The organism is Cytobacillus gottheilii (genome assembly GCF_001636345.1).
Classification (GTDB): Bacteria; Bacillota; Bacilli; order Bacillales; family Cytobacillaceae; genus Cytobacillus; species Cytobacillus gottheilii.
In genome coordinates this window covers 3,813,525-3,871,195 of sequence record NZ_KV440945.1, presented here as the reverse complement: position 1 = coordinate 3,871,195, position 57,671 = coordinate 3,813,525, and the positions used below count along the sequence as shown (strand labels likewise).

At 38.9% G+C, this 57,671-nt stretch carries 62 protein-coding genes (2 of these 62 cut by a window edge); 52 read left to right on the top strand and 10 right to left on the bottom strand.

The window, feature by feature from the left end:
- The 4 genes from A6754_RS18865 to A6754_RS18845 form a co-directional block, all read left to right on the top strand.
- On the top strand, positions 1–1,555 hold the 3' portion of the coding sequence (locus tag A6754_RS18865; RefSeq protein ID WP_066449490.1) for a catalase. It extends 503 nt beyond the left edge of the window; only the last 1,555 of its 2,058 coding nucleotides appear in the window; its start codon lies beyond the left edge, outside the window; its stop codon occupies positions 1,553–1,555.
- A gap of 429 nt (positions 1,556–1,984) precedes the next feature.
- Entirely contained in the window at positions 1,985–2,236 is a 252-nt protein-coding gene (locus A6754_RS18855; RefSeq protein ID WP_066449481.1) for a hypothetical protein, read from the top strand.
- Positions 2,237–2,291: 55 nt separating this feature from the next.
- A complete protein-coding gene (locus A6754_RS18850) occupies positions 2,292–2,687 on the top strand; it encodes an immunity 22 family protein (protein ID WP_066449478.1) in 396 nt (131 codons plus the stop codon).
- A gap of 381 nt (positions 2,688–3,068) precedes the next feature.
- Complete coding sequence (locus tag A6754_RS18845; protein ID WP_066449475.1) at positions 3,069–3,266, top strand: hypothetical protein; 198 nt, start codon at positions 3,069–3,071, stop codon at positions 3,264–3,266.
- Positions 3,267–3,319: 53 nt separating this feature from the next.
- On the opposite strand, the gene A6754_RS18840 is transcribed toward A6754_RS18845, so the two are convergent.
- Entirely contained in the window at positions 3,320–4,303 is a 984-nt protein-coding gene (locus A6754_RS18840; protein WP_066449471.1) for an exonuclease domain-containing protein, read from the bottom strand.
- A gap of 279 nt (positions 4,304–4,582) precedes the next feature.
- Between A6754_RS18840 and nirB the strand changes: the two genes are divergently transcribed.
- The 9 genes from nirB to A6754_RS18795 all read left to right on the top strand — a co-directional run bounded on the left by nirB (position 4,583) and on the right by A6754_RS18795 (position 13,584).
- Positions 4,583–6,997 carry a nitrite reductase large subunit NirB gene (nirB, locus tag A6754_RS18835; protein WP_066449468.1) on the top strand — a complete coding sequence of 805 codons (2,415 nt, stop codon included), beginning with the start codon at positions 4,583–4,585 and terminating at the stop codon, positions 6,995–6,997.
- 13 nt (positions 6,998–7,010) lie between these two features.
- On the top strand, positions 7,011–7,322 hold the full coding sequence (gene nirD, locus A6754_RS18830; protein WP_066449462.1) for a nitrite reductase small subunit NirD: 312 nt from the start codon (positions 7,011–7,013) through the stop codon (positions 7,320–7,322).
- An 18-nt stretch (positions 7,323–7,340) separates the two neighbouring features.
- Positions 7,341–8,789 carry a uroporphyrinogen-III C-methyltransferase gene (gene cobA, locus A6754_RS18825; RefSeq protein ID WP_066449459.1) on the top strand — a complete coding sequence of 483 codons (1,449 nt, stop codon included), beginning with the start codon at positions 7,341–7,343 and terminating at the stop codon, positions 8,787–8,789.
- Positions 8,786–9,514, top strand: a complete 729-nt coding sequence (locus tag A6754_RS18820; protein WP_066449455.1) for a sirohydrochlorin chelatase — start codon at positions 8,786–8,788, stop codon at positions 9,512–9,514. Before cobA ends, A6754_RS18820 begins: the two co-directional genes overlap by 4 nt.
- The gene (locus A6754_RS18815) at positions 9,514–10,152 is read left to right on the top strand and encodes an NAD(P)-binding protein (protein WP_066449452.1); all 639 of its coding nucleotides are present in this window, start codon (positions 9,514–9,516) and stop codon (positions 10,150–10,152) included. Before A6754_RS18820 ends, A6754_RS18815 begins: the two co-directional genes overlap by 1 nt.
- Positions 10,153–10,284: 132 nt before the next feature.
- Complete coding sequence (locus A6754_RS18810; RefSeq protein WP_066449450.1) at positions 10,285–11,157, top strand: AraC family transcriptional regulator; 873 nt, start codon at positions 10,285–10,287, stop codon at positions 11,155–11,157.
- A gap of 301 nt (positions 11,158–11,458) precedes the next feature.
- Positions 11,459–11,764 (top strand): DUF2975 domain-containing protein, encoded by a 306-nt coding sequence (locus tag A6754_RS23410; protein WP_082851746.1) that lies wholly within the window; start codon positions 11,459–11,461, stop codon positions 11,762–11,764.
- A gap of 194 nt (positions 11,765–11,958) precedes the next feature.
- On the top strand, positions 11,959–12,855 hold the full coding sequence (locus tag A6754_RS18800; protein WP_066449446.1) for a YitT family protein: 897 nt from the start codon (positions 11,959–11,961) through the stop codon (positions 12,853–12,855).
- Positions 12,856–12,984: 129 nt separating this feature from the next.
- Entirely contained in the window at positions 12,985–13,584 is a 600-nt protein-coding gene (locus A6754_RS18795) for a histidine phosphatase family protein (RefSeq protein WP_066449444.1), read from the top strand.
- Positions 13,585–13,754: 170 nt separating this feature from the next.
- Here A6754_RS18795 and A6754_RS18790 read toward each other — a convergent pair whose 3' ends face one another.
- Entirely contained in the window at positions 13,755–14,837 is a 1,083-nt protein-coding gene (locus A6754_RS18790) for a GIY-YIG nuclease family protein (protein ID WP_066449441.1), read from the bottom strand.
- A 154-nt stretch (positions 14,838–14,991) separates the two neighbouring features.
- Here A6754_RS18790 and A6754_RS18785 point away from each other — a divergent pair, with 154 nt between their 5' ends.
- Positions 14,992–15,369 carry a hypothetical protein gene (locus tag A6754_RS18785; protein WP_066449438.1) on the top strand — a complete coding sequence of 126 codons (378 nt, stop codon included), beginning with the start codon at positions 14,992–14,994 and terminating at the stop codon, positions 15,367–15,369.
- A 24-nt stretch (positions 15,370–15,393) separates the two neighbouring features.
- On the top strand, positions 15,394–16,359 hold the full coding sequence (locus A6754_RS18780; protein ID WP_066449436.1) for an alpha/beta fold hydrolase: 966 nt from the start codon (positions 15,394–15,396) through the stop codon (positions 16,357–16,359).
- A 58-nt stretch (positions 16,360–16,417) separates the two neighbouring features.
- Here the strand turns inward: A6754_RS18780 and A6754_RS18775 are convergent, their stop codons facing one another.
- The gene (locus A6754_RS18775) at positions 16,418–17,275 is read right to left on the bottom strand and encodes a manganese catalase family protein (protein ID WP_066449433.1); all 858 of its coding nucleotides are present in this window, start codon (positions 17,273–17,275) and stop codon (positions 16,418–16,420) included.
- A gap of 759 nt (positions 17,276–18,034) precedes the next feature.
- Here A6754_RS18775 and A6754_RS18770 point away from each other — a divergent pair.
- The 6 genes from A6754_RS18770 (at position 18,035) to A6754_RS18745 (ending at position 22,872) form a co-directional block, all read left to right on the top strand.
- Entirely contained in the window at positions 18,035–18,355 is a 321-nt protein-coding gene (locus tag A6754_RS18770) for a metal-sensitive transcriptional regulator (RefSeq protein ID WP_066449430.1), read from the top strand.
- A gap of 79 nt (positions 18,356–18,434) precedes the next feature.
- Positions 18,435–18,641, top strand: a complete 207-nt coding sequence (gene copZ, locus A6754_RS18765; RefSeq protein ID WP_066449423.1) for a copper chaperone CopZ — start codon at positions 18,435–18,437, stop codon at positions 18,639–18,641.
- Between the two features lie 68 nt (positions 18,642–18,709).
- A complete protein-coding gene (locus tag A6754_RS18760; RefSeq protein ID WP_066449420.1) occupies positions 18,710–21,133 on the top strand; it encodes a heavy metal translocating P-type ATPase in 2,424 nt (807 codons plus the stop codon).
- Between the two features lie 66 nt (positions 21,134–21,199).
- The gene (locus tag A6754_RS18755) at positions 21,200–21,829 is read left to right on the top strand and encodes an NAD(P)/FAD-dependent oxidoreductase (protein WP_066449417.1); all 630 of its coding nucleotides are present in this window, start codon (positions 21,200–21,202) and stop codon (positions 21,827–21,829) included.
- Positions 21,830–21,915: 86 nt separating this feature from the next.
- Positions 21,916–22,359, top strand: coding sequence for a hypothetical protein (locus A6754_RS18750; protein WP_066449415.1), 444 nt, complete (start codon positions 21,916–21,918; stop codon positions 22,357–22,359).
- Between the two features lie 42 nt (positions 22,360–22,401).
- The gene (locus tag A6754_RS18745) at positions 22,402–22,872 is read left to right on the top strand and encodes a DMP19 family protein (RefSeq protein WP_066449412.1); all 471 of its coding nucleotides are present in this window, start codon (positions 22,402–22,404) and stop codon (positions 22,870–22,872) included.
- A 308-nt stretch (positions 22,873–23,180) separates the two neighbouring features.
- Here the strand turns inward: A6754_RS18745 and A6754_RS18740 are convergent, their stop codons facing one another.
- Entirely contained in the window at positions 23,181–24,377 is a 1,197-nt protein-coding gene (locus A6754_RS18740; protein WP_066449410.1) for a DUF4085 family protein, read from the bottom strand.
- A 455-nt stretch (positions 24,378–24,832) separates the two neighbouring features.
- Here A6754_RS18740 and A6754_RS18730 point away from each other — a divergent pair, with 455 nt between their 5' ends.
- The 16 genes from A6754_RS18730 to A6754_RS18655 all read left to right on the top strand — a co-directional run bounded on the left by A6754_RS18730 (position 24,833) and on the right by A6754_RS18655 (position 38,757).
- A complete protein-coding gene (locus A6754_RS18730) occupies positions 24,833–25,126 on the top strand; it encodes a nucleotide pyrophosphohydrolase (RefSeq protein WP_066449402.1) in 294 nt (97 codons plus the stop codon).
- A 32-nt stretch (positions 25,127–25,158) separates the two neighbouring features.
- Positions 25,159–27,195, top strand: a complete 2,037-nt coding sequence (locus tag A6754_RS18725) for a DUF4179 domain-containing protein (RefSeq protein WP_066449399.1) — start codon at positions 25,159–25,161, stop codon at positions 27,193–27,195.
- A gap of 186 nt (positions 27,196–27,381) precedes the next feature.
- Complete coding sequence (locus A6754_RS18720; protein ID WP_066449397.1) at positions 27,382–27,822, top strand: LytTR family DNA-binding domain-containing protein; 441 nt, start codon at positions 27,382–27,384, stop codon at positions 27,820–27,822.
- Between the two features lie 18 nt (positions 27,823–27,840).
- Positions 27,841–28,287: a hypothetical protein gene (locus tag A6754_RS18715; RefSeq protein ID WP_066449396.1), complete on the top strand. Its 447-nt coding sequence runs from the start codon at positions 27,841–27,843 to the stop codon at positions 28,285–28,287.
- Between the two features lie 46 nt (positions 28,288–28,333).
- Entirely contained in the window at positions 28,334–29,194 is an 861-nt protein-coding gene (locus tag A6754_RS18710) for an alpha/beta fold hydrolase (protein WP_066449394.1), read from the top strand.
- Positions 29,195–29,284: 90 nt separating this feature from the next.
- A complete protein-coding gene (locus A6754_RS18705) occupies positions 29,285–29,854 on the top strand; it encodes a hypothetical protein (protein WP_066449390.1) in 570 nt (189 codons plus the stop codon).
- Between the two features lie 27 nt (positions 29,855–29,881).
- Positions 29,882–30,469, top strand: coding sequence for a hypothetical protein (locus A6754_RS18700; RefSeq protein WP_066449388.1), 588 nt, complete (start codon positions 29,882–29,884; stop codon positions 30,467–30,469).
- Positions 30,470–30,640: 171 nt separating this feature from the next.
- On the top strand, positions 30,641–31,036 hold the full coding sequence (spxA, locus tag A6754_RS18695; protein WP_066449385.1) for a transcriptional regulator SpxA: 396 nt from the start codon (positions 30,641–30,643) through the stop codon (positions 31,034–31,036).
- Positions 31,037–31,125: 89 nt separating this feature from the next.
- Positions 31,126–31,548, top strand: coding sequence for an RrF2 family transcriptional regulator (locus A6754_RS18690; RefSeq protein WP_066449384.1), 423 nt, complete (start codon positions 31,126–31,128; stop codon positions 31,546–31,548).
- 82 nt (positions 31,549–31,630) lie between these two features.
- Positions 31,631–31,951, top strand: coding sequence for an IDEAL domain-containing protein (locus A6754_RS18685; protein ID WP_066449383.1), 321 nt, complete (start codon positions 31,631–31,633; stop codon positions 31,949–31,951).
- A gap of 326 nt (positions 31,952–32,277) precedes the next feature.
- Entirely contained in the window at positions 32,278–33,000 is a 723-nt protein-coding gene (locus A6754_RS18680) for a GntR family transcriptional regulator (RefSeq protein ID WP_180320247.1), read from the top strand.
- Positions 33,001–33,403: 403 nt separating this feature from the next.
- Positions 33,404–34,987 carry a PTS transporter subunit EIIC gene (locus A6754_RS18675; RefSeq protein ID WP_066449381.1) on the top strand — a complete coding sequence of 528 codons (1,584 nt, stop codon included), beginning with the start codon at positions 33,404–33,406 and terminating at the stop codon, positions 34,985–34,987.
- Between the two features lie 64 nt (positions 34,988–35,051).
- Positions 35,052–36,431 (top strand): sulfatase family protein, encoded by a 1,380-nt coding sequence (locus A6754_RS18670; RefSeq protein WP_066449378.1) that lies wholly within the window; start codon positions 35,052–35,054, stop codon positions 36,429–36,431.
- Between the two features lies 1 nt (position 36,432).
- The gene (locus A6754_RS18665; protein ID WP_066449376.1) at positions 36,433–36,909 is read left to right on the top strand and encodes a PTS sugar transporter subunit IIA; all 477 of its coding nucleotides are present in this window, start codon (positions 36,433–36,435) and stop codon (positions 36,907–36,909) included.
- A gap of 82 nt (positions 36,910–36,991) precedes the next feature.
- Entirely contained in the window at positions 36,992–37,729 is a 738-nt protein-coding gene (locus A6754_RS18660; protein WP_066449366.1) for an N-acetylmannosamine-6-phosphate 2-epimerase, read from the top strand.
- 74 nt (positions 37,730–37,803) lie between these two features.
- The gene (locus A6754_RS18655; protein ID WP_066449364.1) at positions 37,804–38,757 is read left to right on the top strand and encodes a formylglycine-generating enzyme family protein; all 954 of its coding nucleotides are present in this window, start codon (positions 37,804–37,806) and stop codon (positions 38,755–38,757) included.
- Between the two features lie 68 nt (positions 38,758–38,825).
- Here A6754_RS18655 and A6754_RS18650 read toward each other — a convergent pair whose 3' ends face one another.
- The 3 genes from A6754_RS18650 to A6754_RS18640 all read right to left on the bottom strand — a co-directional run bounded on the left by A6754_RS18650 (position 38,826) and on the right by A6754_RS18640 (position 41,541).
- On the bottom strand, positions 38,826–39,827 hold the full coding sequence (locus A6754_RS18650; protein ID WP_066449362.1) for an LLM class flavin-dependent oxidoreductase: 1,002 nt from the start codon (positions 39,825–39,827) through the stop codon (positions 38,826–38,828).
- Complete coding sequence (locus A6754_RS18645; RefSeq protein ID WP_066449361.1) at positions 39,824–40,117, bottom strand: DUF3219 family protein; 294 nt, start codon at positions 40,115–40,117, stop codon at positions 39,824–39,826. The genes A6754_RS18650 and A6754_RS18645 overlap by 4 nt, the downstream gene beginning before the upstream one ends.
- A gap of 662 nt (positions 40,118–40,779) precedes the next feature.
- Positions 40,780–41,541 carry an IclR family transcriptional regulator gene (locus A6754_RS18640; protein ID WP_066449359.1) on the bottom strand — a complete coding sequence of 254 codons (762 nt, stop codon included), beginning with the start codon at positions 41,539–41,541 and terminating at the stop codon, positions 40,780–40,782.
- 335 nt (positions 41,542–41,876) lie between these two features.
- On the opposite strand from A6754_RS18640, the gene kduI reads away from it, so the two are divergent.
- The 12 genes from kduI to A6754_RS18575 all read left to right on the top strand — a co-directional run bounded on the left by kduI (position 41,877) and on the right by A6754_RS18575 (position 52,825).
- Complete coding sequence (gene kduI, locus A6754_RS18635) at positions 41,877–42,707, top strand: 5-dehydro-4-deoxy-D-glucuronate isomerase (protein WP_066449357.1); 831 nt, start codon at positions 41,877–41,879, stop codon at positions 42,705–42,707.
- A gap of 47 nt (positions 42,708–42,754) precedes the next feature.
- Complete coding sequence (locus A6754_RS18630) at positions 42,755–43,738, top strand: C-terminal binding protein (RefSeq protein WP_066449354.1); 984 nt, start codon at positions 42,755–42,757, stop codon at positions 43,736–43,738.
- Positions 43,739–43,749: 11 nt separating this feature from the next.
- Entirely contained in the window at positions 43,750–44,787 is a 1,038-nt protein-coding gene (locus tag A6754_RS18625; protein WP_066449340.1) for a TRAP transporter substrate-binding protein, read from the top strand.
- A 16-nt stretch (positions 44,788–44,803) separates the two neighbouring features.
- Positions 44,804–45,286, top strand: coding sequence for a TRAP transporter small permease (locus tag A6754_RS18620; RefSeq protein ID WP_066449336.1), 483 nt, complete (start codon positions 44,804–44,806; stop codon positions 45,284–45,286).
- Positions 45,287–45,316: 30 nt separating this feature from the next.
- A complete protein-coding gene (locus A6754_RS18615; RefSeq protein ID WP_371806981.1) occupies positions 45,317–46,621 on the top strand; it encodes a TRAP transporter large permease in 1,305 nt (434 codons plus the stop codon).
- 120 nt (positions 46,622–46,741) lie between these two features.
- The gene (locus A6754_RS18610) at positions 46,742–47,743 is read left to right on the top strand and encodes a zinc-dependent alcohol dehydrogenase (protein ID WP_066449330.1); all 1,002 of its coding nucleotides are present in this window, start codon (positions 46,742–46,744) and stop codon (positions 47,741–47,743) included.
- 34 nt (positions 47,744–47,777) lie between these two features.
- Entirely contained in the window at positions 47,778–48,533 is a 756-nt protein-coding gene (kduD, locus tag A6754_RS18605; protein ID WP_066449327.1) for a 2-dehydro-3-deoxy-D-gluconate 5-dehydrogenase KduD, read from the top strand.
- Between the two features lie 123 nt (positions 48,534–48,656).
- On the top strand, positions 48,657–49,421 hold the full coding sequence (gene kduD, locus A6754_RS18600; RefSeq protein ID WP_066449304.1) for a 2-dehydro-3-deoxy-D-gluconate 5-dehydrogenase KduD: 765 nt from the start codon (positions 48,657–48,659) through the stop codon (positions 49,419–49,421).
- Between the two features lie 142 nt (positions 49,422–49,563).
- Positions 49,564–49,773 (top strand): helix-turn-helix transcriptional regulator, encoded by a 210-nt coding sequence (locus A6754_RS18595; RefSeq protein WP_066449297.1) that lies wholly within the window; start codon positions 49,564–49,566, stop codon positions 49,771–49,773.
- The gene (locus A6754_RS18590) at positions 49,770–50,147 is read left to right on the top strand and encodes a permease (RefSeq protein ID WP_066449294.1); all 378 of its coding nucleotides are present in this window, start codon (positions 49,770–49,772) and stop codon (positions 50,145–50,147) included. The genes A6754_RS18595 and A6754_RS18590 overlap by 4 nt, the downstream gene beginning before the upstream one ends.
- Before the next feature lie 395 nt (positions 50,148–50,542).
- Positions 50,543–50,734 carry an inner spore coat protein YmaG gene (gene ymaG, locus A6754_RS18585; protein ID WP_156495821.1) on the top strand — a complete coding sequence of 64 codons (192 nt, stop codon included), beginning with the start codon at positions 50,543–50,545 and terminating at the stop codon, positions 50,732–50,734.
- 495 nt (positions 50,735–51,229) lie between these two features.
- Complete coding sequence (locus A6754_RS18575) at positions 51,230–52,825, top strand: BCCT family transporter (RefSeq protein WP_066449285.1); 1,596 nt, start codon at positions 51,230–51,232, stop codon at positions 52,823–52,825.
- A gap of 58 nt (positions 52,826–52,883) precedes the next feature.
- Here A6754_RS18575 and A6754_RS18570 read toward each other — a convergent pair whose 3' ends face one another.
- Positions 52,884–53,648, bottom strand: a complete 765-nt coding sequence (locus tag A6754_RS18570) for an HAAS domain-containing protein (protein ID WP_066451742.1) — start codon at positions 53,646–53,648, stop codon at positions 52,884–52,886.
- Between the two features lie 20 nt (positions 53,649–53,668).
- Entirely contained in the window at positions 53,669–53,989 is a 321-nt protein-coding gene (locus tag A6754_RS18565) for a PadR family transcriptional regulator (protein ID WP_066451740.1), read from the bottom strand.
- Positions 53,990–54,327: 338 nt separating this feature from the next.
- Between A6754_RS18565 and A6754_RS18560 the strand changes: the two genes are divergently transcribed.
- Together A6754_RS18560 and A6754_RS18555 are read left to right on the top strand one after the other, a co-directional pair.
- The gene (locus A6754_RS18560; protein WP_066449279.1) at positions 54,328–55,305 is read left to right on the top strand and encodes a proline dehydrogenase family protein; all 978 of its coding nucleotides are present in this window, start codon (positions 54,328–54,330) and stop codon (positions 55,303–55,305) included.
- A 304-nt stretch (positions 55,306–55,609) separates the two neighbouring features.
- Positions 55,610–56,602, top strand: a complete 993-nt coding sequence (locus A6754_RS18555; RefSeq protein ID WP_066449277.1) for a bile acid:sodium symporter family protein — start codon at positions 55,610–55,612, stop codon at positions 56,600–56,602.
- Positions 56,603–56,717: 115 nt separating this feature from the next.
- On the opposite strand, the gene A6754_RS18550 is transcribed toward A6754_RS18555, so the two are convergent.
- On the bottom strand, positions 56,718–57,194 hold the full coding sequence (locus tag A6754_RS18550) for a glutathione peroxidase (protein ID WP_066449275.1): 477 nt from the start codon (positions 57,192–57,194) through the stop codon (positions 56,718–56,720).
- A gap of 232 nt (positions 57,195–57,426) precedes the next feature.
- Here A6754_RS18550 and hemG point away from each other — a divergent pair, with 232 nt between their 5' ends.
- Positions 57,427–57,671, top strand: partial view of a protoporphyrinogen oxidase gene (gene hemG, locus A6754_RS18545; RefSeq protein ID WP_066449270.1) — the 5' end (the start) only. Its footprint extends 1,144 nt past the window's final position; the window shows 245 of its 1,389 coding nt (coding positions 1–245); it begins with the start codon at positions 57,427–57,429; its stop codon lies off the right edge, out of view.

Here is a 57,671-nt window from a genome sequence, read left to right as displayed (position 1 = left end):
TTCACAGCATGCTCTGAAACCAGAACCGCATAATGATATGCCGACCGCTTCTGCGGCACATGATAACTTCTGGGATTTTGTCGCCAATAATCAGGAATCGGCCCATTTTGTGATGTGGGCGATGTCTGATCGGGCAGTCCCTAGAAGCTATCGGATGATGGAAGGGTTTGGGATTAATATTTTCCGTTTTGTGAATGAAGAGGGGAAGTCGCACTTTGTCCGCTTTCATTGGAAGCCTATGCTTGGTGTGCACTCGCTCCTTAATGAAGAGTCCCTGATTATTGGCGGAGTAGATCCAGATTATCATAGACGCGATCTAAGTGAAGCGATTGAGCGTGGTGCTTATCCTGTCTATGAACTCGGTGTGCAGATGATTGCTGAGGAAGATGAGTTTAAGTTTGATTTCGATGTCATTGATCCTACCAAGGTTTGGCCAGAGGAGATCATTCCTGTTGAAAAAATCGGGAAGATGACCTTGAATCGAAATGTTGATAACTTTTTCGCCGAAACAGAACAGGTTGCTTTTGATGTGACGAATCTAGTTCCTGGCATCAATTTTAGCAATGATCCTATTTTGCAGGGAAGAACCTTTACTTATAAAATAACCCAGCAGCACAGACTTGGCGGATCGAATTATCCTGATCTGCCAATCAATAAATCGATCTGTCCGTTTCATAACAATCAGCGAGACAGTTTCAACAGATATCGTATTGATGTCGATCAAGTAAACTATTTTAGAAACTCTATCGCCAATAACACGCCTGGGCCAACTCCGCCAGAGGAAGGCGGGTTTGTTCATTACCCGGAACAGGTTGAAGGGAAAAAGGTCAAAGCGAGCAGTGAGTCTTTCAAGGACTTCTTCTCTCATGCACGACTATTCTGGAATAGCATGTCAAGCGTTGAAAAGCAGCATATGATAGAGGCATTCAGTTTTGAGCTTGCGAAAGTGAAGGATGAGTCTGTTCGCCAGCAGGTTGTTGATATGTATGTGAACGTCGATAAGGAAATGGCGACAAAGATTGCCGAAAATATTGGCGCAAATCCTCCAGAGGGAGAGAATGTTCCGGTTACCTTGGCTTCGCCTGCACTTAGCCAGGAGAATACACCGCATTATCCTTATACATTAAAAGTGGGTGTCATCATTGCCAATGGCTTTGACGGGGAAGAAGTAAAAAATACGCTTGAAACACTTAATCAAAATGGAGTTTTCGTTGTTTTGATTAGTGAAAAGCTTGGCACAGTTACAGGAGCCGATGGTACAGTCCTGAAAGTGGATCAAATCTTTGTTTCTACTCATCATACGCTATATGACGCTCTGTATATAGTTGGCGGGGAAAGTTCTAATCAAACATCCTTTGATATTAATACTTTAGATTTTATAAACGGAATATACAAATATTATAAGCCGATTGGTGTGGCGACAACGGGCCAGTCCTATATTCAGCCTACTGATTACAATAATTTAGATGGTGTCGTGTTTGCTGCAGAAAATCAAGATTTTGATGAGGAGTTTGTTTCTGCAATTACGGTTCGGCGTTTTTGGGATCGAAGGTAGAGATCTATTATTAAAGCATACGAAATTGTTTGGGAAATATCATACTGTTATACTGTACTTACAAATACATTAGACTAGAAGATCACCTAATGGTGATCTTTTTACTGCTTACAATTAAGATGAGGTGATTAAAATGAAAAAAGTAATAACGTTATTCTTTTTCTTTAGTCTTTTAGTCATTAACTCTTTTCCTTCATTCGTAAGTGCTTGTTCATGCGCGGAATTACCAAGTGTTAAGGAAGAAATAGAACGTTCAGACGCAGTATTCAGTGGAACGGTTTTGGATATAAGAGAAAAGCGAAATTCATCAAAGTCCGTTCTATTTGAAGTAAGGAACATTTGGAAGGGTGCAGATGAATCGCAGATTATTATTACTACAGGGCAAGGTGGGGGCGATTGCGGATTTAATTTTTTGAGGGAACAGAATACTTGGTATATGCTAGTGAATCCACTACATTCGGTGAAAAAAATCTAGCAAGTAGCATTTGTGATCGCACCAATGAAGTGACTTCTCTGCAAGAGGATATAGCCATACTGGGTGATGGGCAGCCTCCGACGAAAGAAGTCGATTTAACAAGAGAACATGAAGGAAGTAATCTCTATATATGGGTTACAGTAGCTGCAGTAATGGGAATCATGGCAATTGTGATCTTAGTTATAAAAAAACAAAGGAAAAGATAGATAACTGATCAGCTAAAATGGAGAATAATTTGACTAAATTCAGGAGGTGTAATTTATGCAATCTAACAGTGCGGTATCGATTTGGTTCGGTGTCTCTAATTCCCTCCATGACCTTGAAGAATATGTTGAAGTGACATATACGGAAGATGGAGATTCAATTGATTCCAGCTTTGGCACAAGTTTTGGATTTGGTTACTTTGATGAAGATAAAATTGAAATTCATTTCTTTGAGGAACCGTTAAGTGATCTGGACGAAATACTAAAAGACTTTTCGTATAGTGAAAGCTTTATTCCAAGCTTAAAATCAGTAATACAGAGTGATCATTTAGCTCATAAAATTAACTCTGTAATATTATTATATGATCTTGAGGATGATATTTTGAGCAGTGAAGATACAACAGGAAATATAGAGATGAAATACATTGCTACAGTGCCGTACATAGAAGATTAGTTTTCTAAATTTTGATGTGGTGTAATCTTAAGAGGCTGTATTTTAAGATTGCTCCACGTTTTCTATTTGAATAATCTGTACTAGTTTAGTTTTGTGATTTTATATAACAGTTTTTTCTTCAATTGTTAAATAACCTCACAACTTAAAAAAAGTGTTGAAAAGAAAACGTTTCAACAGATAAATTAAACTTTTATTGTGAATAACTGAACATAATACAGTTGTATAAAATTTATGAAACAGAGTAATTTTGAGGAAATAAAAGAATTTGGAATAAAAAGAGTTATTATAAAGGATGATTAACGCTTACATGAGTGAAAATCGACTTTGAGGATTTCAGTTTTCTCCTTTAGAATAGGGTTACGAACAAAAGGAGGCTATAAAATGAAAACATTATTTAAAATGTTATCAGATTATGGGAAGTTTAACTATGAGCAAATCAAGGAAAGCATTCCAGAGCCAAACGAAGAATCCCGTTATGTTGTTTATTACGGATCACTAATGGAACCATCCACAACTACTAAGACAAAGACAAATAAAATAAAGCAGTATCCTAAATTTGAAAAGCCGATTACGCTGTAATCGGCTTTTTTTTGCAGTTTCGGTACGCTTGTGAAACAAGAAAATTCGGGGCGTCACTGTGACTGCTTAGAACTCAAACTCATCCGCCCAGCTATCAGTTTTCGGAAATGTTCTTCATTGATTATTTTAATCGGAAGACCTTCTGCTTGGAGTGCAGCCGCCTTTTTTTCCTTCGAGCTCACGCCAGCACTGCCAACCAATGCTTTATCCTGTGTGCCGACAACAAGGTAGCTTGTCTGTTTGGTTACGCCGCTTTTAAGCAATCCGCCATGATCCACAACCTGCTGCATGGCTTCCGCACGATCCATTCCAGCTAATTCACCTGTAAATACAATATGTTTTCCGTAAAGCGGATGCTGTTCATCAAACTCTGTTTTGCTTGTTGTGATAGATGAAATCGCTGGAGCACTGGCAAACCGTTTCTTTGCTGGTGCGGCCGTTTTTTTACCAAAAGTAGTTTGGTGCTTTAATTCTGAAAAAGCCTTTAATGCAACAGAACGATAGGTGCTTAAAAATGTTTCCAGTGATTTTCGTCTTTTTGCTTTGACACAGTTGATGACAAGCTGTGCACATGTAATTGCATCAGATAAAGCATGATGATGCTGATCTAATTGGACGCCAAAACGTTCAGCTCGGTCCTTGAGAGAGCCGCTGACTCTTTCACGGCCAAGTGCACATGAGCTGATGGGAATACTGCATGCATAAGTGAATTCAGGGATATCCAGTTTATATGTGAGCAAGCAGTTTTTCAGCACACTCATATCAAACTGAGCATTATGAGCAATTATGAGATGCTCTCCTTGAAAATATTGCTGAATCTCCTTCCACACTTCATCAAATGTAGGTGCATTTCTAACATCATCTTCAGTAATTCCATGCACCCGCACCATCCCAGGATCCATGAACAATGTTGGAGGCTGAATAAGATAATATTTTTCTTCTATAATTGAGTTGTTTTCAACAAATGCCATTCCGATTGAACAGGCGCTGTCCAGACGGTTATTGGCAATTTCAAAGTCAATCGCAATAAAATCCATCGTTTTTCTCCCTTCATACAGAGATTGTTTATTCATAGTTTAATAGAAAAAGCAGGGAAAATCCAAGTGGAGGGTTTTACCTGTGAAACAAGAAAATTCGGGGCGTCACTGTGACCGTGTCCAAATTGTGAACCAAAAACCAATAAAATAAAATATTGTGAAGTTCTTCACACAATAAAATCTAGTAATCTTGTATAATAAAACTATAAACAATATACCTAAAGAAGAAACCTATCGCATGTATATGTGAAATATTGAGCAAACTTAGGAGGTTATAAAATGAAAAAACAATTAGTTATGATCGGGAACGGCATGGCGGGCGTGAGAGCAATCGAAGAAATTCTTAAATTAAATAAAGAAGAATTTGAGATAACGATCTTTGGAAAAGAGCCATATCCTAACTATAACCGCATCCAATTATCACATGTGCTGCAGGGTGATACAACAGTGGCAGAGATCATTATGAATGATTGGGATTGGTATAAGGAGAATCATATTCAGCTATTTACAAACGAAAGCATTGTGAAAATTAATCCTGAAAACAAAACAGTGGAGAGCAGCAATGGGCGTATCACTGCATATGACAAGTTAATTATAGCGACAGGCTCCAGTCCGTTTATTCTCCCAGTCAAGGGTGCTGACAAACAGGGTGTAACGGGTTTTCGTGATATACAGGATTGTGAAGTAATGATCAAGACGGCAGAGTCTTATAAAAAAGCGGTTGTCATTGGCGGAGGTCTGCTAGGACTTGAAGCAGCACGCGGTCTAATTGATCTTGGCATGACGGTTGATGTGGTTCACTTAATGCCGCATCTAATGGAAAGGCAGCTTGATCCAACAGCATCACAAATGCTGCAGAGAGAACTTGAAAGCCAGGGAATGAACTTCCTGATGGAAAAACAGACAGAAGAAATTCTCGGGGAAGAGCGGGTAACAGGCATTCGTTTTACAGATGGAAGCGAAACGGCTGCTGATTTAGTTGTTATGGCTGTTGGAATTAAACCGAATATTGAGCTTGCAGCAGCATGCGGCCTGGAGGTAAATCGCGGAATTGTCGTCAATGATTATATTGAAACAAGCATTCCTGATATTTATGCAGTCGGCGAGTGTGCGGAGCACCGGGAAGTCACATATGGTCTTGTAGCTCCATTATATGAGCAGGCAAAAGTGCTTGCAGAAACAATCGTTGGCAAACGCGAAAGTACTTATGAAGGTTCCATTACGGGCACACAATTAAAGGTCTCTGGTGTGGACTTATATTCTGCCGGAGAAATAATGGATGACCCATCTGTAAAAGCGATCAAAGTTCACAATGAATTTGATGGCATTTATAAGAAAATTCTTGTCCGTGACAATAAAATTGCCGGAATTGTTCTTTATGGTAATACAAAGGACAGCAGCAAGCTATTCCGGATGATGATGGCAAAGGAAGAAATTACCGACCTTACAGACATCTCTTTACTGCAGAAAGCAGGAGAGGAAGGAGCCGAGGATATCGGTTCGATCCCAGCTGATGAAGTGGTTTGCGGCTGTAATGGTGTGACAAAAGGGACCATCGTTGAAGCCATCCAAACACAAGGATTAACAACATTAAATCAGGTTTCCGGCTGCACAAATGCCGGCAGATCTTGCGGACGATGTAAACCGCTTGTGAATGATATTCTGATGCATACTCTTGGCGACAGCTTTGATGCTTCTCTTGCAAAAGATTCGCTTTGCGGCTGTACTGCACTCAGCCGGGATGAAGTCGTAGAAGAAATTCGCACAAAAGGCTTAACAGCAGTAAAAGAAGTGATGAACGTTCTTGAATGGAAGCAGGAGGAAGGCTGCAGCAAATGCCGCCCAGCGATCAATTACTTCCTGGGCATGGTTCATATGGATACTTATCAGGATGACCGCGATTCACGACTTGTAAATGAAAAAATGCATGCAAACATTCAAAAGGATGGCACATACTCTGTTGTACCACGGATGTATGGCGGCGTGACAAATGCAAAAGATTTAATGAAAATTGCCCAAATCGCTGAAAAATATAATGTGCCGCTTGTGAAGTTAACAGGAGGACAGAGAATCGGCCTGTTTGGCGTAAAACGTGAGGACCTGACAGCTGTATGGCAGGAGCTTGATATGCCATCTGGATATGCGTACGGAAAAACATTAAGAACAGTTAAAACCTGTGTTGGCTCCCAATTCTGCCGCTTTGGCACACAGGATTCCATGTCACTCGGAATGGAGCTTGAGAAGAAATTTGAACGGCTTGATACACCTCATAAAGTGAAGATGGGCGTATCTGCCTGCCCGAGAAACTGTGCAGAATCAGGCATTAAAGACTTAGGATATGTAGGAATTGACGGCGGCTGGGAGATCTATGTCGGCGGAAACGGCGGTACAGATCTGCGTGCAGGCGATCTAGCGTGGACCGTCACAACAGAAGCAGAGGTAATGGAATACTCCAGCGCATTTCTGCAGTATTACCGTGAAACAGCAAACTATCTGGAACGGACTTCCACATGGCTTGAAAGACTTGGCTTAGATCATGTAAAAGCTCACTTGGCTGATAAAAACATACGAGAAAAGCTGAATGATCGTCTTGACCAAACATTACAGCGCTACAATGAGCCGTGGAAGCAAGCGATAGAAGATCAAAAAGTAAATGAAAAATATTACTCTACTAAAGAAGTAGAACTAGTTTAAGGAGGCTGATCAAATGAGAAGAATTGAAGTTTATCCATATTCTAAGTTATACGAACAAATGGGGCAGCCCGTAACGGTTGGCGATTCCAATATCGCATTATTCAAACTTTCAAATGGAGAAGTGCATGCAATAGAAAATAGGAGCCCACATCCAAAAGGCGGTATTTTATCTGAGGGGCTTGTGAGCGGGCATTATGTTTTCTGTCCTCTCTATGATTGGAAAATCTCGCTGCTGGACGGACTTGTGCAAAGTCCAGATACCGGAAGCGTAAAAAAGTATGAAGTAGAAGTCGAGGATAATAAGGTTTATATTTTGCTGGATTAACGGAAAGGGTGAAGCATGATGAACAAAGGGAAGGTATTTTTAGTCGGAGCAGGACCAGGGGATCTGAAACTCATTACAGTAAAAGGGATGGAAGCCATCACCAAGGCTGATGTCATTCTCTATGATCGATTGCTGAACCCGCAGCTATTAATGCAAGCAAAGGAAAATTGTGAATTCATTTATAGCGGCAAGCTGCCGGATCGCCATATTTTACGGCAAGAAACCATCAATCGTTTGCTGATTGAAAAAGCACTGGAAGGAAAAATTGTCGTCCGCTTAAAAGGAGGAGATCCTTCCGTTTTTGGCCGGGTTGGTGAAGAAGCAGAAGAACTTGCTCTAAATGAAATTGAATACGAAATTGTGCCGGGAATCACTTCCGGCATTGCAGCAGCTGCCTATGCCGGCATTCCTGTAACACATCGGAACTATGCCGGATCATTTGCAGTTGTGACAGCCCATGATCAATCAGCTGACGGCAAGCCAAGCATCAATTGGGCTGGCCTGGCACAGGGGGTGGATACGATCGCCTTTTATATGGGCATTAAAAACCTTCCTTTCATTTGCGAAAATTTAACAGTAAACGGGAAGTCGCCTGATACACCTGTTATCTTGATTCAGTGGGGCACATATGGAAGACAAAAGACGCTAAAAGGCACACTTGCGACCATTGCAGAGCTTGCAAAAGAACAGCAATTCTTAAATCCAGCGATAACACTAGTTGGTGAGATTGTGAAACTACGAGAAAAATTGAACTGGTTTGAAAAGAAACCGATGCACGGAAGACAGATTCTGCTTGCCCGCTCAGGGGTGACAGAAAGCCGAATTGCTAATAAGCTTCGCGATCTTGGTGCCGATGTAATTGAATTTCCAAAAATGAAAGCAAAAAAAGAAAGAGCGGAACTGCCAAATCTCAGCAAGTACAGTAACATTTTGTTTACCTCTCCAGAAAGTGTGGATGATTTCTTTGCCCTTTTAAAAGAGGAAAAACTGGACATTCGCTCTATCCCAAGGAATGTATATGGAACCTCAAGCAAGTCGATCGCAAAGCTTGCGCAGTTCGGAATTATGGCATCAAATATGCCTGAAGATATAAATCAAAATCAACTGTTAGTCATTGGCGAGAAAAACATAGAGCCGGTATATGAAAATGCACATTACATTTATACACATGAAATGATCATAGACGAGAGCTATTTCCCGATATATAACCGCCTGTTTGAGGACGCAGCGATAGAAAGTGTCATCATCCCGAGCAGCACGGCATTTACAACAATGATGACGGCGGCGAAGAAAATGAACATGGATCCAGTCTCCTTTTTAAAAGAGAAAATGCTATACTGTATGGGAAAAAAGAGCAGCAATGCTACTTCGAAATTAACGAATGAACAAATTACAATTCCCGAAAAGCCGACAGCTGATGAGCTGCTGCACATGATGATTTCTCAGGGCGAGGAGCTGACACGATGAAAGCAGTGTTATATATCGGGCATGGCAGCCGAAACTCACAAAGTAATGACAAGTTTCATGCCTTTATTCAGGATGTCAAACCGCATATTAATGCAGCCATACAGGAGGTCGGATTTCTTGAAAATGCATCACCCTCCATTTCAGAAGCAGTTGCAGCATGTGTTGAAAAAGGTGCTTCAGAGATTATGGTCATGCCTGTTTTACTTTTAGCTGGTATTCACGGTAAAGAGGATATTCCTGAAGAGATCGAAAAAATGAAGGAATGCTACCCACATATGTTATTTCAGTATGGAAGAGAACTGGGAGCTGATCCTCTCGCTGCCCAAATTTTGGCCGAGCGTGTGCAGGAAAAGCATTTTAGTGAAGATAACAGCAAAAAAGCGTTACTGCTGATCGGACATGGAAGCAGGGTAAAGGAAAGCGAAAGGCAACTATCAGAGCTTAGTAATCTATTGAAAGCAGAATTAAATAGCCAGCATGTTTTTCCCTGTTTTCTAAAAGAAAGCAGTCCAGGCTACAAGGAAGAACTGCAGAATGCTGTGGATTCAGGGTATGAAACGATATACACAATTCCACATCTGCTTTTTACCGGTATTTTCATAAAAAGAATTAAGGAAATAGCAGATGGCACTTCTGCTAAAGTCATCCACTGCGACCCGCTTGGGTTTCATCCAAGACTGGCAGAACTGCTTGTAAAAAGAACGAAAGGGGAGTTTGAGAGCTGATGCTGTATCCCATGATGATGAACTTAAAAGGAAAGAGTGCTGTAATCATTGGCGGAGGAGCCATTGCTGAACGGAAAGCGGCAGGACTCATTGAGGCAGGAGCAGCAGTGACAATCATTAGCCCTCAAGTGACAGCTGGTTTGTGTAAATTAATCTCCGAGGAAAAATGCACCTGGAAAGAAAAATGCTTTGAAAACAAAGATGCAGCAGGTTTTTTCATAATCATTGCCGCTACAGACAATCTATTGGTGAATCGAGAGGTGAAACAGGCCGCATCTGACAATCAGCTTGTGTTAATGATAGACGATCCCCATTTGTCTGATTTCCAAGTCCCTGCAATGGTTAGACGCGGAAAATTGACATTAACAGTTTCGACAGATGGAGCAAGTCCCAAGCTCGCAAAAAAGATAAAAAAACAGCTATCCCAAACGTATGATGAAAGATATGTAAACTATCTCGAGTTTCTGCAGCAGTCAAGGCGATTTATTCTAGAGAATGTTCGAGACCCAGCATGGAAAAGCAGCTTGCTGGAGCAGATTATCAGTGATGAATTTTTGCATGAAACCGACAGAAAGGCTGCATTTCAAAAACTATATGAGAGCTATTTAACGGGCATGGGGCAATCCAGAACACTATGAGGAAGGTTATAACTATGCATATGTTGTCAAGTATAAAAAGAATAAAGAATAAATCCGACAAAAAACGTTTCTGATCCATCGGGTATCCGATTTTAATCGTTTTTATAATAAAGATAGGAAGGGGGAGAAGATATGCTGAAAAGAATGAATGAGGCTTTGGATTATATAGAAGTTCACTTGAATGATGAGATTGATTACAACGAAGTGGAAAAAATAACAGGAACCTCCATTTATCATTTTCGAAGAATGTTTTCTTTTCTAGCTGGCATGTCATTAGGAGAGTATGTCCGTAACCGCAAGCTTTCTAACGCTACTTTTGATCTGCAGAATGAAGGTAAAAGTGTCACAGAAACTGCCTTCAAATACGGATATGAATCTGTGGATGGATTTTCACGTGCATTCAGGGAATGGTCGGGAATCAATCCCTCAGAAGTTAAGAAGACAAACACGCTTAAAGCATTTCCTAAGCTCTCCTTCCAACTAACGATTCAGGGAGGAAACAATATGGATTATCGAATACAGCAAAAAGAAGCTTTTAAGATTGTTGGCGTTAAAAAGAGAGTTCCGATTAAATTCCAAGGAGAAAATCAGGAAATCATAAAATTAGCACAAAGCATTACACCTCAGCAAAGAGAACAAATGCGGAACTTGGCAAACCTTGAGCCGCATCAAGTCGTAAATGCCTCCTATCATTTTGATGTTGAGCGCATGGAGGAAAAGGGAAGCCTTGATCATATGATTGGTGTATTAACAGACAGCCAATCGGATTTTGATGAGTTAGATGTAATTGAGGTGCCAAAACTAAATTGGGCTATATTTTCATCAAAAGGTGAGTTCCCAAAATCTATGCAAGAAACCTGGGGGAAAATAGCGGCAGAATGGCTTCCGTCTTCAGATTACGAATTAGTAGAAGCACCTGAGATCTCTTTTACAGGTGACTTATCGGATCGAAGCAATGTTTATAGTGAAATTTGGATTGCTGTGAAGAAGAGAGTAAGTATCTGATGCGAGAACAGGTTAGGTGGAGGAAACTGGTGCAAATCATTCCTCCAGACCGGAAAACGAGCGACTGGCGTAAGAAAAAATGCACGCACCCTTCCCGGCAGCTCTAAGTATGAAGGCTAAAGGGAAGGAAATCCCAACTTAAATTAAAAGATGCATTATATAAAAGAAGCAGGAGCCGCATAGGTCTTGCTTCTTTTAGCATAACCGCATAATTATAAACACCAACATAAAAAAATCCCATATTAATAGTAAATGATCAAAAGAAAATCAACGTTAATTAACAAATATTTATTGAAAATCGATACCCTTTTCTTATGCGCTCTATCAAGCATTAAAACTGCTGAATTATTTAATTAACAATCATGTTTTTTCAAAAACAGCTGTACATTCGTTAGGCATGATTAAACACTGTGCAGGTTCTATTATCATAATTTATGTAATCGGAATGCTCTTTCTTGTAATGCAAAATGCACTGCATCCAGGTGTGGCATTAATAGGTCTAGCCATTCTCTTTTTAACAATAGTAATTCTCCTTTTTTCAGCTGTTCTTCAGGATCTTTTAAAAAAAGTAATGAGCTTTAAATCGGAAAATGAGTTGTTCATTTGATAAAGATTGGTCGAGTTTGCTTGAATATTCATAAAGGATGCTTTTTTTTCGCTAAATAAATAACACAAGATAAACATACATCCGCTTCGAAAACTTCCCATCACTGGCCTTCTCATAAGTGCCCCTTTTAATTCCCACAACGAAAACAGCTAGCAAAACGAAATAAAAATGTGTAAAGTAAAAAGAGAATGAAGATGAGAAAGGATAATTCAATGAGCAAAAAAATGACTTCAGAGAAGAAAAGTAATTTAGTTAAGAAAATTTTAAGGGGATTAGCTGTTATTATCGGGGGCTTTATAACGGCATACGGATTAGAGGCCATTTTGATACCAAACTCTGTGTCTGACGGCGGGATTACAGGTCTTAGTATCGTTGGATCACAGCTGATCGGCATTCCCTTGGGCGTTTTAATTGCCGTGTTAAATATTCCATTTGTCTTTCTGGGCTACAAACAAATCGGCAAAAGCTTTGCCATTTATTCTGTTATTGGGATTGCTTCATTGGCAGTCAGTACCGTTCTAATGCATCATATTACACCGATCATTGAAGGAGATACACTGCTTGTAACGGTAATTGGCGGTATTGTGATTGGTTTTGGGATGGGACTGGCTTTAAGAAATGGGGGAGCATTGGATGGCATTGATATGCTGGCTGTTTTGCTGTCCAGGAAATTGCCGTTTGGTACAAGTGACCTTATTTTATTCTTAAATATGTTTGTTTTTATTGTTGTTTCATTCGTCTTTGGCCTTCAAGGTGCTTTCCTTTCCGCCATCGCTTATTACATAGCTTCTAAAGTTATTCACGCTGTTGAAGAAGGATTAAGCGGTTCAAAAACGTATAAAATTCTTACAAGTAAACCGGAAATTATGGTTGAAACGATTCGCGACCGTTTAGGCCGCAGTTCTACTTACAATGAAGTGCAGGGCGGTTATACAAATGAAAAATTTAAAGAAATTACGTGTATTGTGAACCGCTTAGAAGATAGTAAAATGAAAGAAATCATCAATGAAATCGATCCAAATTCTTTCGTAGCTGTATACGATGTGGCCGAAGTAAAGGGCGGTAACTTTAAAAAACGTGATATTCATTAATGTCCTTAGCTGATACATCATTGCAGCATAAATTGAGGCTGAATCCTATTTGGATTCGGTCTTTTTTAGAAGATGCGTGTAGAGGACTAAATGTAGTTTATGAAAAAACTGGATGAGGAGGCGTATCGTGTGGAATTATTATTGATTAGGCATGGCCAATCAGAAGCAGATATACTTGATGTTCACGAAGGAAGAGCAGATTTCTCTTTAACTGAAATAGGGGAAGAACAAGCACGAAAAATGGCTCAGTTTGTGAAAGAACATTATAAACCGGAGATCATTCTTGCCAGTCCATTGAAGAGAGCGAAAAAAACTGCTGGTATTCTGCAAGAGGCAATCAGATGTGAATTAATTGAAGAGGAGGATCTAATGGAGCTTCATAATGGAGTGTTAGCAGGACTCCCTAGAAAAGAAGCAATGATCAAATATCCTTTGCCAAAAGGCGGTCGTCCTCTTCATGTGCCGATTCCGGAAGGAGAATCGGAATTGGACTTCCGTTTAAGAGTCGAAAGGATATTTCATAAGATCATTCATGATTATAAGCAATACGGAAGGATCGCTGTCGTATCACATGGAGGCTTTATTTCTAATTTCTTCAAGGCGTTTTTAAATCTGCCAATTAATAGTGAGGCTATATTTTATACCGGTGATACAGGCATGCACCTTGTAGAGATCAGCGAAAGAGGAAGAATCATTAAGTTTCTTAATAAGCAGGATCATCTAGTATAATTAAGTGAATTGGGGTAAAGCATTGACACTTTGCTCACTGACTGCAATGTAATGGTGCGAGACTCCTGCTAAGGAGGGTAGGGAGATGGACCAAATTAGGCCCCTCTCCCGTACGCCGGAAAGCGAGTACCAATGCAGTGGAAATCACTTATTACTGCAATAAAAATAAACTAGATCACTTCCGTTGTCTTGGAATCCAGCAAATCATTAACGGCCTGCTCAATGACATTATCCTTTCCGCCATACAGCTTCTGCTCAGGGATAATGACATATTCACAGGCATTGCTATTCAAATAACTGTAGATAATCTGCGCTTCATCCAGCTCATCCTGATTGATTTCCGTCGGTGGCAGTGATCCTGTTTTTAAATAAGGATGAAGATGGGTCAGGATCAACTGTTTAAGATGTTCTTCTCTTAAGTCATATCTCTGTTTGTACAGCACTTTATTTCTCCTGATTAAAAACAGTTTCATCTTGTTTTCTTCTAAGTACTCCATTACGAGAATATAGTTGTTTTCGTTTGTGAATTGGAGAACCTGTCCTTTTTTATATAGAATCTCTGCAGATTTCAGCCATGTTTTAATCTCTGCAGCCATTTCAAAGTGAAAGTCTCCCGCCGCTTCAATCATCTTTTCTTCCATCTCATGAAGGATCTTCGTATCTGCTCCATGAAGTAAATCTAAGATTTTATCTAGAATCCTCCGGTATTCCTCCATTGCTGAGCTTTTAAAACAAATCCCTATACACTTGCCAATTGTATAGTTAAAGCAGGGTGTACGATGATTCATTGGGTGATTACAATCAATTTTATAAAATAGCTTCATCCCGTTTAATGCATTTTCTATCGTTCTTTGGCCGGTATAAGGTCCAAAGTAAAGGGAGCCATCGTCAATTTTTTTTGTGTTTGTCAGCTTAATAGACGGGGAGTGTGTATCCCGTTGAATTTTTAGATAAGAGTAAGATTTAGGTGTTTTCATCTTTCTGTTATAGCTTGGCTTTAGTTCCTTAATTAGTTCACACTCAAGCATGAAAGCCTCGAATTCAGTATCCGTTAAGATATAGTCAAAGTCTGTTAAGTGGTCAACTAATCTCTCAACTTTTTTTGTATGATTCTTAGAGTGATTCATATAAGATTGCACTCTGCTTTTTAAACTTTTTGATTTTCCCACATATATAATATGATCCGATGAATCTTTCATTAAATATACACCTGGAGAAGAGGGAAGCTGCTTTGCCTTATCCTTGATATTCATCGATCATCACTCCACTCTCAATACTTTTTATGATTGTACATTAGAATATTTAAAAACAATAAAGGAAAATAAGTCCTTATGAGAATAACATAACAAAAAATCAGTCATGAACCTCTGCTTAAACGTATAAGTTACGGTAGGAGGTGTTCAGTTAGTGGTTACTGTTTTATCCATAACTGCTGCAGTTATTTTTCTCTTGATCGCTATTTTTCAGGTGCTGCTGGCACTTGGTTTTCCGTTAGGAGAATTTGCGCTTGGAGGCTTTCATAAGGTCCTGCCGAAAAAATTGCGTTTTGTAAGTATAGGAAATGCCGTCATTTTATTTTTATTTGCATGGATTTTTTTACAGCATGCATCTGTTTTAGAAAGTATTTTGCCTTTTTCAACACATGTGTTTGTTTGGATCATTGCCATTTTTTTAGCATTAAACTCGATTGCAAATTTGTTCTCTGTTAGTAAAAAAGAGAAATACGTCATGACCCCTTTATCTGCTGCAGCGTGTATCTTATGTTTCTGGATTGCTCTATTATAAAACTTTCAGATAGGCGGTGTCTGTATGAATAAATTAGCATCAAAACGTTTTTGTAGAAAAGAATACCTCACAATAGATGGGCACAAACACGGCATGTTTATCGAAGGTACCAGTCCCGATCACCCAGTTATGCTGTATCTGCACGGAGGGCCAGGCTATCCGCAATATCCAATGATCCAATCTGCAGGTTTAAATTGGAGTGACTATGTAACGGTATGCTACTGGGATCAGCGGGCAGCGGGCATGTCTTACAATTCAAAAACGCAGGGAAAATTGACGATTGAACGATTTGTTCAAGATGCACTAGTCGTCACCGCTTTTTTAAAAAGGGAATATAAAAAAGAGAAAATCTATTTGTTCGGACATTCTTGGGGAACGTTAATAGGCTCTATTTTAGCCAGCACTTACCCAGAGCACTTTATTGCCTATATTGGTGCGGGACAAATGGGAAGGCATCTGCAATCAAATGCAGATACTGTGGAATTCCTCTTGCAAACGGCAATTGAGAGAGGCGACCAAAAGGCTGAAGAGGAAATTCGAAAGGTGCAGATTGATGAGCATTTTTATAAGGATAATCAGTATCGGAAGGTGTTCAGCCGTTATTTAATCAAATACGGAGGAGGAATGAAGAGAGCTGATTATTCACAAATGAAAAGCTTGTTAGAATTGTTTTCGTGCAGAAGGTATACCTGGATAGAAAAGCTGAATATTCCAAAGGGGATTTTTATGAGCTATGAGGCATTTGCAGAACAGCTGGCGAAGCTTGATGTGGCCGAACTAGCACATGAGTTTAAAATTCCGGTATACGTTGTGCAGGGAAAATACGATTATCAAACCTCTTATAAAGAAGCGAAGCGGTTTTTTGATAGCATCACTGCACCTTATAAAAAAATGTATACGTTTGAAAACTCTGCACATTCACCCTTTTTAGAGGAACAAGAAGCATTCATGGAAATCTTTAAAGATGAAATCCTCTTAATGCAGAAATAAATGAAGAGGCTGTCCAAGTGTTTTGCTTTTGGAGGCCTCTTTATGATTTGCAAATGTATTAATTATTTAAATCATGTAAACCAGGTGCATGCTCATTTGGCATATCTGGAAGCTCAGGAACTGGATAACCTTTAGGCGGTTCAGTTACTGCAAGTTCTCCGCCATTTCTGCTTGGCGTTGTGCCAGAAAAAACTTCACCGATTCTTGTTTGATCAAGACGGAAATTAAATTGAGCATTGTGGAAGCCCATATCCACATATTTGCGGCATTCAGGATATTTATTTAGGTCGTAGTTAGGAACAGGGAATGTTTTGCCCCAATCAACGCCTAATGTTTCTAAAGCTTTAGCAAAAGCATTTTGATGAGCGTTATCTCGGACCATTAAGAAAGCGATTGTTTCTCTTAATGTTTTGTTGCTGCTCATTTCATAAATGCGTGATTTTTGCAGAACACCTGTTGATTCGAGGACAACATTATTAAGAAGATTGGCAACTAGATTTCCATGATCATAAACCCAAGAGCCATTCCACGGATTTCCGCCAGCATCAACAGGCAGTGATGCTTTTGCGCCCATAATATAATGATGAGGGTTTGCTCCAGATTGGATCACATCGTCAAGCGGTGCCCCATCAGATGCTTGATTTCCTGGAAGCTCGCCTCCAGATTCATTCAGCAGCTGGTTAATAGTAGTCTGTACAAGCTCAATATGACTGAGTTCCTCTAGAAATACACCTCTGATTAGATCACGATACTGCTTTGCATTTCCTCTAAAATTTGCACTTTGAAAAGAGAACTGCATCATGGTTCTCATTTCCCCAAATTGTCCTCCAAGTGCTTCCTGCAGAACCTTTGCTGCAGAAGGATCTGGACGATCAGGAACAATCATATTGATTAAATCTTCACGATAAAAATACACGGCACCAACCGCCTTTCTTATAAATTCACATTTATTTTGCCTAAGAAAAAATTTCCTATACAGGCTGATTTAACGATTTCTGCTGATAAAAGAATAATGATGAAAAATTAAAAACTTTAATATAGGCTGTTTTCGCTGTGAACATATAAATGAGCAGAAGTTGATTTCTGCGGGGAGGGGCAGAGAGTGGCATCTATCACTTTTTCATTTCAATCAACAGGCATAGTGCGAAATTGATTTTCTTAAAAATTGTGAGAATGAAAAATAGGCGGAGGAATTCCGCTTAAATCGTAAAATCACTTAAAATCTGCCTAAATAGACGGATATATTCCGACTAACTGACCAAAAAACGTGCAAATGAGCGATCTTATTCAACATAGCCGGAAAACCTCCCCTTATTTCGCCGGAAAATAGATCAATTTTGGAAATAAGGGTAAAACCTCCGCTTATTGTGACTGCTTCATCTGGTAGGGCAGGATTGGGAGAAGAATAGCCTGTCTAGTAATGGGAGATACGATAAACTTCAATAATTTATCACTCTCCCTTGGAGATCTTGTATTATCCAATTTTCTTAGGGCTGGTAATTGGAATAGGTGCACCGCCGTATTTAGCAGGCTTAGTATGTCCAGATATTTATATTGTAGATGAAGAAAACATCATTTCCATATGGAAAACAAGTATAAATAATAACTGAGATTCTTCTCTTTACATACCCTTTAGGGGTATGTTATTCTGAGTATAAGTTAGGAGGGATTAGTATTGGTGAATTCATGTTGTGATACTGGTCATATAATTTCTGACCGAAGAAGTCATCATTCTGAAGAGGTTAAAAAGAATCTAACTTCCCGCTTAAATCGCATTGAAGGTCAGATACGAGGCATTAAAGGGATGATTGAGAAGGATGTTTATTGTGATGATGTTATTACACAGCTAGCTGCGACTCAATCGGCACTGAATAGTGTAGCTAAGATTTTATTAGAAGGCCATCTAAAAGGCTGTGTAGTTAACCGGCTTTCAGAAGGCGATCTAGAGGTATTAGATGAATTTGTAGTTACCGTTCAAAAGTTAATGAAAAAATAATTATATTTTTTTAGGTTTATATATACCCCTATAGTGTATATAGTGATAAATATAACATCATGTTAAGGAGAGAATACTTATGAAAAATGTAACGTTAAATGTACAAGGAATGTCATGCGGACATTGTGTAAAAGCGGTAGAAGGCAGTGTTGGTGAATTAACTGGTGTTGAACAAGTAACTGTAAAATTAGATGATGCGCAAGTAGAAGTTGTTTATAATGAATCACAAGTTTCTCTTGAAAAAATTAAAGAGACGATTGATGATCAAGGATATGACGTAGAATAAGAGTGCTTCTATAGCACTCTCTCATTTTAATAAATATATACCCCTATAAGGTATGTGAGGTGAAAGGTATGAGCTCTCTAGCCAATGAAGCCAAAGAAGCTAATATACAAATTACAGGTATGACCTGTGCAGCATGTGCGACCCGGATTGAAAAAGGTTTAAACAAAATGGAGGGTGTACAGTCTGCAAACGTCAACCTAGCTCTCGAAAAGTCTTCCATTAAATATGATCCATCAAAATTAAGTGCTGCAGATTTTGAGAAAAAAATAGAAGCACTTGGCTATGGCGTTGTAAAAGAAAAAGCAGAATTCGAAATTACAGGCATGACCTGTGCAGCATGCTCCTCCAGGATTGAAAAAGGACTAAATAAAATGGAGGGCATTGCCTCAGCAAATGTCAACTTAGCACTTGAAAAAGCTACGGTTGAATTTAACCCAACCGAAGTAAGCATCGGAGACATTATTGGGAAAGTGGAGCAACTGGGTTACGGTGCACACCAAAAAAAAGATGACAAGAAAGAACAAGTAGATCATCGGGAACAGGCAATTAAAAGTCAGCAGAGAAAATTCATTATCTCAGCCACTCTATCACTGCCTCTTCTTTGGACGATGTTCGGACACTTTTCATTTACATCGTTTATGTATGTACCTGATTTATTGATGAACCCATGGTTCCAAATGCTATTAGCAACACCAGTTCAATTTATTATTGGTAAGCAATTTTACGTTGGTGCTTATAAAGCACTTCGAAATGGAAGCGCCAATATGGATGTACTTGTTGTAATGGGTACATCAGCCGCTTACTTCTATAGTGTCTATCAGGCGATTGTTTCGGTTGGAGAACATCATGGTCCGCATCTTTATTTTGAAACAAGTGCAGTGTTAATCACACTCATTCTTTTAGGAAAATTATTCGAAGCAAAAGCAAAAGGACGTTCATCTGAAGCAATCAAAAAACTAATGGGGCTTCAAGCGAAAACAGCGATCGTTTTACGTGAAGGAGAAGAAAAAGAAGTCCCTTTAGACGAAGTAGTGATTGGCGACACCATCCTGGTAAAACCAGGAGAAAAGATTCCTGTGGATGGTGAAGTTTTAGAAGGAACAACAGCTGTAGATGAATCCATGCTGACAGGTGAAAGCCTGCCAGTTGATAAACAGACAGGTGATGTTTTATACGGTTCTACTATTAATAAAAATGGTTTCATTAAAATGACAGCAACAAAAGTGGGCCGAGATACAGCATTAGCGCAAATTATCAAGGTTGTCGAAGATGCACAAGGTTCAAAAGCACCGATTCAGCGTCTGGCCGACCAAATTTCAGGCATATTTGTTCCGATCGTAGTCGGGATTGCCATTCTGACATTTCTTGTTTGGATTATTTGGGTTCAGCCTGGAGAGTTTACGCCGGCATTGGAAGTATTAATTGCCGTGCTCGTTATTGCTTGTCCATGTGCACTAGGGTTAGCAACGCCTACTTCTATAATGGCAGGAAGCGGGCGTGCAGCTGAATTCGGCATTCTTTTCAAAGGGGGAGAACACCTGGAGCAAACCCAAGGCATTGATACTGTTGTTGTTGATAAAACAGGTACTGTCACACATGGGAAACCGGTTTTAACGGATGTTTTAACAGCTGAAGGCCAGGATGAGGAACAATTTTTATCCTATATTGGCACAGCTGAAAAACAATCTGAACATCCATTGGCAGAAGCAATTGTCCAAGGAATTCAGGAAAAAGGCATTGAACTTGGAGATGTTCAATACTTCGAAGCCATTCCTGGCTATGGTGTGCAAGCGACGATCTCAGGTCAGGCTGTAATCGTTGGTACACGGAAGCTTATGCAGCAGTATGGTGTTGATGTTAAAGCAGTTCTATCAACAATGGAAAAATTAGAAAGCGACGGCAAAACAGCAATGCTTGCTGCAATAAATGGTCAGTACGCTGGAATAGTAGCTGTTGCAGATACCATTAAAGATACTTCCCGCCATGCTATTCGCCGCTTACAGGATATGGGCATTAATGTCATTATGATGACAGGTGATAACCAGAGGACAGCAGATGCAATCGGGAAAGAAGTTGGCGTCAATTCAGTGATCGCTGAAGTGCTTCCTGAAGGCAAAGCAGATGAAGTGAAAAAGCTGCAGGAGCAAGGAAAGAAAGTAGCGATGGTTGGAGATGGAATTAATGACGCACCAGCACTTGCGACAGCAGATGTGGGGATGGCAATTGGCACTGGTACGGATGTAGCTATGGAAGCAGCCGATATCACACTTATTCGCGGAGATCTAAATAGTATTGCGGACGCGATTCTCATGAGCCGCAAAACGATGCGCAATATTAAACAAAACCTATTCTGGGCATTTGCCTACAACACAATTGGAATTCCAATTGCCGCAATCGGCTTGCTTGCACCATGGGTGGCAGGAGCAGCTATGGCATTCAGCTCCGTATCTGTTGTCTTAAACGCATTGCGATTACAGAGAGTTAAATTATAAAAAACAAATGAAGAGTAAACTGCCTGATCGCAGTTTACTCTTTCATTCATATAGGGGTGTGAGAGAATGCAAGAAACACAGAAAAAAGTAAAACTGGCGATTAACGGCGGGATAACGTTTGGAGCCAAACTGAATGCGAAACAGCTTGGGACGATCACAGAATACATGAATGATGAAGATGAACTGGAGTTAACCACCTTTCAGCAGCTTTATATAGAGGTTCAAGAAAGCAAGGCTGAAGAAGTCGAGGCAAAGCTTCGAGAGGTTGGATTGTCCTGTTACCCGGTTGGAAACTATGTAAAAAGCTTAAGAACATGCAACTTTTGCAAAGGTTCAGAAGAAGAAGGCATGCCCGCAGCAATTGAATTAAATAACCGCATTGCCGGAAAGCCGGTTCCGTTTACTCTTCGGCCAGCATACACAGGATGTCCGGTGGGTTGTGGAGAGCCGCTTGTAAATGATATTGGCGTCATGAAAATTAAGGATGGGTATCATCTATATCTTGGCGGTAAAGCAAAAGGAAAAGATGCGCATGTGGGTACTTTATTCATGGAGAATTTAACACCAGAAATGCTTTATAAAGCAGTTGAGAACATACTGGATATCTATGCTGAATATGGGAAGAAGAGAGAGCCATTCTTCAAGTTTCTGAATCGATTTGGGCTTGAAAACTTGAGAAATCTCGTGGCACTATAATGATCGACCAATCATAAAATTTTTGCTAATCTTAAAGTGAGTAAGTCTAGAAACAACGTAAAACGCAGAGAAATGAGATCAATTATATGAAAAGAATAGAGTTCCTGCACTGGGTTTTAGAGATTGATGTAGACAAAACGAAAGATTTTTATAAGAAAGAACAAGAGGTTTGTACATGTTTGGATTGTAAAAATTTTAGAAAAGCATGTAAATATATCAACAGCTCTGTAATGGAGCTGTTTTTGCAGTTAGGCGTAGATCCGTCGAAACCAAGTCTGTTATCTGAATTTGGAGAAGAAGAGGATGGGAAGCGGTTGTACATAGGGAATTACCATTTGACAGGTAAAGTAGTGAAAGGACCCACTTGCACAAGTTCGACCTGGAATGCTGAAAATACATCCACCTTTGGAGATGCAACAATTGGATTTGAAATGGATCATATAGATACTCTTTCTTCTCCTGTATTACAAATAGGTTTTGAAATGAAACTGCCTTGGGTTTTAAAGGATGATCTTGAGCAGGATGAATAACGGTTTACTTTTAAAAGATGAATAAGAAATGGAGAGGTTTTTATGAAGCCTAAAATGAATAAAAAAGAATTAGCTCATAAAGATGACATTTGGAATGCAGTAATCTCTGCTTTACCTGAATATGTTTATTCTGCAGAAAACAAAACAGCAAAAGAAGCTTTTACGGTATTTCAATACTACTCCGAAATGGAAAGCGGCGGGCATGAAATTTTACTCAATTGGACTTCCGATTATATAAAAGAAGTAGGAATTAAAGCATATGTAAAAGAATTAATAGAGAGTCTCGAGAAGATAAATGCCCATGCTTATGCTGCGATCATCAGAAAATACGGGGAGCAAATGTGGAAGCTGCATATCTCCTTAGAAAATGATGAAGTGGAAGAAAGTGAATACTATGAAGTTATTGAAAAAGCTGATGGAGAATATTACAGTTTGGACGATCAATTAGCTGTATTATTAGAAGCGTATTTCGTGGAAATTTATGAGGAATTGATTGATGTGGTGGAGGATTGAGTGTTTAGTAAAAAAAGGATGGAACAATCTAAAAGCCCATCCTTAAATACAGTATATTCTAGCTTTCAAAACAAGTCCGTTCCACCTGCGCTGCGGACACTTGCTTTCCGCTGGGGAGCTAGCTGAGCATTCTCGGCAAGCCTGTCGGGTCTCAACCTTTGCTCTACTTCCCGCAGGAGGCGAGTGTCCTCCGCTTCATTTCACTCAGGTTTAAACATTATATTTCTAATCAATCATTAAAAATGTAAGTTTCTAATCTTGATTATAATCGACTCGTCCAGTTATTGAAAAATTCCCTCTAAAGCCGACTACTCAATTAGTTCCTTGAACTTCTCTATAACATCTCCCTTCAAAATTTCCTCTTGATAAAAATGATTCACATATACAGTTAGGATCATTTCGTTTTCTTCGTTTATTTCAATTTTGCTAAGAACAGTGTTAATGATGTCCGCCAATTCCTGAGGGCCACGATACATCGTGTTCCATGCACGCACTTGTAATTCCAAGTCATCACTTAAAGCCGCATCTTCCAGCTCGTCTGCTGGTACAGGCTCATTTTGCTGTTCATAAGGGTTTTCATATGTATCAGTGTAAATAAACTGAAGAGGAGAGTATTCTTCGATATCATATGTATACTGTCCTTTCGAAGTGGTAATAAGAATTTCATCATCGGTCATTTCTAATGATCCATTATCAATAAGAAGTTGATTTGAATTCATTTTTATTTCAATCTCAGCATCAGGTGTAAAAAGCCAATAGCGGTGATCAGGATTCAGCTCTGAAACGTATTCTTCAAGAGATGTGGATTCAAACCGATCTTCATCATATAGTAGAGAATATTGCTTTGGGCGATAGAAACTGCGGGCATCGACATCCTTCATCGTAATGGTCCATTGTGATGAAGGACAATCAAATAAAACGCGAAAAGCAAAGCCATCCTCAATTTTCTGAAGTTCATCATAGATAAAGTATTGCCCAGCCTCCAGCGGCAGATCTGTTTCTTCTGACGTAACACCTTTTAACATTAGATGAACATATGCTTTAGTAGAAAAGCCGCCTTCTGTATTGATATAAATATGAAGTGTATCACTTTCTCTTATGATGCGTTCGATTCTTCCATCATGAAAGCTCTCATTAAACACTTCCTGAGCTGCAGCTAATAAAAAAGGAATCGCATGCTCCGTACTCTTACCTGCAGCTTCTAATATCTGTTCAAATTCCTGATCACCTTCACGCATCCACTGTAAATAATCTTCTCGAACAGCTTTCGGAAGTGAAGGATGATTTAAAGTATTATTATCTAAATACGTAATAAAACGGCTTGGCAGCACTTGCTGAAGCTCTTCCCGAACTTCATCGAGATCTTCTTTTAATGAGGCAAAAAGATCCTCGCCTTCTTCCTCTGCTTCACTTAAAGCAATCTCCCAGTCTTCATCACTCTCGTGTATAGGCAGAAGATTTACCTGAGCAAACCTTACTTGTGCTTCTCTAGTTAAATGCCACATTAGGATCACCTCTTAAGTATTGGTAAATTTAGTATACTATAAGTTTTTGGTATATGGGATGGGATCGGTTTGCAGTATTTAAAAGGTGAAGAAGTCGTTTAATGGGAAATCTTTATAATTTGATAGGAAAACAAAAAAGTTTGATAGGAAAGCGATCGAAATTGATAGGAAAGTTAAAAACTTTGATAGGAAAATCAAAAATTTTGATAGGAACCCTACTATTCAATGCAAAATCAATCGAATTTAACAGCATCCGAGTTAAAATCTCCCCGCTTCTAAAGAAAATCAAACGAATATACAGGCACATCCCTCATTCAAGGGCCAAATGTTTGATTTCCTCAACTGAAATCAACAATCTTTCAAACTTTTATAAAAATTTCAAAACCAACCTTCAATTTCCAATTCAATAAATGATAAAATAGTAGTAATTTACAAAAATAGTAGGTAGGATAGGCTTGAAAGAGTTAATAAATAAGATTACTGCGTTTAGAGATGAACGAGGCTGGTCGCCTTATCATAATGAAAAAGATCTCGCAATTTCCATTTCGCTTGAGGCAAATGAACTATTAGAGAATTTCCAATGGAGAAGCAGCGAGGCGGCAGTTGCAGAAAATAAACAAAATATAAAAGAAGAAATGGCGGATGTATTCATTTATCTTTTGCAATTGGCTGAGAAGATGGATGTGGATCTAATGGAAGAAGCTTTTAAAAAAATGGAGAAAAATGCAGTGAAGTACCCAGTTAAATGAGAAAAAGACAGGATACAGGGGGAAATACATTCATGATCCCAGCAAAAACGGATAAGGTGCATGTCAGCAATATGAGTGATAGCAGTTTGATTGAAACACTTTCCTGGTTCGGTCAGCATAGTCAATCGCTTTACAATATTGCCTTGTGCCATTTCACAGACCATCAGAAAATAGAAGAAGTTTTTTATCAATCTATTTTAAAAACGGACAAGGAATCTTCACGATTTAAGAGAGAAACCTCATATGAAGGCTGGGTTACCGCAAACTTTGTACATAAATGCCAAGAGCTTGCTGGTGGTGGAAACCGAGAGGAGACAGAGGGAACAGAAGAACTGATCGCCGCGATTTATCAATTAAAAAAGCAAGAGAAGGAAGCTATCCTTCTAACTTATGTAAAAGGAATATCATATGATGAAACGGCAGCTCTGCTGCAAATAAATATGGATCAGTTAAAAGCCCTTTTAGCTACAGGAATTCAGTCCATCAGAGAGACAATAGGAGATGGGCCAGAATTCCAGGGCTGCCAGGAATTTATTCCACACTATCTTACTTATTTAAACCGGGCCATGGAGCGATCCGAAAAGATTGATTTTGAGATTCATCTATACCACTGTCAAAACTGCCAAGAGGATTTAGCGACATTCCAAGAAGTCACGCTGATGCTGGCAGATCTGCCTAAAAAACAGATGCCTGCTGCCATATGGAGAAGGATCAAAGAAAGTGTGGAAGAAACAGAAAAACAAAGACAGCAGAAGAGAAAAAAACGAAGAAGATTTGGCCTTATCACAGCTAGTGTTTTTACGGTACTGATCGCATTAGGATTTATTACAGGTATTTTTGCCTCTACTTATTATGCCCTGTCAGAGGGTGATCCTGAACTGCGCTATTATCTGCAGGAAAACCTAGGAGAGCGGCTGAGCCTGGTGGCGGAAGATAACGGGATTAAAATTAAGATTAAAAGTGTCATTGCCGATGAATATCAGACACTTGTTTATTATGAAATTGAAGATTTGGAAGAAGAGAATCAATATATGATGATTTATGAAGATGGAGTTACTGTGGAAAACGAATACCAAAGTTTAAACAGCATGATTTATCCGCGCTACTTTATGCCGGATATGGAATCGGATTTGAACAAGAGAGAAAAAAATGTGTATCATGGAAAGCTTAGTCTACGGCCACTCGTAAAGGATAGCGCGACGATTAACCTTAATATTAGAAGCCTTCATCAGGTGACTGAAGAAGGGAGTATCAACTATGAATATACACAGGCTGCAAAAGGGGAATGGGAATTTGAACTTCCTCTAACGAAACAACCTTCAACTGAATATACCTTGGATGGAAGTGCAGAAATTGACGGAACAGAAGTAACCTTTAATACATTGACGTATGCACCGACTTCAACCGTGCTTCAGTACACAGTAGAAGGAGATCCTAACATGCAGAGAATGTATACCTACATGATTGACCATTTAGAAGTTGATGAGACAGTCATTCAGTCAGACTATTACGGTTCTTACTATAACTCAACTCACAATAACAATGGGTCAATAACCACTGAAAGCTTGTTTGATCCTCTTTTAGGTGCAGAAGCAAATGAAATGAGCATTCATTTTGGATCCGTTCATTTATCGGTGACGGATTCATTAACCATTCCGTTGGATACGATCCAGGAATATCCTTATACATTTGAATATGCAGATAGCACCATTTCAATTGATAATGTCCAATCGAAGGATGCCACTGAAATTACGCTCAGTAATTATGAAACTGAGAATCGAAGTTTTGATTCCTTACAGTACAATGTTGCAACTGAAAACGATGCTGAAATCACCTCTATGGAAATGGATGGAGAAGGAGTGATTGTCGATAAAAACGGTAAAGAATATGATATTCATAATCCCACCATTCCATATGAAGAGCTAGTTCATCCCCGCCATATAAGAACTGTGGAGAGAACAAAATATTACGGCAACAATGTTAAACCTACTGCAATTGAACTGTATGGGTATGATTCTACTAAATACTTAGATGATGTGGTAAAAGTTAAAATTAACCCAGCTGAATAATGGAAATGAAGCCCTGATGTCGTAATGGTGAATTAAGACATCAGGGTTTTTCTCTTGGTGAAAAATTAGGATGTATTTGGTTTATATGCAACTTAGCACCTAAAAAATGCAACATAAGTGAAGTGCTATTGAGGAAAACGATCAGCTATTTTACACTTTAAAAAAATGAGGACTGGAGGAACTGATATGAAGGTTACGGTTGAGTATATTTCAACAGGTGATCAAGAAATTGTTATTAAATGCAAGAAGATGGATTCAACTATTCAAAGCCTCCTGACCTGCATAAAACAGGCAGATGAAAAGATATTTGCTGTAAAAGAGCGGGAAATATTTGTATTGCATTCAGGAGATATTTATTATGCAGAATCTGTGGATCATAAGGTGTTCCTTTATACCAAAAGTGATGTTTTGGAATGTCAGGATTCACTTTTAAATCTGGAAAAGAGCTTACACTACAGCGATATTGTTCGCATCGGTAAATCCCAGTTGGTCAACCTGATGCATATACAAAAGCTAAAAAGCATCCTTCACAGCCGAATAGAAATTACACTTACATCAGGGGATAAACTAATTGTTTCACGTCATTATTCACAAGCATTTAAAAACAAGTTAGGTATAAACCCATAAACGAAGGAGGGAAAGGAAATGAAAAAATGGCAGGAAATTTTTCTATTTATGTATGAATCAAAAGCAACAGCAGGTATGTACTTTATTGCCTTTGTATTTTTCTATCTTGTGCTTGGGAGTATTGATAAGAGTATGCAAACCTCACTGCAATTTTGGACCTGTATTCAACTCTTTTTGGCTTGTTTGCTCATCGGCTTAGGTCAAGTGATTATTTTATCTAAAAGGGATTTGACGGTGTGGAGACTAATACTATGGAGCGGCTGGTCTCTTTTTATAACCATCTTGTTTACAGAATTCTTTTCATGGTTTGCAGGGTATCCGAACTGGTATCGTTATACCTTTTATGGCGCTATTACTCTTTCATTTATCATTTTTGGGCTGGCCTTAAAATGGAAATTAAACAAAGAAACGAGAGAATTGAACATGGCTTTACACCACTATAAGGAAAATATAGACAAAATATGAAACTGTTTATTATCTCAAACGTATATAAAATAAGGAGAATCAATTTATGGAACGAGTTGTAGAAACAGTGTCAATAAACGGCCGTCAGTTGGAATATTCGATTTCGGGTGAGGGTGAACCTATTCTGGTTATGCATGGGGGACATTCAAACTGTTATGAAGAATTCGGATATAAAAGTTTACTTGATAATGGGTTCTCCATCATTACGCCATCAAGACCTGGGTATGGTCGCACTGTGAAAGAAATTGGCGAAAATCTGGCGACAGCTTGTGAATATTATCTGGATTTACTGAACCATTTAGGAATTGATAAGCTGCATGTTATTGGAATATCAGCAGGCGGACCGAGTGCTATATATTTTGCAGTTCATTATCCTCAACACGTCAAAACCCTCATTCTACAATCAGCAGTCACGAAGGAGTGGCTTACACCAGAGGATTTGACGTATAAATTAGCACATGTTATTTTTCATCCTCGAATCGAAAAAACGACATGGACATTGCTGTCTAGGATCAATCAGCTTTTTCCAGCGTTTATTTTCAAGCAGATGTTTTCATCCTTTAGCAGTTTAAGCTATCGGGAAGCGAAAAAGAGAATTGGTACAAATGATATTGAAGAAGTTAGAAAAATGAACAATCGGCAAAGATCCGGACATGGTTTTTTAATCGATTTAAAACAAGTAAACGAACTGCCGGGAAATGAGTTAGAAAAAGTACTTTGTCCTACACTTATTTTGCATAGTGCATTTGATGGCTCTGTTCCATTGGAGCATGCCTATTATGCGGCTGAAAAAATTTTAGATGCAAAGATTTATGTATTGGATTCATGGGGCCATTTGATCTGGCTTGGAAAGTCAGCCAGTGATATGAACGAAGCCTTAATGGAGTTCCTTAATAACAATTATTAGAATAAAAAGAAAACGATCCGATTTTTAGTGTTACAGTATTAAACAAGTCGTCCCATCTAATCTGAAAAGCAGGAAAAAGGGGGAAACAGAATGGATGCAAATCAAGTCAGCAACATGAGGCTAAGGCAAGCGGGCACAATCAATATGTTAATACTTGTTCTTCTCGCTCTTTTTTTCATTATTGTCAATGTCTTTACGCTAACGTTCTCTCAATTTTATTTAACTGCGGGGATTTTAATATTAATTCAGAGTGTTTTTGGTCTCATAAAGAGAGATTCTACAAAATCTATATTCCCAATACTTGAGCAGGCAGCAGAATATGAGAAAGAAAAAATGGGCAGTGAGTGGTATAAGTATAAAAGAACAGGACATATTTGGAGCTTAGTACTGGGCTGCATGTTCGTTTTGCAATCCGTTTTGTTCAGTGATTCTGGTGACAGTGTTTTTGATTTAGAGATCGTGCTGATGCTGATTATTGCATTTACAGTTTTTATCATGATTAATGTCAGTTTGATCATTCATTTTAGAAAAGTAGATCAGGCGAGCACCCCTTCTGCGTTTAAAGGCTATACGAGGAAATCTTATGCTGCTGCTTTTGGAATTGGAATAGCATTAGGGATTCTGCTGATCTTCTTTATTGTTTCACTTTTTTTACCATGACTTTAAGAAAAGGAAAGGGTGCAGGAAATGAAGGTTTTTATGACGCTATTTTTCTTTCTACTAATCGGATTATATGCTTTTAAATTTCTGCAGCTTCTCGTTAAAATGAAACAGAAGCCTGTATTGCCTTTGACGAATGAAGAACTGCAGGATATTCGTAAAAATCCTCAGACACCTGTTGAATTCCCGACTTTTTCTAATCATAAAACCGGCCTAATCATTTATGCCTTGCTGCTTGTCTATTTGAGTGTCATGGTCTGGATGGGGGTATTCTATTGGGACATTGAATGGGCTCTGTATTTGTGTATATTTCTTCCGTTAATTCATACAAATAATCTCCTGAACTTATTCGCTGTTTTAGATGATGGTCTATTATGCGGCACGCGGTTCGTACATTGGAAAAGCATCAAATCTTTTCAATTTATTCCAATTGATCAGAATCATAAATTTTATGGATATGGCAAAGAGGTGAATGGAGGCTATGAGCTGAAAATCCAAACAAATTTCCTTCCAGTCAGCTGCATTGTGACGTCAGAAAGAATGAAAGATAAATTAACAGAGATTATGGTGGAGGAGTGTACACAAATAGAAAGAGATCTTAATCACACAATATAAATGTTCGATATAAAATATTTTTAATTAAAGATAAAAATACGGTTGACTTCTTTAACTGTAAATATTAATATTACAGTATAAGGTGATAACGATTATCACTTATATATTTATTTAAACTGTAATTTTTTATATTACATTTAGACTAATACTATGTCGGGAGTGTTGAAACTCATGGTACATTTATATACAACTTCAAGCTGCACATCTTGCAGAAAAGCGAAAGCATGGTTAGAGGAGCATCAAATTGATTTTGTAGAAAAGAATATTGGAACGAACCCTTTAACAGTAGATGAAATTAAATCAATTTTAAGATTAACTGAAGCAGGGACAGAAGAAATTATCTCAACAAAATCAAAAACGTTTCAAGCTTTAGATGTGGATGTGGATGCACTCCCGCTGAAGGAATTGTATCAGTTAATTATGGATCATCCGCAAATGCTGCGCAGACCCATTTTGTTAGATGAAAAACGTTTGCAGGTAGGTTTTAATGAAGAAGAAATCCGCAGTTTTCTGCCGCGCAAATTCCGTTCATTTTCCTTTAGTGAATTGCAGAAAATGGCTAACTAATGAACTCGGACAGGATTCTTGACAACCCTATCTGTAACAATTAATATTACAGTACAGATAACAAACTTTGCATTTTTTGGAGGCAAAAAATGAATAGTGACTTTACTCTTGCCATACACAGTTTAACGTATCTTGCTCTTCAATTGGATCATATGTCAACGAGTGATGCTATTTCGGAAAGTGCATGTGTACATCCCGTACGAATTCGCAAGGTTTTAAGTTTATTAAAAAAACATGGGTTCATTGTATCAAAAGAAGGAATCGGCGGCGGTTTTATCTTTTCAAAAGATGCAAGTGAAGTCAACTTGTGGGATATATATCGCATCACTTCAGATGGAGCCTTACAGCCCAAATGTCCAGATTCGAATGAGGATTGCGTAGTAGGCGCAAACATGCAAAAAGTATTATTTTCGATTTTTATCGGTGCAGAACAGCATCTCGGACAATATTTAAAAAACTATACTATTAAAGACATTGTGGATCTTGTTAACCAGAAAAATCAATTATGCTGACAGGGGAAAGATCATTTTTTTCCTGCAGTTTAACTGTAATGAAAATATTTACAGTTTAAAATAAAAGAGTAGGTGAACATATATGACGAATTTGCAAATCGGCGATTGGATCAAAGGACAATCAGCAGATGGAGAATTAATTTTAGGATACATTGATTCCGTAAATGAACAAGAACAATTTGCAAAGGTAATCGTTGTAACCTCTGATAACAATGAAGCAGTTGGAAAGAGAATTCCGATTCTGCAGAAACAGCTAAAGAAAATCCCTAATGCCAAGGTGACTAACATAGAACAGCTTCGCTTTCTCATTGATCTTGCTCTTGAAACGGGAGACCGAGAGTGGTTTAACGAACTATCAAACAAGCTGAACTCCATGAAGAAGCTTGTGGATGATGTGAAATAAAAAGTTGAGTGAACAGGTTAGACTTTAAAGCCTATTAAAAGGGCTTGGGACATAAATATTTAACATCATACCTGAATGATTAGAAAAGGAGTTATTTCTAATCATTCGGGTTTTTTAGTGTTGCTTTTAAAATAAAATTTTCTAAATAAAAGTGCTACTTTGACATATCCTCTTCTTCTCCTCCATAAAAAATGAAGCATTGCTTTAACATACAATCACAAATCACATTCGCTTTCTGCGAGAACATTAGCCGGTACTCCCTTTAATTCTCACGCTAAAAAAGGTATATTGAAGATATAACAATGTGATATGTGGAGGTTAGTCTGTTGCCGCAAAAGCCTAAAAGAATTGCGAAATATAAAATCATTGAAGAATATATACTTGAAAAAATAAAAAGCGGAGAATATACAAAAGGTCAATTAATTGAAACAGAACAGGAATTGATTGAAAAGTTTAGTGTAAGCCGTGTGACTGTCAGGCAGGCTACCAATAATCTAGTGGCGAAAGGATATCTATCCAGAAGCCAGGGGAGCGGAACCTTCGTTTCGAGTCAAAAAATTGTTGGCAGAACGACCAATGTCAAAAGTTTTACAGATGAAATGAAAGAAATGGGGAAAGTGGCCAGTACAGAAGTGCTTGAATTTAAAATTATTTCGGCAAGTCCGGAAATTGCACTTAAATTACAAATGGAAAAGGGCAATCCCATTTATTTTATTAGAAGACTCCGGAAAGCGGACGATGACCCAATGATGCTGGAGACTAGCTATATGAGTGTAGAAGATTACCCAGATCTGTCTTATGGAAATATAACTGGATCTAAATATCAGTATATCGAAGAAGTAAAAAATCAAACCATCGATCATTCCCATCATGTAGTAGTGCCGATTATGCCCACTGAGGAAATTGTAAAATACTTTAACTATAACCCAGAGCAGCCTTTAATAAAGTTATTGAATACAACCTTTTTAACAACAGGAAAAATTCTGGATTATACAGAGGTCATTTTAAACTCAGAAAAGTATCAATATCAATCCATAAGAGCGAAATAATTTGTATTAACAAATTTTATGTAGTCTATATAAAATTTACAATTGAATTAGCAAAACAATAATGGCATTCATCAATTAGGTGAGTGCTTTTTTCATTTAATAAAAATAATATTCCATTTTATACATGAGTATCCGCAAAGAAGCAGACACTTACAGTCATAAAAGGCTTAGGAATATGGAGAATAGATTTTTTCTAACGTCTTTTTAATATATAGATATAGTAATCTGTATTATTTATTAATACGTATTATTAAAATGTATTGACATATTTAATAGATTTGATATTATGTTTATAGAAATTGATTTAACCGTTTTCAACATTCAAACATGAGTAAAAATTTTTAAGAATGGTGAAAGCGGTTCCTATTAACTGTTAATTTTACAAAGAGAAAGGGGTATAAACATGAAAGACGCACTGATGGGTTTTGGTCAAAAACTTGGAAAAGCGATTTTACTGCCGGTAGCGATCCTTCCAGTAGCGGGATTATTGCTTGGAATATCGTCCGCTTTATCTGGTCAAGCAGTTCTTGAAACATATCCAATTTTAGACAACACAATTTTGCAAGCGATTTTACAGATAATGAAAGCAGCTGGATCAGGGGTATTTAATGCTCTCCCATTAATATTCGCAGTAGGGATAGCGATTGGTTTAGCTAAAAAGGAAAAGGGTCCTGCAGCTTTAGCAGCTGTTGTTGGTTATTTCGTCTTAATTATTACGATCAATGCACTTTTAACTATTACAGGCGAATTAGCTCCACCAGATGCAGATCCACGGGCATATGGACAAGGAGCACAATTTGGAGTTCTGACACTTCAAATGGGTGTTTTTGGAGGTATTTTAACAGGTATTGTAACCGGTTTAATCCACAATCGTTTTTATAATATAAAACTGCCTGAAATGCTTGCCTTCTTTGGAGGCTCAAGATTTGTTCCAATTATTAATACATTCGTATTCTTAATTGTTGGTGCTTTAATGTATATCATTTGGCCATTTATCGGTAATGGGATTGCCGCATTTGGAGAATTTGCAACAGGACTTGGTACACTCGGAGCATTTTTATATGGTTTAATGCTTCGTACTCTTTATCTGTTTGGTCTTCATCATGTTTTCTATCTTCCATTCTGGACGACTGCTGCCGGTGGAACATTAGAAGTTGGCGGACAAATGTATGAAGGATTCCAAACGATTTTCTTAGCGCAATTATCTGATCCTGAAACAACTAAATTCTTTGGAAACTTAGCACTATTTAATAGTGGCCGTTATTTGCACATGATGTTCGGTATGATCGGTATCGTTCTTGCGATGTATCATGCAATTCCTAAAGGACCAAAGAGAAAAGCAACAGCTGGTTTCTTATTATCAGTAGGTTTAACTGCATTTGTAACAGGTGTTACTGAGCCAATTTCTTTCGCTCTATTATTCGCTTCACCACTTCTTTTCGCAGCAGAAGCAATCCTTTTCGCTCTAAGTTTTGTGGTAGCGAGCATTGCCAATATTACAATCGGTTCAACTTTCTCAGCAGGACTTGTTGAATTCCTTCTATTCGGAGTATTCCAAGGAAACGATAAAACGAATTTCCTTTGGGCTCTCCTGTTAGCCATTCCGGTTATAGCTGTTTACTATTTTGTCTTTAAGTTCTTGATTATCAAGCTTAATGCAAAAACACCTGGCCGTGATGATGACGAGGTGACAGAAGAAGAACAAAGTCATGTAGCAGCAGTAGTAACAGAAGATGATAAAGCTAAATTAATCATTGAAGGTCTTGGCGGTTTTGATAATATTACAGAAATTGATAACTGTGCAACAAGACTGAGAGTAACTGTAGTGAAGCCAGATAAAATTGATGCGAAGACATTAAAGCAGACTGGCGCCATGAACACAGTTGTAAGAGGCAAGGCGATTCAAGTGATCTACGGACCAAAAGTGAATATCATCCGCGGAGAACTAGACGACTATATCGAACAGAACAATATTAAGCATTTGTAATGAGTGGAGTGCTCTATCGATTTTTTGATAGAGCCTTTGCCATTATCCTGAAAGGAGTTTTACGATGAAAAAGAATGTAATCTATATACACACACATGATAGCGGAAAAGTTCTTAGTCCATATGGTTATGATGTTCCGACACCTGCATTGCAACAGTTTGCGGAAGAAGCAACCATTTTTAGACAGGCATATTGTGTAGGACCAACTTGTTCACCGAGCCGGGCAGGACTTCTGACAGGAATGTACCCGCATAGCAACGGAATGTATGGATTGTCTCAGCGAGGATTCCAGCTTCATGATTATAATCAGCATTTAGTGAATTTTTTAAAGAAGCAAGATTATCATACTGTACTATGTGGTATTCAGCATGAGGCCGGCAGCTATACAGATCATAAAAATGGGGCAAACATGATTGGATATGATCAGGATATTACGTCTGATAATTCTGGTCTAACTGAACAGGAGCTTGTGAAGTGGGATTATAAAAACGCGAATCAAGTTCGTGAATGGCTGCAGCAGACAGATAAGGATAAGCCTTTCTTTTTATCTTATGGAATGTTTGCGACACATCGCAAGTTTCCGGAAGAAGCACACGAGGATCACCAAGCGTTTGATCCAAAGTATGTAATGCCTCCATACCCAATGTCAGATGATAAGAGAATTCGTGAAGACTACACTGGATACCTTAACTCTGCTACTTGGGCAAACGAATCATTCAAAATCGTGATTGATGCGTTAAAAGAAGAAGGTTTATATGACAATTCCATTATTATTTTTACGACGGACCATGGTTTAGCTTTCCCATTCGGCAAATGTACACTATATGATACCGGAATCGGTGTTTCATTGATCATGCGTGTTCCAGGAAGCAATATGATTGGTGAGGAAGTGGAAGGTCTTGTATCGCAGGTAGATATTTTCCCTACATTATGCGAATTGCTGGAGATTGAAAAGCCATCTTATCTGCAGGGTGTTTCTTTTGCAGAGATGTTTAAAGTAATGGATCATGAGGTGAGAGACGAGATTTTTGCAGAGATCAATTATCACACGTCTTATGAGCCTGCGCGAAGCATTCGTACGAAAAGGTATAAATATATCAAATATTATGATGAAAACTACTTAAAAATTAACCGCACAAATATTGATAATTCACCAACAAAAACATTATTTCATGAAAATGGCTTAGAAGAAGCTGTAAAGCCTCATGAAGGTTTGTATGATTTAATGTACGATCCGGGCGAAAGAAATAACTTAGCTGGTGTTGAGCGCTACAATACGATCCTTGATGAAATGCGTCAAAAACTGCATGATCATCAAGTGAAAACAAATGATCCGATTCTGTCAGGTCACTTCAAAATAGAAGAAGGCTGGAAGGTTAATCGTGCAGAAACGTATAACCCTAGCTCAAAAGATCCTAATGACTACTTAAAGGCTGGTGAGTAACATGTTTGGACTTTTTAATAAAAAGAAAAAAGATGGTTTTGTTAGCCCTGCTGCCGGGACTATTAAATCGATTGACCAGGTAAACGATGAAACATTTTCACAAAAAATCATGGGTGATGGCTTTGCGATTGCTCCGAGCGCTACGCAAGTATTCTCCCCTGTAGATGCTGTCGTGGATTTTGTTTTCAAAACAAATCATGCGGTCGGCTTGAAGACAGAGGACGGTAAAGAGATCCTCATTCATGTTGGCGTAGATACTGTAAACTTAGAGGGTAAAGGATTTACTTCTCACATCCAAGATGGACAAAAGGTGAAAAAAGGTGACCTTTTATTAACGGTTGATTTTGATTCAATTAGTGATCTTGTTCCTTCAACAGATATTATTCTGATTTTCACAAGCGGGGAAGCCTGCAAAGTGAACAATCCCAATGAAAAAGTAGAAGCACAGCAGGAAAATATTGTTGAACTAACAAAATAAAAGTGCTGGGTAACTCTCGCTTATTCTTCTGAGTAAGCGGGATTTTTCCATTATGTATCTAAATAAAGGAGGTAATGGTGAAATGCAATCTTATAATGAGAAACAGCAGAAAATGATCCAGCAATTAAAAAATGGTCTTATTGTTTCATGTCAGGCAAAAAAGGACGACCCGATGTATATGCCAGGCATCATTACAGGGATGGCCAAGTCTGCGATATGGGGAGGAGCAGCAGGCCTGCGTCTTAACACTCCTGAACAAATCAGCGAGGTACGCCAAATCACAGACCTTCCTATTATCGGTCTGTGGAAGCAGCATTCAGAGAATAGTTCTGTTTTTATAACGCCAACCATGGAAGCAGTTGACGAGGTTATAGGGGCAGGTGCCGATATTGTGGCAATTGATGCAACTGACCGGATCAATGCAGATGGTGAAAAAGCATATCTCCTAATTGAAAAAATCAAACAAAAATATCCTGAAACCACCATTTTAGCAGATATCCGCAATGAAGAAGAAGCTGTCATCGCCCTGGAGCAAGGTGCTCATATGGTGGCTCCAACTCTGTATCGATTTAATGATAATCCGAAGTCAATTGATAGTCCTGACTTTGAAATGCTGGCTAAAATAGTACGTGCATGTGAGGGCAAAGGACTTGTATTAATGGAAGGAAAAATCAATACACCTGAAGAGGCAATCGAAAGTTTATACTTAGGTGCCTATGCGGTCGTGGTTGGAAGTGCCATTACTCGGCCACACCTGACTACATTAAGGTTTACAAATAAAATTAATAAGTATGAAAATAAAATGCCACTTTATTATTGAGTGCTGAAATTTTGCAATACTCCTGCCCGAATGGGAAAATGATTAAAGTGAGATTTTCTATAGGGAGTGATCCAATGGTCAACCAGAAAAGCTGCTGTTCTGCATCCAGATCGTCTATTTCTGTGAATAATACTGTTTCAGAAAGCGAACAAAATCTTGAGAGCCAAGTGAAACAGAAGGATAGAGAAAATATGGTTTACCTTGAAGGCGGCACCTTTTTAATGGGAACGGAGGATGCTGACGCCAATCCGTTGGACCAGGAAGGACCGATTCGGGAAGTAAAGGTTGCCCCTTTTTATATTGATCCATATACCGTAACAAATCGCGAGTTTCAAGAATTTATTAACGATACAAACTATCAGACAGATGCCGACAAATTTGGCTGGTCTTTTGTTTTTCATCTGCTAATATCTGAAGAAACAGCTGCAAAAGTCACACAGGCACCAGTACAAACCCCATGGTGGCGTGTTGTACATGGAGCCAATTGGCAGCATCCAGAAGGTCCTGATTCTTCAATTGAAGAACGAATGGATCACCCTGTTGTGCATGTTTCCTGGAATGACGCACAGGCTTATTGCAAGTGGGCTGGAAAAAGACTGCTGACAGAAGAAGAGTGGGAATATGCTGCAAGAGGCGGACTGGTTCAGAAGAGGTATCCATGGGGAGATACCTTACAGCCAAACGGAGAGCATTACTGCAATATATGGCAAGGTCAATTTCCGGTAAAAAATACGGAAGAAGATGGCTATTTAGGAACAGCACCTGTACATGCTTTTCCTGCAAATGGATATGGTTTGCACAATATGTCAGGAAACGTCTGGGAATGGTGTGCCAATTGGTTTGATCGTTCTAAAAAGGATGAACATATTCCCAATACACTCATGCCTGAGTCACCTAGAACAATGCGAGGCGGTTCCTATTTATGTCACGATTCATACTGTAATCGCTACCGAGTGGCGGCCAGGAGTTCAAATACACCTGACAGTTCATCAGGCAATGTAGGATTCCGCTGTGCAGCTGATGTTTAAGAGAAAAAAGGAGGCATCTACAAGCGTAGATGCCTTTGCTATTTAACGTACAGCCTGCAAAAAGTGAATTATAACTCTTTATACTCCTTGGCTATTAATCGATAAGACTCGTATTTATCACTTGGGTCATACGTAATTGTCACAATCATAAGCTCGTCAGCATGATATTGCTTCTGCAATTGGTCAAGTCTCTGCTTAACTTCAGCAGGATTCCCGAAAATGATCTTCTCCTTCATAGCTTCGAGCTTCGCTTTTTCTTCCAAAGACAGCGGGGTATTTTTCGCATTCTCTATGCTTGGTACTCCCTGGTTTCCCTCTTTCTTTTCTCTCTGAATAGACCAGATTAAAGAGCTTAAAGCAATCTCCTCTGCCTTTTCTGTAGTCTCAGCGCAAAAAACAGTTGCCGCTATAATGACATAAGGTTTTTCTTTGTGTGGAGTTTTGCTGTAAACTTCCCGATACTGCTCCACAATTGCAGGGCCATCTTTGTCACTCATAAAATGACCGAATACATAGGATATTCCTTTTTCGCCGGCAAGGATGGCGCTTTTTTTACTGGTGCCCAGCAGCCATGGATGTGGTGGCTGCTTAGGTATTGGCGCTGCCTTTACTTTTGCATATGGATGATCTTCCGGAAAATCATTGTCCAGAAAATGCAAGAGGTCATTAATTGAGTCAGGAAAGGACCATACGCCTTTTAAGAAATGATCAGATAGTGCCTGGCTTGCTTCAGCAGATCCGCCTGGTGCACGGCCAAGCCCGATATCAATGCGGTCTGGAAACAATGTGGCAAGCATATTAAAAGCCTCTGCAACCTTATAAGGCTTATAGTAAGGTAAAAGAACAGCACCGGACCCAATTCGAATGGTATTCGTTTGTGCTCCAATATAGCTCAGCATGATTTCCGGTGCGGGGCAGGCAAGGCCGCTTAAATCATGATGCTCTGCAATCCAGTAGCGGGAATATCCGTACTTTTCACCGTGTTGGGCAAGCTTCAAGGAAGCTTCCAGTGCTTCTTTTGCCGTTTGATTCGCTGAAATAGGGGATTGATCCAAAATGCTTAGCTTCATTGTGTCTCTCGTTCCTTTTCCGAAAAGGTCACCGTATACTCTCCGACATTTCCTTTTTCATAAAGGTTTGTAAGCGAGGTAAAGTAGTGTACGATTTCTCCCGTGAAAGCCAGTTGTAGGGAAGGGACGGAAACTTGAAAGCTTTTTTCATATAATAATACAGCGATGTCATGATATTCTTCACTGTTTACATTGAAGACAACAGTGATTTTATGAAGACTTCCTGCTAAGTTGTGATTCAAGCTTTTAACTTTAATAGATGTGCCGTTCAAAAGAATTTCATTATTCATAACAAAAGCCTCCTAGCTCTTTCTTAGAAAAACTGCTTAGTTTAATTTTATCCAATTAGAATAAAACTAGTGAACAATGCGCTTAAAATAAAGATCGATAAATGCTTGGGTGCAGTGCAATTTTGGGGTGTTAGAATGAGTCATGAAAGATTGGAGAAAGGTGTCGTGGAAATGGTGGAAACGAACGCGGGGAGCCCAGAAACTGGAAAAAGGTGTCGCGTAAATGGTGGAAACGAGCGCGGGAGTCCAGAAACTGGAAAAAGGTGTCTTGAAAACAGCAGAAACACCCCCGAATAGTCCAGTAATTGGAAAACAGTGTCGTGAAAACGGCAGAAACGAACCCAAAAAGTCCAGTAACTGGAAAAAGGTGTCGTGAAAACAGCAGAAACACCCCCGAAAAGTCCAGTAACTGGAAAACAGTGTCGCGCAAACGGCAGAAACACCCCCTGAAAGTCCAGTAATTGGAAAATACTGTCGCGCAAACGACAGAAACAAATCCTTGAATCCTAATAACTGGTAAACAGTGCCGCTCAGACTTTCTTATGCTGAGCTATGATGGGAACTTCACAGCATAAAAAGTATTTCAAAATAACAAAACATCTCCAATCACTCGGTGAAAGGAGATGTTTTTTATTATCAAGAAATGATCAAGCAATTATTTTTTAAATTCGGTAACCGAGTTGCTTAGAAATATTCCTTGATGTTTCCTGAACTTTGTTTTGGAGCTCATCGTCTATTCGTTGCATCGTAATTCGGCTGCTTGGTCCTGAAATACTAAAGCTGGCAATAATTTTACCAGTATAATCATATATCGGAGCAGCAATGCAGCGTATGCCTTCTTCGTTTTCGATATTATCTAGTGCATAGCCCTGTGCTCTAATGGTTTCTACTTCACGTTTTAATTCATCGCGTGAGCGGATCGTATTCTCTGTACGGGTGATAAAATCAGTCTTTGCTGCAATTTCCTCGAATTGCTCTTGATCTTTACCTGAAAGCAAGACCTTTCCCACGCCTGTACAATACATAGGGGCTCTGCTCCCAATTCTTGAATACATGCGGATCGTTTGATTGCTCTCGATTTTGTCAATATAGACAACTTCACCTTTATCCTCCATGCATAAGTGAATCGTTTCATTGACGTCAGAAGAAAGTTTTTTAAGAAATGGCTTTGAAATAGGGATCAATTCAATATTATTCAATACATTTCTTGAAATATAAATGATCTGGAAGCCAATTTTATACTTATCTGTTTCAGTATCTTTACTTACATAATTCATGTCTATCAGTGTGGACAGAAGTCGGTGAACAGTACTTTTTGATAGTCCGACCTGTTCAGCTAGACGTGTAATTTGAATTCCGTTTGGATATTCGGATAGTACATTCAGCAAGGTAAGTGCACGTTCCAATGATTGTACATTCGCCATAATTTCCCTCCATCGTTAACGAACGAAGACTGATCAATGATCATATCTAGATAACTTTTATTATTTATTATTCACGGCAGGTTGACACATTTATCATAGTAAAATCAAATTGGTTTGTAAACTGTGGAAAAATATTATGTATCCCCTTTCATTTTTTTGACTTAAAAGAAAATTTCTTATTGAAATTCATCAGATATCATTTATAATAAAAATTATAGAACATGATTCTATAATGTGGAACAAATAGGAATTGTTAGTTAAAAGGCAAACGAAGGACGCGGAGAAATGATATCGCTTTCCAAACGATTTAATATTTCAGAGGGGGAATTTTTAAAATGAAAATTCATTATGCACACCATCCGGATGATGTCAAAAACTATACAACTGAAAAACTACGTAATGAATTTCTTATGGAAACTGTATTCAAAGAGAATGAAGTTGAGTTAGCATACAGCCATGTGGATCGCATTATCTATGGAGGAGCAATGCCTGTCGGGAAAGAGCTGACGTTGGATGCTGGTAAAGAACTGGCTGCAGAATATTTCCTTGAGCGACGTGAAATGGGCGTTATCAATATTGGCGGAGACGGAGTAATCGTTCTCGACGGAGAAGAGTATCAGATCAATAACAGAGAAGGAATTTACATTGGCAGAGGAACAAAAGAGGTTGTATTTAAATCAAATGATGCAAATCAGCCTGCTAAGTTCTATATCAATTCATGTCCTGCTCATAAAACATATCCAACCGTAAAAGTAGATTTAGAGAAAGCAATCGCACGCCCGCTTGGAGAAGATACAGCGATGAATAAAAGAACGATTCATCAGTTTATTCACCCGGATGTGCTGGATTCTTGCCAGTTGAGCATGGGGATGACGGTTCTTGAAGAAGGAAGCGGCTGGAATACAATGCCTGCTCATACGCATGAACGAAGAATGGAAGTCTATTTCTATTTTAATATGGAAGAAGACACACGTGTATTTCACTTAATGGGACAGCCACATGAAACAAGACATATTGTCATGAGCAATGAGCAAGCTGTACTGTCACCGAGCTGGTCCATTCACTCTGGAATCGGGACGCGCAATTATACCTTTATCTGGGGAATGTGCGGAGAAAACCAGGATTTCGATGATATGGATCATGTAGCAATGAAGGATTTGCGTTAATAGCGCAAATCCTTCGAATCTACTTTTAACGCTTGAAGGAGGCTGCCATGACAAAGCCCAGAATTATCATTACAGATTGCGACCATGAAAATATTGATATAGAAACAAATGTTTTTCGAAATGAATCATTCACTTTTGAACACTTGGACTGTAAAACAGAAGATGATGTCATTGCTAATTGTCAGGGAGCTTCTGTTTTTCTCAATCAATACGCTCCTATTACAGAAAAAGTTATGGCGAATTTGCCTGATTTGAAGCTGGTTGTCCGCTATGGTGTTGGAGTGAATAATGTGGATCTGGAAGCAGCAGATAAATATGGAGTTCAAGTGTGCAATGTTCCTGATTACGGCACTAATGAGGTTGCGGATCATGCATTGGCGCTGATGCTTGCTCTTACCCGAAAAATACCGCACATGAATCAGCTGGTAAGGAGCGGCGATTGGGATTACCAAAAGAGCATTCCGATCTACCGCCATAGTGAACAAACTGTCGGCATTATCGGGTTAGGCAGAATTGGCACTTCTTTTGCACAAAAAGTGCAGGCTCTTGGCTGCCGCATTATTGTATGCGATTCCAAATATAAAAACAATCAATCTAGAAAACTGCCAGATGGAATGGAGCTTGTCGAATTAGATGAATTGCTTGAGCAATCTGATGTTGTTTCCATCCACTGCCCGCTTGAATCTGCATATAACTTATTAGATGTAGACCAGCTTAAACGGATGAAAAATACTGCTTATCTGGTGAATGTGTCGCGCGGAGGAATCGTGAATGAAAGTGCCCTTGATACAGCACTTGAAGAAGGGTGGATAGCTGGGGCTGCTGTTGATGTAGCGGAAAAAGAACCGCTGTCTGCAGACTCGCCATTATTCAAACACGATCATTTCTTATGTACACCGCATATGGCTTGGTACTCTGAACAGGCCGCATTGGAATTAAAACGAAAAGTAGCAGAGGAAGCTGTGCGTTTCTTGAAAGGCGAACCTGTGCACTACCCAATAAATGAGATTCATAACCTTATAAAAGAGTAGGAGTGGAGTAAATGAAAAAGACTTTTAAAACTTTTGCTATAGTTGTAACCGTTTTCTTTGTAACGATGTTAGCTGCTTGCGGCGGATCTAGTTCTTCTGGTGATACATCAGATGGAGGATCAGGCGGCAGCGGATCAGCTCAAGAAATTAAAGTAGCTTTCAACCAGCCTGAAAACCATCCGCAGTATAAAGCAATGGAAGAGTTCGGTGAAAAATTTAAAGAATTAACGGATGGTGCATTTGAAATCAAAATGTATCCAAACGAACTTTTAGGTGCACAGCGTGAAACAATGGAGCTTGTTCAATCTGGGACAATCGGCATGTCCATTGTTGCAGGAAGCTTAATGGAAAACTTCAATGAAGAATTTGTTGTATTCAACTTGCCATACGTGTTTGATTCTAAGGATCACCAAATGTCCGTTTTAAATAACCAGGATATTGTAGGCGATTTATATACGTCAGTTGAAGATCAGGGCATGACAGTATTAGCTGGTTTCCATGGCGGTGTTCGTAACGTTTATAACAGTGAAAAGCCAATCAATACACCAGAAGATTTAGCTGGTCTGAAGATCCGTATTATCGAAAGTGATACAAACATTAAGATGATGGAAAACATGGGCGGAACAGGTACACCAATGGGTCAAGGGGAAGTTTACACAGCGATTCAATCAGGCGTTATTGATGGCGGAGAGAATAACGAGTTAATTTACTCTAATTTAAAACATGTTGAAATCGCGCCATACTACTCTTATACACAGCATTTAATGATTCCTGACTATTTGATCATTAACACTGATTTATTAAACGGCATGTCTGAAGAGCATCAAAACATCTTTAAAGAAGAATTGGCAAAAGCAGTAGATCGTGAAGTTGAGCTTTGGGATGCAGATGTAGAAGCTGCGAAAAAAGCTGCTGAAGAAGCAGGTGCTGAATTTAACGAATTAGATATTAAAGTTTTCCAAGATGCGGTTCAGCCGGTCATCGATGAAAAGTTAAGCTCAGACAGCGCAAAAGCTTTATATGAAAAAGTTAGAGAAGTAGCTGAATAAGAGCTGGAGTGATTTTATGAAACTCATAAAAACAATTTTAGACAAAATCCTTGGAAGTGTCTGCATTATTCTTTTCGCTTTCCTTGTATTGCTAGTAACTTGGCAAGTTATCACTCGGTTCGTCTTTGACGATCCGAGTGTCATTTCAGAAGAATTAGCGAAATATTGCTTCGTTTGGCTTGTTTTGTTTGGAGCTGCCTATGTATTTGGTGAAAGAGGACATATGGCTATTGAATTTGTAAAAGATAAATTTCCAACCGGAATCAAAATGGGTGTTGAGCTGTTTATCGAGTTAGTAGTAATCCTTTTCGCAGCCCTGATCCTTGTACAAGGCGGATATGCAGCAACAAGTTTAGCTTGGACACAATTATCCGGTGCGCTGCAAATTCCAGTAGGTTATTTATATGCGGCAATTCCGCTTAGCGGAGTATTTATTATTTTTTACTGTATCTATAATATGTATCTCATTATTAAACATAAGAAACCACTAGAGCAATAGTTAGGCTGAAAGGAAGTAGATAATATGGATATTGCTGTTCAAGCGGCACTGATACTATTTGCTGGCGTGGCATTCTTATTAATAATAGGTGCACCAATTAGTATTAGTGTTGGAGTTGCATCTGCCTTGGCGATGTTCTCTATCATAGACTTTAACAATGGTCTTTTGACCTCAGCACAGCGAATGTTTACCGGAATGAACTCGTTTACGCTGCTTGCGATTCCGTTTTTTATTCTTGCCGGTGTTATTATGAACAACGGCGGGATTGCAACCAGACTGGTCAACTGTGCTAAAGTACTGAGCGGCCGTTTGCCGGGTTCTTTAGCACATACCAATATCGTTGCTAATATGATGTTCGGATCCATCAGCGGTTCAGCGGTTGCTTCTGCAGCTGCAGTTGGAGGAACGATGGGCCCGTTGCAGAAAAAAGAGGGATATAATCAGGAATTTAGTGCGGCGGTAAACATTGCATCCGCTCCAACAGGAATGCTGATTCCGCCAAGTAATACATTGATTGTATACTCCCTTGTAAGCGGTGGAACATCGATTGCAGCTCTCTTCATGGCAGGATATGTACCGGGACTTCTATGGGGTCTGGCTTGTATGGTTGTTGCGTTTATTTTGGCTAAAAAGTATGGATATAAAGGCGATGACAAAGTTAGCTTTGCGGTCGCATTAAAAGTATTTTTAGATGCCATTCCAAGTCTTTTGTTAATTGTGATTGTTATTGGAGGGATTATTGGAGGCGTGTTTACGGCAACAGAAGGTTCTGCCATTGCCGTGGTTTATTCGCTGCTGCTCTCCTTCATTTACAGAACCATTAAAATCAAAGATTTGCCTGGTATTCTATTAGATTCAGCAAAAACAACTTCTATTGTTATTTTCTTAATCGGTGTTTCTTCTATTATGTCATGGGTTATGGCATTTACGAATATCCCGGGCATTATTGCTGATACATTGCTAAGCATTTCAGATAACATGTTTGTTATTTTGCTCATCATGAACCTGGTACTTCTAATTGTTGGAACGTTCATGGATCCAACACCAGCGGTTTTAATCTTTACGCCTATTTTCTTGCCAATTGCGACAAGTTTTGGGATCGATCCGGTTCACTTTGGAATTATGATCGTATTCAACTTATCAATTGGTACCATTACACCGCCTGTTGGACCTGTGTTATTCGTGGGCACAAAGGTAGCTGGTCTGAGAATTGAGAATGTAGTGAGACCGCTGATGCCATTTTTCCTAGTGACCATCTTGGTGCTGTTTCTGATCACATACATTCCACAATTGTCTTTATTTGTACCAGAGTTATTTAACTTAACAGGAAATTAATAAAAAGTGGACAGGTACATGTAGCGTGGAAACGGGACTGTACCTGTTTTTATAATGAGAGTTTGAGAAGCAACTAGAATAATGTTAAATATGTTTTTTTATGTAATGGAGGGATTGATCATGAAAGCCATTTTTTATGAGGGTGCGGAACATGTTGCCTTCAAAGAAGCAGAGATGCCTAAACTGCCAGAAGGATGGGCACTCATTAAAACTTCCCATGTTGGGATATGCGGAACAGATCTAAATATCTATGCAGGAACACATCCCCGCGCTGCGGCGCCTTTAATCATGGGGCATGAATTTTCCGGTACGGTGCTTGAAGGACATCCAACACTAAAAGAAGGAACAAAAGTAACAGTAAACCCATTATTAAGCTGCGGCACATGCGGACCTTGTGTATCAGGACAGTCCCATGTTTGTGAGTCTCTAAAGCTGATTGGCATTGATTGTGATGGCGGGATGGCAGAATATGTTGCTGCACCGGCCGACAGCATTATTGCTTTGCCGGAGGAGATGAATTTAGAGGCAGGAGCATTGGCAGAGCCGGTTGCGGTTGCGGTTCATGCGGTCCGTCAGGGCGGTTATGTGCCGGGAGATCGGGTTGTTGTTTTTGGTGCGGGCACGATTGGCTTATGTGTAGCACTCGTTTTGAGAAGCTTGGGTGCAACAGATATCATTGTGGCTGAAACGAACGAACATCGTCTTGCCATGGCGAAAGAGCTTGGTTTTGTTGCGGTAAATCCACTGAGTGAGGATGTTCACAGTGTGGTTTTAGAGCATACGAACGGCTTAGGTGCCGATTTTGTTTTTGATTGTGCAGGCCATCCATCGGTATTAACTCAGCTGACCGAGCTTGTAAAGGTCAGAGGAAATATAATCATTGTGGCGGCATATAAAAAGCCAGCTCCAGTCAACCTTCTTCAAGGAATGTTTAAGGAGCTCTCCATTCAATTTGTGCGTGTTTACACACCAAGAGACTTTGAGATTGCGATTGACCTATTAAACTCACAAAGCAGCTTTGAAAAAATGATTACACATGTGCTTCCTCCTGAAGAAGCCGAAAAAGGCTTTGAGCTGCTGACAACGGGAACAAATGCGGTGAAGGTTATGTATTCTTTTTAAGAAAAATATTTGCCCTTTAGAAAGGAATAAAAACATGAATAACTTATTTGATCTAACAGGAAAAGTCGCGGTAGTAACGGGCGGTAATCGTGGTCTTGGAAAGGAAATGGCTTTAGGTCTTGCCAGTGCTGGAGCTGATGTTGCAGTGGTAGCGAGAAATGTCACAGAAGAAGTACTGGAAGAAATCCGCAATCAAGGAGTAAAAGCGATCGGCATCAATTATGATATTCGGAATGTGGATGGCTACGGTTCACTAGTGGATCAAGTGATAGATCAAATGGGCAAAATTGATATTTTAGTCAATAATGCAGGAGTGCAAAAACGTCATCCCGCTGCCGAATTTCCGAAAGAGGATTGGGATTTTGTGATGGATATTAATGCAAATGCCGTATTTTATCTTTGTCAGACAGTAGGAAAACATATGCTTGAAAGAGGAAAAGGGAAGATCATCAACATTGCTTCGCTCCTATCCTTTCAAGGCGGTTTAACCGTTCCAGCCTATGCAGCAAGCAAAGGAGCGGTCATGCAATTCACGAAATCATTAGCGAATGAATGGGCAGGCAAAGGAGTAAACGTAAATTGCATCGCACCAGGCTATATGGCGACAGAAATGAATACAGCGTTAATTGAAGATCCAACAAGAAGCAGGCAAATCCTTGAGAGAATCCCCGCACAAAGATGGGGCAATGGCCGGGATATGCAAGGTGCTGCAATCTTTTTAGCATCTGATGCCTCTGACTATATTCACGGCTATACACTGGCGATTGATGGCGGCTGGTTAGGGCGTTAAGAAAGAATAGGTTAAAGGGAAGAAAGACCTTTAAAACTTGTTCAAACAATAAATTGTAAACCTTATATAAAATAGAATGATGAAATAAAAAATTTATCTGTATAAAACGAACGGAGGATACACATGACATTTCAATTGGATTATTTTTCACTAAAAGGGAAAACGGCATTAGTTACAGGAGCAAGAACGGGAATTGGCCAAGCAATTTCAATTGGTTTGGCAGCTGCCGGTGCACATGTCCTTCTCTTGGGCCATCGTGATAACTTACAGGAAACACAAACGAAGATTGAGGAAATTGGCGGAACGTACGATACCATCTTAATTGATCTAAGCAAGGTCGACACAATTCGTGAAAAACTTAAACCAATCATTGAAAAACACGAGATTGATATTTTAGTCAACAACGCAGGTGTCATTTACCGTGAACCAGCCGTAGATTTTAATGAGCAAGAATGGATGCGTGTCATTGATGTTAACGTGAACTCCATTTTCGTATTGTCTCAGGAAATTGGGCGAGGAATGGTGGAAAGAGGATCAGGCAAAATCATTAATATTGCATCCCTTTTATCCTTCCAGGGTGGTATTTTCGTACCAGCTTATACGGCAAGCAAGCATGCAGTTGTAGGATTGACAAAGGCTTTAGCCAACGAGTGGGCTGGCAAAGGCGTTCAGGTAAATGCAATTGCTCCTGGATATATTGAAACGAACAACACCGAAGCCATTAGAAACGATGAGCAGCGCAATAAATCAATTTTAGAAAGAATTCCGGCAGGACGCTGGGGAGAAGCAGATGATCTGGCTGGTGCTGCAGTCTTTTTATCCTCCAAGGCTTCTGAATATGTCAATGGCCATGTACTAGTCGTGGATGGCGGCTGGCTGGGACGATAAACATAGGCTAGAAATAACATAAAAAACGGTAAGAGCGTTAAAAGCTCTTGCCGTTTTTTTGTATGATCTTCATGAAAAAGTGTAAAGTTACCTTGACGTAAAGTTTCTTTTACTTTATTGTAAAAATATGAGAGGTGATGAAGTGAAAAATCGATTGCCTGAGTTACGGAAAACGTTTGGTTATTCGCAAGAGCGTCTTGCAGCCAAGCTTGGAGTGTCGCGGCAGACCATCATTTCAATTGAAAAAGGAAAATACTTTCCTTCGCTGCCGCTGGCTTTTGAACTAGCAGCAACATTTGAGACAACAATTGAACATGTATTTATTTATGAAGGAAAAAAGGAGGAAGAATGATGGGATCAAGAAAAACTTTCTTAGTCATGGGGATACTATTTACGCTAATGGGGGGATTTGTAGGATACGCAGGAATTATGGCAGACTCAGCTCCAATATCCATGACCTATATTGTTCTTGCCATGGCTTACATGTCCTTTTGTCTCAGCTACTTATTTCCGCAATTTAAAGAAAATGATGAGCGGGTGAAATTAATCAAGCAGAAGGGGATGTTTGCTTCATTTATAGCGTTTATGCTGTATCTGATTCTGTTTCAAATAGGAATTCAGCTAGGCTGGGTTAACCTCAGCGCATTACAGCTTCTGCATATTTTGAGCACATTAATGATTTGTACAGTCTTTTCTTCATTTGTCATATATTCTAAGAAAATATGAAAACATTGTTTGATCCCATTATTTCCTAGGGAATAATGTCGATTCGGAAATACCAAATCTTTAGGCTGTACCTATATGTTCGACACCTGTTTATAGAGACTCTTAGTTGAGGAAATCCTGCAGAGTTAATTGCTTTAAAAGCATCCAACATAAAAATCAGCAATAGCCTCCTTTTTTTAATAAATATAGGCAACTGTCTCAAACATAAACGAATGTCCAGCATATTTTATCTTATAAATTGGCTGTGCAAATGCATTTGAATTATTTCGTTTCTCTTCCGCATTTTAAATACTGAAAAAGCATGAAAGCTAAGAATAATGTCAGCCATGTGGAAGTAAGGTGCGATTATGATTGGGGCTAAGCCAATTAATTATTATAGGGGGGAGCCTATTAATATGTATGGAAGAAGACCTTATGGATTTGGTTATGGAGGATTTGGCAGAAGACCGTTCGGTTATGGTTTTGGCGGACCGTTTTTAGGCGGTTTTGTTGGAGGTTTGGCAGCAGGAGCACTTCTTACACCTGGATTCGGATATGGCGGTTATCCTGGATATCGACCGTTTTATCCGCCATATTACTATTATTGATAAATGTGGCTGGCTTTTTGCCAGCCATTGCTGTTTTTGCGAGGAATATTATTCAAGTCATCTCTGAATATTTTATTGGAAAAAGAGGTTTACTCTATATAAAATTAGGGAAAAAAGAAGTGTGGATGATCCTTGTGGTTATAAGGAGAAACCAAACTCTGCTGTTTTTCTAAGGGAGCAGCAGCGGTTGATATTGTTTTTTAGTTATGATAAGTTCATATATAAGAAAGGAGGACAGCACAACAATTGGAAATGGAATTATTTTTCCTATATTCGTAATAGTGTACTGAAGAAGGGGATCTGTACTATACAGATAAAGAATGCAGTGCACAACGAGATTATGAGGATATGAAAATTAATTCTTTACGGCGAAATTTATTCTTGCACATAACTCTAGTTTTATTCGCTTCGTTTCACTTCGCAATTTACTTCTTTTATATTAAAAAACCAAATGTTCTTTCCCTTCGTACTAAAACGATCTGAAAGGAAGAATCAATGAATTCTCAAAAGAAAAAATTAAATATAGTTTTTTATGCATCGGCGGTCATTATTGCAAGTTTAGTATTGGCAGGTGCTTTCATGCCAGCGGCTTTTGCAGAAGTTGCCAACACAGCGCTGCAATTCACAACGCATAATTTTGGCTGGCTTTATTTAGGAGCGATATTCATTTTTGCGATCTTTTTAATTTACTTAATTTTTAGTAAATATGGATCGATTCGATTGGGAGGCAAAAATGAAAGACCGAAATATCCGCTATTTACATGGATCGGTATGCTTTTTTCAGCAGGTTTTGGTGTCGCTCTTGTTTTTTACGGAATCGGTGAACCTATGTCGCATTTCTTTGCACCGCCATTTTCAGATGTAGAGGCGCAATCTACAGAGGCAGGAAGAATCGCGATGGGTTACTCTTTTTTTCACTATGGAATTAGCCAATGGACCGTTTTTGGTATAGTGGGTCTTGCAATGGCATACTTCCAATTTAAAAAGGGCACAGATGGAATGGTCTCTACGACTCTTTCTCCAATCATCGGAAAAGGAAAACATGAAAAGCCAACAAAGAGACTCGTTGATATTTTGGCGATCGTAGCAACAGTACTAGGTGTAGCGACTTCAATTGGGTTAGGCGTCATGCAAATTAATGGAGGAGTTACGTCCACATTTGGAATTGCAGAATCCCCATGGACGCTGATCATCATTATGGCCATTTTAACTGGCTTATATCTGTTGTCAGCTACAACAGGCTTGGATAAAGGAATTCGCTGGCTAAGTAACTTCAACCTAGGTGCTGCTTTAGTGTTTATGTTGTTTGTATTTGTTACGGGTCCAACCGTGTTCATTCTGGATACATTAATTGTTGGTCTTGGCGATTATATTACAAACTTCATTTCCTATAGTCTGAGATTAAGTCCTTATAGCGGCGGTGAATGGGTCTATGATTGGACTGTGTTTTACTGGGCATGGGCGATTGCTTGGGCGCCGTTTGTTGGAGCTTTTGTAGCACGTGTTTCCAGAGGCCGTACGATTCGTGAATTTATCCTAGGTGTCATGGTCGCACCTCCTGCCATTGCTTTACTGTGGATTGCCGTTTTCGGAGGAACAGCACTTCATATGGATTTATTTGAAGGTGGAACAATTGCGGCTGCTGTTAACAACGACATTACAAGTGCTTTATTTGCTACTTTAGCAGGCTTGCCTTTTACAGAAATTGTTTCCGTATTTGTCCTTCTGTTAATCTTCACTTTCCTAATTACTTCTGCTGACTCGGCGGTATTTATTTTGAGCAGTATGTCGACTGGGGGCTCACTCAATCCTCCAATTAGAATAAGAATTATTTGGGGAGTATTAATGAGTGGAATTTCTTTAATCCTTCTCCTTGCAAGCGGATTGACTGGATTGCAGACAGCTTCAATTATTGCTGCATTGCCATTTGTCATTATTCTCTTGCTGATGAATTTCTCGATCTTTAAAGTCATTAGAGCTGACTATAAAAAAGAAGCAGTTGCCAAAAACCCGGCTGCAGTGAAAAAAGAAACAAGAGAGAAAACACAGAAAACAAGCAAGTTAAAAGAAGATAGTGCAAGTGTCTCATAATAAAATAGAAAAGATTCAAGGCGTTTATGCCTTGAATCTTTTTTTATTCAGGTTTCTATTATACTTCTTTATTTTTCTCCAATTTTGCAGAGATTAAAAGATAAATAGCAATGCCGCCAAAGGTAATCAGTGTGCCTGTAATCAGTCTTGCCTCATCTTGCAGCGATGTTTGTTCAAGCAGGTAGTCAGGCAATGTGATAAGTGCCAGAACAATCACCATAACCCAGGTTTTAGCCCAAAGGGAGGTCCCAATTAGAAACACTAGCAGAATAGTCCCGGTAATGATACTTCCAAGAGTGCCAAAATCGATGACAGGAGTGGCGATCGCTTCGTTTAAAAAGATTAAGCCGAGAAAAAGTCCAATTGGAACAATGGATATCCCCATAAAGATCAATCCTTTTTTTATAGGAGAGCGTTCCAATGTAGAGATTGCCTTAAATCCAATCAATACAAAAGCGACAAAAATAACGGCAATCACGATATGTCCGACAATTTCTAAAACAGAATATGAGAGTGTTCCTTTCAGCAAATCTGGAATGATGTTAAAGGAAAATGAACCTAAAACAATCAGACATATATATTTGAACCACGTCCTCATATCAATAGACATTTCATTTGAAATCATCTGCATATACTCTTTTGGGGACTTTCCAACAATTTTCTCGATTGGTTTCCCCTTTTTTTCTGCTTCATATAGATGAACTTCTAATTCTTCAATCATTTCCTCAATCTCTTTTGGATTTTTACCGCTGGAAAATAAATAAACCCGCAGATTTTCTAAGAAATTCTGGCTTTTTTTCGATAATGTGAATTCATTATTCAACATTTTCAGCTCCTTTTGTTTTATTGTCCAGTGTCTGATTCATGATGAAGCACCCTATTGACACTGCTCTCCAGCTGATGCCAGCGCTCCATAAACTTCTGTAATTCCAGTTCTCCTTTTGGTGTAAGTGAGTAGTATTTTCTTCGTGGACCAGCAGTCGATTTCTTTAATGTAGAAGTAACCAACTCTTCCTTTTGCATCCTAATAAGCAAAGGATAAATGGTTCCTTCACTGAAGGAATGAAATCCATATTCTTCAAGCTTTTCGGCCAGTTCGTAGCCATAGACTTCTTTATTATGAATAATGGCCAGGATACAGCCATCAATAATTCCTTTAAGCATCTGAGTAGATGACAAAGAATTTCACTCCTTTTTTCACTAACTTGTAATACAAGGGTTATGGGTTTTATATACCTTGCAATGCATGATATTAATTAGTATAACTTTGATTATCTTGTAATGCAAGGTAAAAAGAATAATAATGTTATAGCGATTTAAGAATAGGGAATGCAATCAGCATAACAAGAATTTAAATAACATATATCAAGAGTGGCAGAATGAATGTCTGATTTTGTCACCTTTTGTATAAATATGATGGTTGAAATATTCGAAAAACAAGCTAAATTAAAAAAATATGCTATAATTTATTTTGTAAATTTATATGAATAGGAGTAATCGCTATGGTGTTAAAAGATGTGTTTATTGGCCTTTCCCAAAATCAATTCTTAAATAATACGGCGAAAAAATACGGGTTAAAATTGGGTGCTCAAAGTGTTGTTGCAGGCACTAACTTAACCGAAGCGATTAAGAGTATTAAAGAGCTTAATGCGAAGGGAATTTCTTGTACTGTAGATAATCTTGGCGAATTTGTATTCGAAAAAAGTGAAGCTACAGAAGCAAAAAATCAAATCCTTGAAGTCATTGAAGCGATTCATGAACATCAAGCAGATGCGCATATCTCTTTAAAGCCGTCCCAGCTGGGCCTTGATATTGATTACTCTTTTTGCTTAGAGAACCTGAGAGAAATTGCAGCTCGGGCCTATCAATATGGCATCTTCATTAATATCGATATGGAAGACTATAATAGACTGCAGCCTTCATTCGATATGCTCGATGAACTCTCAAAAGATTACGATAATCTTGGCACAGTGATTCAAGCGTATTTTTTCAGAGCAGATGATGACATTGAAAAGTATAAAAATTACCGATTGCGCATCGTTAAGGGAGCTTATAAAGAACCCGAAGATGTTGCTTTCCAGACAAAAGAAGAAATAGATAAACATTATATTCAACTGATTGAATGGCATCTGCTTAATGGCAAATTTACATCAATCGCGACACATGATCATCGAGTGATTAATCATGTAAAGCAATTTGTTAAAGAACACCAGATTTCAAATGACAAGTTTGAATTCCAAATGCTATATGGTTTTAGAAAAGAGATGCAGCTAGAGCTTGCCAGCGAGGGTTACAATTTCTGCACATATGTCCCTTTTGGACATGATTGGTATGGCTATTTTATGCGCAGATTAGCTGAACGCCCGCAAAACTTAAATCTTGTGGCAAAGCAGGTCTTTACAAAGAAAACGAATACAATTATTGGAGTGGCTGCAGGAGCGTTCTTGCTTGGCAGACTCACGAAAAGAAGAAATAAATAAATGTATTGCCTGTTCGTATGATTACGAGCAGGCTTTTTTGTATATTCGAAGAGAAAAAGGAACTAGAAATCTAGGAGATTGCAAGCAAAGTGGAAGATTTTCTGACAAAAAATAAAATTTATTGTTTTAATTATTCAGATTCTTTAGTAGAATGGATATTAAAATATTAAAGGGGCGGTATCATATGAGTGATATTTTTATATGTGGTGAGATTATTCAGAAGTAAGAACTCCATTTAATGGGTGAGGAGATTACTGTATTTAATTAAGAAAATACTAAAAGTAAAAGAACAGGGGTTATGATTATGAAACTATTAGAAACAATCAGCTCAATCGCTGGTAAATTTTTTGCCGTATGGGTGATCGTCATTGCTGTTATTGCTTTTCTAGTGCCAGCGCCATTTCAGCAGCTGGGAGGCTATGTGACAATTCTTTTAGGTGTAGTAATGTTCGGAATGGGATTAACATTAAAGCCTGTAGACTTCAAGATCATTGCCACCAATCCATTTCCTGTTTTAATCGGCTTTGTAGGACAGTTTACAATTATGCCGCTTGTGGCCTTCCTGATTGCAACAGCACTAAACTTACCAGCTGAACTTGCAGCAGGCTTAGTTCTTCTGGGATCTGTACCAGGCGGAACAGCATCAAATGTTATGGTATTTTTAGCGAAAGGAAATGTACCGCTATCAATTGCAATGACGTCACTTTCAACATTGCTGGCTCCTGTTGTTACACCACTTATTTTATTGTTATTAGCAGGGCAATGGATGCCAGTTGACGCAGCTGCAATGTTCTTATCAATTGTTCAAGTCATTATTGTACCAATTGCATTAGGGTTATTGATTCGAAAAGTTTTCCCAAAGACAGTGGAAAAGAGCATTGGGGTTCTGCCATTGATTTCTGTTGTGGCAATTATGATTATCGTTTCAGCCGTTGTATCAGGCAATGCTGAAAGACTTGCACAAACAGGATTGCTTGTTTTTGTTGCCGTTATGCTTCACAACGGTGCAGGATTACTGCTGGGATACTTTGCAGCCCGTATGTGCGGGCTTGATGAAAGTAAACGCCGGGCCATTGCACTTGAAGTAGGAATGCAAAATTCAGGGCTTGGGGTTACACTTGCTACCGCACACTTTGGCCCGGTCGCTGCTATTCCAAGCGCACTAGGGGCGGTTTGGCATAATATTTCAGGACCGATCCTTGCGACTTACTGGGCGAAAAAACCAGTGGTAGAACAGGAAGTAAAAGCTCCTGTTGAAGGCACAGAACAGGCTGTAAAACATACTCCAATCGGATAGTTGGAAAGGAGTACTGCTCGTAATGAGTGGTACTTCTTTTTTTATGTAAAAAAGACCTAACATATAGCTTCTATGCAGGCCTTATCATACAGGTGGTTGTGCAGGTTTTCCTGAATTATAATAGTTTTGTTATATCATCTTCAATTTTTCCAGGCTCAGTAGTAGGTGCATATCGTTCAATGACCTGACCATTGCGATCCACCAGGAATTTCGTAAAGTTCCATTTAATATTTTTGGATAAAACGCCTTTTTTCTGTTCTTTTAAATGTGAAAATAAAGGATCAGCATTTGCTCCGTTCACGTCAATTTTTCCAAACATCGGGAAGGTTACACCATAATTGAGCTGGCAAAACTGTGTCGTTTCTTCAATATTAGCAAACTCCTGATTATTGAACTGGTCACAAGGAAAACCTAAAATTTCTAACCCTTGATCCTTGTATTTATCATATAGACTTTGCAAACCTTCAAACTGAGGAGTTAATCCGCATTTGCTTGCTGTATTCACGATCAATAAAACCTTGCCTTTATACTCATCTAATGATTTTTCATTGCCGTTTGTCATTTTAACTTGGAAATCATGTACCGTGCTCATTGTATTTCCTCCCTAATGTAAAATTAAATCGTGTACGATCTAATTTTAAGGGGTTTTTAGGTGAAAAGCAATTGAGAGGTATTTGCTTAAATACCCGCAGATAATCACCAGTTAAAAAAAGCACAATCTGTCACACAATCCTCAAACTTTCACAATCATGCATAAAAGAGATCTAATCAATATATGTTACACTCTATATAGATATAAATGATAGATAACTGAGGTGTACACAGTGAAAAAAGTATTAGTCATCGGCGGCGGCATTACTGGAATGGCTGCCATGTATGAACTGCAAAAATGGAAAAAAGAAAACAGCTCTAATGTGAAGCTAATCCTTGCAGAAGGAGCTGATCAGCTGGGCGGAAAGATCCGCTCTGTTAAACAAGATGGATTTCTTATGGAGTCTGGTGCAGATTCAATCGTTACGCGCAAAACTCATTCTATGTCTTTTATGAAGGATTTGAATCTTGAAGACAA

Coding starts and splice junctions, on each gene's coding strand:
- A6754_RS18850 (WP_066449478.1), top strand. CDS start 2,292: ATGCAATCTAACAGTGCGGTATCGATTTGGTTCGGTGTCTCTAATTCC.
- A6754_RS18845 (WP_066449475.1), top strand. CDS start 3,069: ATGAAAACATTATTTAAAATGTTATCAGATTATGGGAAGTTTAACTAT.
- A6754_RS18840 (WP_066449471.1), bottom strand. CDS start 4,303: ATGGATTTTATTGCGATTGACTTTGAAATTGCCAATAACCGTCTGGAC.
- nirB (WP_066449468.1), top strand. CDS start 4,583: ATGAAAAAACAATTAGTTATGATCGGGAACGGCATGGCGGGCGTGAGA.
- nirD (WP_066449462.1), top strand. CDS start 7,011: ATGAGAAGAATTGAAGTTTATCCATATTCTAAGTTATACGAACAAATG.
- cobA (WP_066449459.1), top strand. CDS start 7,341: ATGAACAAAGGGAAGGTATTTTTAGTCGGAGCAGGACCAGGGGATCTG.
- A6754_RS18820 (WP_066449455.1), top strand. CDS start 8,786: ATGAAAGCAGTGTTATATATCGGGCATGGCAGCCGAAACTCACAAAGT.
- A6754_RS18815 (WP_066449452.1), top strand. CDS start 9,514: ATGCTGTATCCCATGATGATGAACTTAAAAGGAAAGAGTGCTGTAATC.
- A6754_RS18810 (WP_066449450.1), top strand. CDS start 10,285: ATGCTGAAAAGAATGAATGAGGCTTTGGATTATATAGAAGTTCACTTG.
- A6754_RS18800 (WP_066449446.1), top strand. CDS start 11,959: ATGAGAAAGGATAATTCAATGAGCAAAAAAATGACTTCAGAGAAGAAA.
- A6754_RS18790 (WP_066449441.1), bottom strand. CDS start 14,837: ATGAATATCAAGGATAAGGCAAAGCAGCTTCCCTCTTCTCCAGGTGTA.
- A6754_RS18780 (WP_066449436.1), top strand. CDS start 15,394: ATGAATAAATTAGCATCAAAACGTTTTTGTAGAAAAGAATACCTCACA.
- copZ (WP_066449423.1), top strand. CDS start 18,435: ATGAAAAATGTAACGTTAAATGTACAAGGAATGTCATGCGGACATTGT.
- A6754_RS18760 (WP_066449420.1), top strand. CDS start 18,710: ATGAGCTCTCTAGCCAATGAAGCCAAAGAAGCTAATATACAAATTACA.
- A6754_RS18755 (WP_066449417.1), top strand. CDS start 21,200: ATGCAAGAAACACAGAAAAAAGTAAAACTGGCGATTAACGGCGGGATA.
- A6754_RS18750 (WP_066449415.1), top strand. CDS start 21,916: ATGAAAAGAATAGAGTTCCTGCACTGGGTTTTAGAGATTGATGTAGAC.
- A6754_RS18745 (WP_066449412.1), top strand. CDS start 22,402: ATGAAGCCTAAAATGAATAAAAAAGAATTAGCTCATAAAGATGACATT.
- A6754_RS18740 (WP_066449410.1), bottom strand. CDS start 24,377: ATGTGGCATTTAACTAGAGAAGCACAAGTAAGGTTTGCTCAGGTAAAT.
- A6754_RS18725 (WP_066449399.1), top strand. CDS start 25,159: ATGATCCCAGCAAAAACGGATAAGGTGCATGTCAGCAATATGAGTGAT.
- A6754_RS18720 (WP_066449397.1), top strand. CDS start 27,382: ATGAAGGTTACGGTTGAGTATATTTCAACAGGTGATCAAGAAATTGTT.
- A6754_RS18715 (WP_066449396.1), top strand. CDS start 27,841: ATGAAAAAATGGCAGGAAATTTTTCTATTTATGTATGAATCAAAAGCA.
- A6754_RS18710 (WP_066449394.1), top strand. CDS start 28,334: ATGGAACGAGTTGTAGAAACAGTGTCAATAAACGGCCGTCAGTTGGAA.
- A6754_RS18705 (WP_066449390.1), top strand. CDS start 29,285: ATGGATGCAAATCAAGTCAGCAACATGAGGCTAAGGCAAGCGGGCACA.
- A6754_RS18700 (WP_066449388.1), top strand. CDS start 29,882: ATGAAGGTTTTTATGACGCTATTTTTCTTTCTACTAATCGGATTATAT.
- spxA (WP_066449385.1), top strand. CDS start 30,641: ATGGTACATTTATATACAACTTCAAGCTGCACATCTTGCAGAAAAGCG.
- A6754_RS18690 (WP_066449384.1), top strand. CDS start 31,126: ATGAATAGTGACTTTACTCTTGCCATACACAGTTTAACGTATCTTGCT.
- A6754_RS18685 (WP_066449383.1), top strand. CDS start 31,631: ATGACGAATTTGCAAATCGGCGATTGGATCAAAGGACAATCAGCAGAT.
- A6754_RS18675 (WP_066449381.1), top strand. CDS start 33,404: ATGAAAGACGCACTGATGGGTTTTGGTCAAAAACTTGGAAAAGCGATT.
- A6754_RS18670 (WP_066449378.1), top strand. CDS start 35,052: ATGAAAAAGAATGTAATCTATATACACACACATGATAGCGGAAAAGTT.
- A6754_RS18665 (WP_066449376.1), top strand. CDS start 36,433: ATGTTTGGACTTTTTAATAAAAAGAAAAAAGATGGTTTTGTTAGCCCT.
- A6754_RS18660 (WP_066449366.1), top strand. CDS start 36,992: ATGCAATCTTATAATGAGAAACAGCAGAAAATGATCCAGCAATTAAAA.
- A6754_RS18655 (WP_066449364.1), top strand. CDS start 37,804: ATGGTCAACCAGAAAAGCTGCTGTTCTGCATCCAGATCGTCTATTTCT.
- A6754_RS18650 (WP_066449362.1), bottom strand. CDS start 39,827: ATGAAGCTAAGCATTTTGGATCAATCCCCTATTTCAGCGAATCAAACG.
- A6754_RS18645 (WP_066449361.1), bottom strand. CDS start 40,117: ATGAATAATGAAATTCTTTTGAACGGCACATCTATTAAAGTTAAAAGC.
- A6754_RS18640 (WP_066449359.1), bottom strand. CDS start 41,541: ATGGCGAATGTACAATCATTGGAACGTGCACTTACCTTGCTGAATGTA.
- kduI (WP_066449357.1), top strand. CDS start 41,877: ATGAAAATTCATTATGCACACCATCCGGATGATGTCAAAAACTATACA.
- A6754_RS18630 (WP_066449354.1), top strand. CDS start 42,755: ATGACAAAGCCCAGAATTATCATTACAGATTGCGACCATGAAAATATT.
- A6754_RS18625 (WP_066449340.1), top strand. CDS start 43,750: ATGAAAAAGACTTTTAAAACTTTTGCTATAGTTGTAACCGTTTTCTTT.
- A6754_RS18620 (WP_066449336.1), top strand. CDS start 44,804: ATGAAACTCATAAAAACAATTTTAGACAAAATCCTTGGAAGTGTCTGC.
- A6754_RS18610 (WP_066449330.1), top strand. CDS start 46,742: ATGAAAGCCATTTTTTATGAGGGTGCGGAACATGTTGCCTTCAAAGAA.
- kduD (WP_066449327.1), top strand. CDS start 47,778: ATGAATAACTTATTTGATCTAACAGGAAAAGTCGCGGTAGTAACGGGC.
- kduD (WP_066449304.1), top strand. CDS start 48,657: ATGACATTTCAATTGGATTATTTTTCACTAAAAGGGAAAACGGCATTA.
- A6754_RS18590 (WP_066449294.1), top strand. CDS start 49,770: ATGATGGGATCAAGAAAAACTTTCTTAGTCATGGGGATACTATTTACG.
- ymaG (WP_156495821.1), top strand. CDS start 50,543: ATGTATGGAAGAAGACCTTATGGATTTGGTTATGGAGGATTTGGCAGA.
- A6754_RS18575 (WP_066449285.1), top strand. CDS start 51,230: ATGAATTCTCAAAAGAAAAAATTAAATATAGTTTTTTATGCATCGGCG.
- A6754_RS18565 (WP_066451740.1), bottom strand. CDS start 53,989: ATGCTTAAAGGAATTATTGATGGCTGTATCCTGGCCATTATTCATAAT.
- A6754_RS18560 (WP_066449279.1), top strand. CDS start 54,328: ATGGTGTTAAAAGATGTGTTTATTGGCCTTTCCCAAAATCAATTCTTA.
- A6754_RS18555 (WP_066449277.1), top strand. CDS start 55,610: ATGAAACTATTAGAAACAATCAGCTCAATCGCTGGTAAATTTTTTGCC.
- A6754_RS18550 (WP_066449275.1), bottom strand. CDS start 57,194: ATGAGCACGGTACATGATTTCCAAGTTAAAATGACAAACGGCAATGAA.